A 47,802-nucleotide genomic window follows, 5' to 3' on the forward strand; every position below is an offset into this window, starting at 1 on the left:
GTAGGTGACGAAGAGCAGGTAATAGACGAAGCGGTACTCGGTGACCTTGCCGGCATACGCGTCCGCGAGGAACGCGATCTGCGTGAAGGTGAAGAACGAGATTCCGATCGGCAGGATCACGCCGAGCAAGGGGATGCCGCCGCCGGTCACCGCGTTGAGGCTGGCGACGAAGAAATCGGCGTACTTGTAGTAGGCGAGCAGCAGCAGGTTGGTGGCCACCGCGAGCGTCAGCGCGCGCCGCCCTTCGACCGCGCCCGCGTGCCGCGCGATGTATCCGCCGGCGAGGTAGTTGCCCACGATCGATCCGAGCAGCAGCGCCAGGTAGCGGTAGTCCCACCACGCGTAGAAGAAGAGCGAACAGGCGGCGAGCCAGCCCGCGCCGACGCCTTTTCCCAGGCGGCCAAGGACGAAGAAGCCGAGCAGCGTGATCGGCAGGAAGGCGAGCAGGAAAGGGTAGGAGTTGAACAGCATCGCCCCCTCCTTTCACTTCCACTCGAAGCGCACGACGTTCGACAGACGGCTCAGATTGCGGTCGGCGTCCCAGGAGCAGATCGCGACGTAGTAGGTGCCGGGCTTCAGGTTTTCCACCGTCGGCTGGACCGGCGCTCCGAAGGCCTCGTGTGGCAGCAGCTCGTGCATCGTGAAGGTTTCGGTCGTGCCTGGCGCCCCGGGCGTCGGCTCGCCGGCGACGTGCTCGGCCATCCAGAAGGCGTTGACCTTGTCCCAGTCGGGGCTGACCTGCGGCGGGCCGGAGCGCTCGTTCGTGAAGTCGCCCGGCATGATCCGCAGGTCGATCTTGCCGTTCTTTTGGCGCGACAGGATGGCAGTTTCGACCTCGGTGACGACGCGCTGCTTCTCGGCAGCCCGCTGCGGGTTGTCGGTCGGCGCGAACTCGACGATGGGCTTTTCGCTGTACTTGACGAAGTAGCGCTCCGCGCGCCCGCTCGGGCCGTCATCCTTCGGCGCAGTCCAGCTCAGTGTGACGCCGGTGCGCGCGACACGGACCACGCGCAGATCCGTGATCGCGTCCGGTGGCGTCGTCGAGCGCTTGGCGACGTTCTCGCGTTCCCACGCGATCACTTGCGTGAAGGGCGGAGCAACCCAGCTGTCGCGCGGCGAATTGACGAGCGACTCGTAGCGCTGGCGGATCTCGGGCCAGCCGGTGTAGTGGTACAGGTAGGGGAAGGGCTGCAACATGTGGTCATGACGCTGCGGCATCACCGATTTTTCCTCCTCGCCGATATATTGCGAGGGCATCGTCGTCCAGTTGTTGAGCATCCCGAGCTTGGGATAGAACAGCACGTGGTGCGCGAAGTAGTCGGCCTGGCCCCACAGGCCGTCGAGGATGCGCTCGTCACCGTATGTCCTGTAGGCTTCGTGGAGCGCCAGCACGCTCTGCGCCTCCATCCAGGTTTGCGCCTTCGAGACGGCGACCGGGCTGGCCTTGAAGAGTTCGAGGAACTTGCCGGCCAGTTGTTCCTCGCGCGCAGGACTGGTCAGCTGCCCGTGCCGGCTGCGCAGCACACCCAGCATGCGGCGCACCTGCCAGCGGGCGAACTCGTCGAACACGGGGCTCCCGGTGGCCTGGAAGCCGGCGAGATTGGTGTACAGCATCCAAGAATAGACACGGGCGTAATGTCCGCGCCAGAGGGCGTCCGGGTCCTTCTCGAAGTAATCGGTCCTCGTCAATGGCTGCATCTTGCCGTTGAAGAGGTTCACGTGCTGGAAGTTGATGTCCCAGTTTACGAAGCCGTAGATCGCATCGAGTGCGCGCCGGTCGCCGAAGAGATAGTAGTACTCGAAGAGCCGGAACATCGCGTAGTGCTCCATATCCGGCAGGATCTTGTACCCGTTCAGGTAGCTCCATCCCCCGACCGGCCTTTTCTCCGGTCCGCGTGGCGTCGGCACGTCCTTCATCCGATCGCTTTGCCACGTGTAGAAGTCCTTTGGACCGAAGCCAGCCAGCACGTTCCAGTCGGCGAGCGCGCGGTCCACGGCCACCAGGCGCTGCGCCCCGTCGCCGAAGCGGATGTGGTTGTCTCGATAGACCCAGCCAGGATTCTGCGAGATCGTCCAGCGGCTGATGGCGAGGTTCTTCTCCAGATCGGCCAATTGGCCGGTGCTGAGAAAATCGAGCCAGCCAGAGCTCAGGCTGTCGTGATGGCCGCCCGAGTTGTAGCTGCCATTCTCGCCGTGACGCTTGATGCCAGCCCCGTTGGGTATCCAATGCCCATCTCCTCCCACCTTGCTGCGGCGTCCATCGGCCGGCGAACGGGCGATCTCGAAGTACCAGGCCTCGGAATCCGAATACCAGGCGGGCGGAGCCAGAGCGAAGAGCGGGTATTCGAAGGCCTCGGCGACGTCGGCGACGCGTGCGCTCTGCGCGTCGCCGCGATGGAAGTAATAGAGTGCGTCGTGGACTTGCCGACGGCCGAAATCGAGATCGTATTCGGGGCGGGTGCCATCCCTCGGCTCCGCGTGCCCCGGACTGTCGGCCTGCAGCACGACCTGCAAGCGGTCGGACGAGGCGCCGATCGCACGCGGCGCGTGCTCCCACAGATAGCGCATCATCACCGCGACGCCGCCGCCGGCATCCGAGACGTCGAGGAAGCGCCCGCGCTTGCCCGCGGCGACCGGCTTGTCGACCGCTCCGTCGCGGCCCGCGCCCAACTGGTAGCCGCCCTCGCTGACCACTTGCCCGCCGTACTTCGATTCGGAATGCGCTTCGCCCTGGTAGAGCCAGGCCTGCTGGCCGGCGCCGACCCGGACATTCCCGATGGCAGGCAGCCCGCCGTTTGCCTGCAGCCCGCCGCCGGTCACGACCGCGTCGTTTGCGAGGCGCAGCGAATGGGAGAGTCCCGCTTCACGGAAAAGATGGTTGTAGAGCGGTGGAGTCCGGTCCGAGTTTTCGATCGCATGCTCGACCTTTACGAAGCCCTGGCCGCGGTAGAAGTGCAGCCGCGTCGTGTAGTTGTACATGCCCTCGCGCAGGATGCCGCGGCCGGACTTGCCCGGCATGTGACGCCCGCGGATCACCACCACGCTGCGCAGCGGCCCTCGCGTCTCGACGCTGACTTCGACCGGAGCGCCCCGGTACACCGACTCGGCGATGTCGACCTTCTCGACATTCTGCGTCTTGTTCCAGCCGTGCGTGTTCCAGCTGGACCCGGTATCGTGCTCCATCCGGTCGACGGCCCCCGAACGCAGCCATGGGCCGTCCTCAGCCTGACCGCGCAGGATTTCCCGCGTGTCGATGCTGACGGATTTGAACACCGCCCCGTCCTTCTTCGACACGCGCGCCGTCAGCGTGCCCGTCTTCACGACGATCGCGTCACCCTCTTCGTCGATGCGCACGGGCTCCGCGATTGCCTGAGCCGGCTTCTTGTTCTGCAGAAAGACGACGGTCTTGCCTCCGGGCTGCACGTTCACCTGAAAATCGAGCAGTACCCAGCGGATCGAGTTGTCGCGTGCCCAGTAGCGGGCGAGCACCTCGGTCTGCAAGGGGATTTCCCGGCCGTTTTCATCGACGAGGCGCAGGTCGGCGGGGTCCTGCAGCACGCCGTAGGGCAAGGGCACACCAGTGGTGACGGGCCAACTTCTCCGCTCGACGCCGGAGTTGTCCTTGATCGTCAAGGGCACGGAAAACTGGCCGTCGCGCCACTCGTAGGCGCTGCCTGCGAACCTCGGCGGAATCTCCAACGCCGACGCGGGCATCAGGAAGCATAGCAGCACGAGTCCGAACGTCGTCCGCAATACGGCGATCATCGCAACCTCACGTTCTTGGCAAGCAGCCGTTGCCTTCCCGGTCCGTCGTCCTGCTCGAAGACGAGCACGAAGCCATCGGGTCCGGCGGCAAGCGCGGGGTTCGATACGGCTTTGTCCGTGTCGTGGAGCACCAGCAGCTTTCCCGGCTCGTCGAGTCGCATGCCAGTCGACGACAGGCGGGCGCCGACGATGCGGCTCACGGAAGGGGGTCTGCCGCTCGGCGCCTCCGGTGCGGCAACGAGGAGGACGTTGTCGCCGAATGCGCCCGCCACGGGCCCATCGACCTGCCAACGCGCGGAAAACAGGGCGATGGCCTGTCTCGGGTCCCAGGCGGAAGTCCGGTGCTCGGCCTCCTGATTGGGATTCGCCTCCGCGACGGCCGAGCGGGCACTGAACATCGCGCCGAGGGGCACCATTCGTCCGCGGCCGATATCACCCCACGAGGCGTAGAGCACGGCAGCGGTCGCACCGGCCGCGAAACGGCCGTCGTCCCGCCCAACGGCGGGCGTCGGGGAGCGCTCGACGTCGAGCACGTCGAACTTGCTTCCGGTCACGCGGACGCGTGCGAAATAGCGCGTGATGATCCCTTCGACGCTGCCGGCGGCCCATTTGCTTTCGTCCTTCCACGACAGGAAGACCGTGGTGCCCAGGCTCGCGAGGGAGGGATCACCGCCGACCAAGGTCTCGCCGCGAAAAGCGAGCGGACGCGGACTGGAAGGTTTGCCGGACGCACTGAGCAGGGAGCTTCGGATTTCGTAGCGATGGTCGGCGTAATGCTGCCAGACGAGTACCGCCCCGTCGGCGATGGCTGCGACCGCGGGGCTCGCCTGGTTCCCCTCGCCGCCTGCGATCAGAATCCCCCCGGGATCACGCACCTTGCCATCGACGTCGACCCGCGACGCGTAGACGTCCCAGTCACGCCCGTTCCGGAAGTCGTGCCAGACGACGACGAACACGCCGTCGGCGAACACGACCTTCGGCCTGTCCTGGCTCCCCTTTTCGACGCATATCGGGATCGGTTCGCCGATTGCATGGCCCGTCGAGTCGAGGCGCAGCGCGAATACGTCGGATTCCTGCTGTTCGAAGTAATCGCGCCCCTGCTGCCACACCAGCAGGAAGTGCCCTTGCCCATCGCCGGCGAGCTCCGGGTTCAGCGCGGCGCGCGCGTCGGGAGCGGGCAGGACGAGCGCATCCGGAGGGGCGGCCAGCGCGAGCGGCGCGAAACAGCAGGCCGCAAGAAGGGTGCAACGGGCCGCGATGGTCATGGGTGCCCCCGCGGAGACTCGCGACGCAGCCGGAAGAGCCGCGTTCCGAGCAAACCCTGGCCTTCGACATACTGCGTCATGCCGGTCCACACATTGATCGCCCCGTAGAGGTTTCCCTGCGCATCGCGCCCGAGCAGATGACTCACCATCAGGTCGGTCATGTCACCGTCGGGCCGCAGTTGCCCCTTCGCGTTCGGTTTGACGACCGCGGCCCCCCGGCTGCGATTCGGATGGATCGAGGCGATGCCCCAACGCCCGTTGTTCATCAAGGTCGCCGTCGTGCCCGTACCATCGGCCGGCACGCGGCGGATATCGTATTCGTCGCCGCCGCAGACGTAGGCCGCCGAACCGTCGGGCTGCACCGCAATGCTCGTCGGGGTGTCGAAGAACGCCTCGCGCGGCGGCCCGTCGCCGATCGAGAGCCGGGTCGCGATCTCGACAAAACGCCCCGCCAGATGGGTCGCGGTTCCGTCCGGATCGATACGGACGACGAAATCCGGGGTCCGCGACACGAAATAGACGTTGCCGCGCGAATCGGCATCGCCCATCATGACATTCAGCTTCGGCGGACGGTCCGGGCTACGCGCCATGGATTTCGGCCACGGGCCGAGGTAGCGGACCGACTTGCCGTCTGCACTGACGCGGAAATAGCCGCCGTCATCCGCGACCGTCACCTCTCCGTTCGGCGTCACAGCGACCGAAATCGTCCCGTTGAAGCGCACATCCTTCGAACCCACCGAATCGCCGGTGCCGTCGCGGCGCACGCCTCCCCCCGCCCAGGTATCGACCTGCCACACGCCGTCCCGCTTGTGGATGCGCCGCACCGCCCGGTTGCCGCCATCCGCGACGAACACGCCGTTCGGGCCGCATGCGATGTTGTGGGCGCCGTAGTAGGCGTTGAATCCGAGGCGAAACTGCGCCTGGTATGCCGGGCCGTCGCGATAGCCCGGCTCCCCGCTCCCAGCGAGGTGGGTGCGACGGCCATCCGGCGTGACGATATCGATGAATTGGCCGCTCGCGAGAAACAGACGCCCCTCCTGGTCGCCGCACAAGGCGTGCACCTCGCCCCCCGCCTGCGCGACCGGGCCTCCCTCGGGGCCGCCGCCCAGCGCCTTCGTGAAGTCCTCGACGACCCAGCGCTCTTCGCGCCAGTCCGGTCCGGCCGCAATGGAAAGGCGACAGACGAATGCCAAAGCCAGCAGCACTGCGGCGCCGGCGCGCGACCCAGTTTCGCGCACAAGACCTTGCCCCTTGCCGCCGGACGCGCCAAGCATCGCGCCGCTCCCCTGACTATTCCTTTCCACTCTTGAAACCGCCGCGCCAGCGCCGCTGGACGTCTTCCGGCGGGCAGAATCGGCAACCGGTTTCCGGAGGCGGAGGCGTCGTCACAGGCGCGCCGGCCGCCGCCGCTGCACCACCCGACGGGGCTGCGCCACCCTCGGCGCCCTGCCCGGCGTCCGCCGTCGATGCGGGCGCGTCGGGCTCAGGCTTTGCAACCGGCTCCGGGAACGGCTTCTTTCCACCGAGCGCCAGATAGGCCTTTTGCAAAGGCTCCGAAGCCGGCACGTGTTTCAGCCCGTCGGTCGCGACCTTCAGTGCATCGCCATTGCGCTTGCCCTGCTGGTACAGATCGATCAGGGCCTGATAGGCGGGTTCGTAGGCGGGATTGAAGGTGACCGCCTCACTGAACCAATGCTCCGCCTGCCCGACATCCTTGAGCTGGAGTTCAACCTTGCCGAGCTCGACATAGATCTGCGGACGCATCGCGAAGCGCGGCTCCGTGTGATCGATGACGTAGGTGTAATTTCCCTTTGCCGCGCCGAGTATCGAGGTGCGCTCTTTTGCGTCGCGAGCGCTGCGCGCGCGGTTCACGAAATTGACGGCAAAGCAGTAATGATGGATATGCAGCCAATTGGCCCGGCCCATCTGTTCCGCAGCCGGAATCCCGACACCGCTGGCGCTTCCTCCGATTCGCTGGCCGCAGAATGGCGGCAGCAGCCGCATTTCGGCCGAGGTCGGCTTGAAGGCCTCGCCCGCGGTCGCTACGGACGTCGCGGCCAGGAGCAGACAGGTCAACAGTCCCGCGATCGACAAGCGTTTCATGTTGTGCTCCTCAGTTCTCACTCAGTTTTCCCTCTGCTCGGCGCGAATTGTTGTCTTCGGCCAGCGCCGCCGTCCGGGTCGCCACCGCGTCCCAGCTCAGGGTTTCGCGCGCGCGGGTGAGCCCCGCGCCCCCGAGCGCGGCGCGGCGGACGTCATCCCGCAGGATCTCCAGGATCGCTGCAAGCAAGGCCGGTTGCGATTCACCGTCGACGCGCAGCCCCGTGACGCCGTCGATCACCGCCGAACCGGTTCCCCCGGCGCGCCCCGCGATCACTGCCTTGCCGCACGCGGCCGCCTCGATGAAGACGATGCCGAAACCTTCGGTGTCGCCGCCGATTTCGCGATTGGCGAGCACGAAGAGCTCGCACGCGTTGTACCAGCGCGGCAGGTCGTCCATCGGCACGTGGCCGAGGCGATGCACGCGCTCCGTCACCCCGAGTTCGCGCGCGAGCTCGTCGAGATAGGCGGAGTCCTCGCCGATGCCGATGATCGCGTAGTGCACGTCGAGCCCCGATGCGACGAGTTCCGGCAGACAACGGATCACGCTGTCGAAGCCCTTGCGGCGCTGCAGGCGGCCGACCGACAGCAGGAGCCGGGCATCGGGGGCGAGTCCGAGGCCGTCGCGAAGGTCGTCCGACGGCAGCCCGGACTGGAACCGCGCGGTGTCGACACCGGGATGGACGATCGCGATGCGCTCCGGTCGCACCCCCATGTCGACAAGCGCCTGGCGCGTGAAGTCGCTGTTGGCGATGACCTGGTCGGCGTGACGCAATGCAAAACACATCGCACGGTATTTGTTGCCTCGCCCCCAGCCGGTCAGCTCCTCGCCGTGCGCGTAGATCGTCACGGGGAGCCAGCTCAGGCGCCCGACGAGCCACGCGACCAGCCCTTCGGGCAGCGAGCGGCCGGCGTGGACGGCATCGAAGCGGTGACGCAACGCAAGCGCCAGCGACCGCACGAAGAGCTTCCCGTACATCGCGAGCGACTCCGGCCGCAGCCATCGCACGCGCCGCAGGTCGAGCCGATGCACGCTGTTCGGATGAGCCGCGTCGTGCTCGGCGGCGCCGGGCACGGCGGCGGTGACGATGTGAATGTCCTTGCCCCCGAGACGCCGATAGACCTCGTCGAACCATACGGCGGTGCCGCCCTTGGTCGGCAGGAACAGTTCGGTGATCACGAGGTAGCGTCGGTTCATCGTCCAATACACTCGGTCTGGGCTTGGGGCAGTCTAGCAATCGGCCTGATAGTGCGAGCGTCGGAAATTCACGCCGCCGAGGAAATTTCCGGCCCTGCGTATGACGGATCCAAGTCCGGTGATTTTCAGTATGCGAGCGGGACCGGCCTCAGCGGCAATTCGTCGCAGCCACGCCACCACCCGCAGCCGCAAGTCCCGCTCGCGGAAGGGCGACTCGGCGTCCCGCAATATCTGCGCGAGTTCTGCGGTCGCCATGAAGCGCAGGTCGTGGTGAGCGGTCAGCGATCCGCGCAGTGCACGCTCGAGTTCGGCGATCACCGCGTCCCGGACCTCCAGCGGCCCGACGAAATTCGACCGATGCGTCTCGAGCAGCGTCGCGCGGCCTTGGGCAGTCCTTTCTTCCAGAGCTCGCCAGACGTCCTCCGCCCGGTGGCCACGCAGAGGTTCGAAATAGACATCGCGCACGGCATAGCAGACGTCGCCCTGCCCGCGATCGCCATTCCGGATGCGCCGCGTGGGCGACGCGAGTCCTCCCATGGCATCCCGGCCCTCGTATCGGCAGCCGGGGGTGACGACGCAGGAAACCCCGCATGTCGCCCAGGCGCGCTCCACCACGTCGTCCCAGACGAAGGTATTGGGCACCGCCACCTCGGGCACCGCACCGAACACGTATCGCAACACGGCCGCTTCCTCCCGCACGGCCAGTGCCACGGCCGATGCCAGGACTGGAGAACTCGGCAAGCGGGCGGCATCCACCCAGCGGCTCTGCAAGGCCGCGGGCAGGTCCTCGCTGCGTGGGCAGTCGGCGCGCAGCCAGTCGCGCAGGGCCTGTCGCTGCGCGGGGTCCGCGCGCTCATCGAGACAAGCCAGCAGCGAATCCGGCCAGAAATGCTCCAGTCCGTGCCATTGCGGCGCGAAGACGGCGCGCTCGCGTCCCGCCTGCATCGCTTCCCGCACCGGCGTGAAGGCCGGGTCCGCGAGCGTGCGCCTGACGTAGCGCGTACATCCGCCGTCGAGGATCGCCTGCCCGTCCGGAACAGCCGAAACGACACCGAGCGTCATCACCGCCGAACGCCCGCCATCGTCGCGCAGCGACTCCAGCACGCGGGCCAGCTCCTGCAAGGCCGCCGCATCTTCGCTCGGCCCCGGCCCCCAGTCGTCGCTTTCGACGATCAGCACCGGGCAGGCGAGCACGGGCTCCCGCCATGCCGCAAGCAGTGTCCGCCAGTTCAGCAATACCAGCAGGCCCACCGAGGCGGCGAACCATGCGAGGATCAGGAGGAGAAGGATATGGATCATGAAAATGGATCAGAAGTCGAAATAGATGAACTTCTGCGTCGGGCCGCCGAAGATCACGACCGCGACGACCAGCATCGCGTAGCTCGCGCCCCGTAGCGGGAAGGGCACGCGCCACCACCAATCGACGCCATTGCGTTGGAAGAAGGCGACGATGCGCGGCTCGACCAGTGCCAGGCCGACCGTGGCGAGCACCCCGGCGATCTCGTATGCGCGCATCGGCACCACCGAGATGGGATCGGCAAGCCCCAGCATCGCGCCGCAGATTGCCCATGCGTCGCCGAAATTCGGCGCCCGGAAGAACACCCAGGTGAAATGCACGGCGACGAAAGTCGCGGGCCAGCCCAGCCAGGACAGCGCACGATCCGCCAAGGCTCCTTCCGCGACGCCCGCCGCGCGGAGCCCGGAATTGAGCAGCCGGTGCGCTATCAGCAGGCAGCCGTGCAGCAATCCCCAGAACACGAAGGTCCAGTTCGCACCGTGCCACAGGCCGCCGAGCAGCATCGTCACGAGCAGGTTGCGATAGGCATTGAAGCGCCCGCCGCGGTTGCCGCCCATCGAGATGTAGAGATAGTCGCGCAGCCAGCGCGACAGCGACATATGCCAGCGATGCCAGAATTCGGTCGCGCTACGCGCCAAATAAGGGAAGCGGAAGTTGAGCGGCAGCGTGACGCCGAACATGCACGCGAGCCCGAGCGCCATCTCGCTGTAGCCGGAGAAATCGAAGTAGATCTCCATGCCGAAGCCCAGCGTCGCGAGCCAGGCGTGTACGAAATCGAGCTGTTCGGGGTGCGTGTAGAGCGCATCGACCAGCGGCGCGAGGTTGTCCGCGAGCAAAGCTTTCTTGATCAGGCCCCCCGCGAAGATGAAGGCGCCGAGCCGCAGGTTCTGCCAGGTGATCGGCTGCAGCGCTTCAAGCTGTGCGACGAGTTCGTGCACCCGCACGATCGGGCCGGCGATCAGCTGCGGGAAGAAGCTCACGAACAGGCACCAGTGGCGGAAGCTGATGCGCCGCGTGCAATCGCCGCGGTAGACGTCGATCGTCGCACTGAGCATGTGGAAGGTGTAGAAGCTGATGCCCAGCGGCAAGACCCAGTCGACCCACGCTGGGCGCTGCACGGCGACGTCCGCCCCCGCCGCACGGGCGAGCCACAGCGCGGACTCGATCACGAGCGCCAAGTACTTGAAGCAGCCGAGCACGATCAGGTTCGCCGTGATGGCAGCGATCATCAGCGCCCGCGATCGCGTCGCGAGCATGCCGCGATACACGAACCAGTTGGCCGTCACCGACAGCCCGAGCAGGATCAGGTAGGCGGGCTTCCAGGATGCATAGAAGAGGATGCTGGCGACGAGCAGCACTGTCGCGCGCTGGGTCGGCGAACGCGCGAACATGTACATCGCCATGACCGCGGCGAAGAACACGGCGAAGGTCGCGCTGCTGAAGATCATTCCGCCCTCACCCGGATCGTGCGCAGACCGTCGTCGGCAAGGGCCCGTCCGAGTTCTGCGCTGAAGCGCTGTGCGCCGCGGTCGTTCAGATGACCGGCGTTGATGAACTCTTCCGGATTACGCTGCTCCCCCGCCCCGAGCGCCACCATCGGCACTCCGCGCGCCGCAAGCGCGTCGCGGATCTTCAGGTAGGGCGCTGCGGCCGGATGTCGCTCGTCGAGATACAGCAGCTGACGCGTGAGGAGCGGCGGAAACACCACGCTGACCTTGACCTGCCGTTCATGCAGCAGATCGAGCAAGGCGATGAAGTCGGCCGCAACGGTCGGGCTCGGCGGCTGGGTGGAACCGGCCTCCTGGCGCATCACCTGACCGGCATCCTGCGTCGTCGCGCTGAAGCCGGGTCGGTACCCGAGTCTCTGCGCGGCCCCGCCGCCGAGAGGCTCCGCCGGTGCGAACGCCGATTGGACGAACTGTCCGAGTTTCGCCGGCTCGCGCAGCTGCTTCAGGTTTGTCGCATAGCCCCAGCCGCGCACCATGCTGCGCGCGAGATTGAGGTAGTCGCCCTGCTCCAGCATGCGTGACCGGTCTCCGAAGAACACCAGATAGCCCAGCGAATCGTCTCCCTGCATCAGCCCCTCGTCCAAGCCGATGACCACCTGCCGAATCGCGCCGGGCCCGAGCAGCTTGTCGGCGTCGAGGCGGCGGGCGATCCCGTACAGAACGCTGGCATTCGCGCCGGGCAGGCCGAGATTGAACGCCGTCCTCCCCGCCGACGGCCCCGCGTTGGCAAGCACGGTCGCGGGATCAAAGCCGTTATCGACGCGGCTGTTCCCCATGATCAGCAAGGACGGCCGCATCTGTTCCACATAGAGTAGCTTGTCCATCGCTCTTCCCGCGGCAAATACCGAGCGGAAACGATGGAGAATTGCATCCGAATGCAACGCGAATTCCCCTGCCAGCAGCAGGATCACGCCGACGACAATGCCGGCTCCCTGCCGGCGCCATGGCATTTTCATCGCCCCCTCCCCGCGCGTTTGCAGCGGCAAGTGTGACCTCTGCACCATCCCATCGATTTCGCATCAGCTAACATGACCGCTGCCTCCTCGACTGGAAGATGAGACGCGCATGGACACTCGACGAATCCTGTGTGGCTGGGTAAATCTGCAGACAGGGGACCCAACCCCGCCCGACATCCTGCAGAGGATGTTCTCCGCGGAAGGCGCCGAAGCGCCGGCAAATCCGCTCAGACTCGGGGAGGCCGGCTGGGCCGCCACGGGGCGGGAGGCCTCGGCGATGGCCCACGATGCGGAAACGGGCATCATCGCAATCGTGCTCGGCCGCCCGATATGGATCAGTGCTGCGACAGCGGCACGCGCCTCGGCTGACGGCCACGCCGCCGCTGCGGCGAGACGTTATGCGGAAGTCGGTGAGCGCCTGTTCGACGAAATGCAGGGAAGCTTCTCCCTCGCGATCTGCGACCTGCGGGAAGGAAGCACGCTCCTCGCGATCGACCGCTGCGGCGTCGAACGCATGTGCTTCGCGCGCGTCGGCCCGCTGCTGGTCTTCTCCACGAGCGCGCGCGCTGTCGCGGCCCATCCCGCGGTCAAAGCCTCGCTCGACCAGCAGTCGCTCTACGAATACCTTTACTGCCACATGGTGCCGAGCCCCGGCACTGCGTTCCGCGGCGTCGAGAAACTGCTCCCCGCCCAACGCCTGCTGGCCACGGCACAGCAATCCAGACGTGACTTCTACTGGGCCATGCGCTTCGCCCCGGACAAGCAGGCAAGATCCGACGCACAGCGCGAAACCTTCCGCCGCTTGCTTCGCCAAGCCGTCGAGCGACAGGTCGACGAAGCCCCCGTGGGCGCCTTCCTGTCGGGCGGCACGGACAGTTCGACCGTCACCGGACTGCTGGGAGAGGTCAGCGGGGAGCCGGCCCGCACCTTCTCGATCGGCTTCGACGCAGAAGGATTCGACGAACTCGACTACGCCCGTGTCACCGCCCGCCATTTCGGCGCCGATGCGCGCGAGTTCTACGTGACGCCGGAACACGTCGCCGAGGCGCTGCCGATGATCGCGACGTCCTACGACGAGCCCTTCGGCAACGCCTCCGCAGTCCCGACCTACTTTTGCGCCCGCATCGCGCGTGAGCATGGCATTCGAGCGATGCTCGCCGGCGACGGCGGAGACGAGTTCTTCGGCGGCAATGTCCGTTACGCGAAGCAAGGCGTATTCGAACGCTACCAGTCGCTCACCCCCGGGCTGCGGCAGGTGCTGGAGCCGCTGGTGATGAACTTCCCCTTCGGTTCGGCGATCATGCCGGTACGCAAGGCGAGGAGCTACATCCGTCAGGCGAGCGTCCCGCTGCCCGACCGTCTCGAATCCTACAATTTCCTGCATCGCGACCCGCTCACCGACATCTTCGAGCCGGAATTCCTCGCCGCCGTCGATACCGAGCGCCCGCTCGCGATGATGCGCGAAGCCTACTTCCGCGCTCAATCGGCCGAGCCGGTCGATCGCATGATGCACCTCGACCACAAGATCACGCTGGCCGACAACGATCTGCGCAAGGTCTCGCGGATGTGCGAGGCTGCAGGCGTCGACGTGCGCTTTCCCTTCCTCGACACGGACCTCATCGACTTTTCCGGCACCCTTTCGGTGGATCAGAAGGTCAGCGGCAACCGCCTGCGCGTCTTCTTCAAGGAAGCGTTGAGCGACTTCCTGCCCGGAGAGACGATCACCAAGTCGAAGCACGGCTTCGGCCTTCCCTTCGGTCTGTGGCTGGCGCAGGACGGCCCGCTGCGCTCGCCGGCCACCTCCGCGCTCGAGAGCCTCGGGAGGCGCGGCATCGTGCGGCCGGATTACTTGCGGAGGCTGTGGCAGGAGCATTCGTCGGGCCATGCGAGCTATTTCGGCGTCATGATCTGGGTGCTGATCCAGCTCGAACTGTGGCTACAGCGGAATGATCGCCCGGTCGCGGCCTAGCTCCTGAGGGCTCGGCCAAGGCCGAAGGCGCGGGGCGCGACGGCCGCAGCTCGGCGATCTTCGTCACCCCGCTGTTTTCGAGCACCCCTTGGGCACGCAGCATCGCCTTCGCGGCCACGACGATCAGCACGAGGTTGTAGTAGTAGTCGAAGTAAGCCATGCCGAGGAAAGCGCCCGCCGTCAGGTAGGCGACGATGCTGACCTGCACCATCTTCGCCAGATCAGCCATCCAGGCATGCTCGGGCAGCTTGCGTACCGTGTGCGCGATCTTGGTTGCCGAACGCCAGGTCAAGGTCGCAAGCAGCAGGTACAGCCCGAGCCCGACGAAGCCCTGTTCGCCGAGCACCTCGAAATACACGCTATGCACGTCGCGCCAGTTCGTCGGGTCCGGCGCATAGATCGCGAACATCCCGCGCTGGAAGGTCTCGAATCCGCCGCCAAGGAAGCGGTCCCGCGCGAGATTGAACGCCATCCACCACGCATTGATCCGCCCCAACGCCGACTTGTCGTGATCGTAGGACTCGATCGTGTGCATGCGCTCGTACCAAGCCTCCGGCATCACTTGCAGCACCACGAATACCGCGCCAATCGCGAGCAGGGCGACCAGGAACTTCTGCCGCGACTTGAGCCAGAACATCACACCCATCGCGCCCATGCCGAGCATCGCCCCCCGCGACTGTGTGCCGATGGCGGCGATCGCGGTCAGCACCATGACTGCATACACTGCATTGCGAAACACCACGCGCTCGACACTGCGCGCGGTGAAGTAGAGCAGCGGGACCGTCATTGCCAAAGCGAGGCCGATCTCGTTGTTGCCTCCGATGAACGTACCCGGCGGCCCTTGCACACGATAGACGCCGCCGTGCAGGATCGTGAAAAGCCCGCCCTTCACTCCGTAGAAACCGATGGACAACGCCATCACCGCGACCAGCAACTTCAGGCGCTCTGGCGTCGTGATCAGCATCATCGCGACGAAGATCATCAACTGAATCTTGATGACCTTCTCGAACTGCACCCACGCCAGCTGAGGATAAACGGCGAAGGTGGTCGTGATCACCATCCACGCGACGAAGATCATCAGCACGACGGTCTCGCGCTCCCAGGGGATGCGCTTTTCCTCCCTCGAGGCAAGCATCGCGACCAGCGTGGTGATCGCGACGATCATCGCGAACGGCATCGTCGTGCTGAACCCCCACGCCATGCGGTGGGGATTCATGAAGCCCAGCCAGGTCCAGACCAGAATGCCGATCCACGGGCGCTTGATGATGAAGGGCAGCGAGCCGAAAACGGCCAGCGTAACCGCTATGTCGCGCATTCCGGCTGCTCCCGTGCGCCGACGTGGCTCATCACGTATCGATATTTCCCCGATTTCTCAGGGGGGATCTCGGCAGTAGTCTCGATCTCGATCCGCACGCCCTGCCCGAGGCGATTCGCCATGCCCTGGCGGATCCGGTCCTCGATTTCCGGCCCATAGCCCTCCGCCGGCACGACGATGATGCGCGTGAGCTCGAGGCTCTCCTGCACGATGCGAAAAGCCGCGACCTGTGGCAGATCGCGCACGACGTAGATCAGCGCAAGTCCGTGCATCACCGTGCCGTCGCGGGCGACGACGAAATCGGTCGTCCGTCCCTGGATGTCCTTCAAGAGCGGCAGGCCGCGTCCGCATGCGCAGGGCGCCGGGTCGAGCGCCGCGACGTCGCCGGTGCGGTAGCGGATAAAGGGGAAATCCCGCGTCGCGAGATGCGTGACGACGATTTCGCCCGTCTCCCCGACCGGCAACGGCTTGCCTTGCGGATCGACGATCTCGACGACGATGTCTTCGGCTGTCAGGTGCATGCCACCGGAAGGGCACTGATGTGCAATGAAGCCCGCATCCCGCCCGCCGTAACCGTTTGCGACGCGGCAGCCGAAGATGCGCTCGATCGTCGAGCGCTGATCGTCGTACAGCCGCTCGGAAGTGCAGAACGCCACCTTCACACCGAGGTCATCCATCCGCTGTCCGCGCGAGACGGCATGCCGGGCGATCAGCGACAGTGCCGATGGATAGCCGAAGAGCATCTTAGGACGACGCTTGCGGATGCGTTCGACGAAGGCGTCGAGCTTGCTTTCCGACATCTCGAAGGCGGGCAGCAGCTCGGTGCGCATCAGCCCGTCGCGCCAGTGGCGGATGTGATCCTGCGCCCCCAACTCGATCGGCGAACCCCACACCACGATCTCCGGGTCGCCGATATCGACGTCCCACCAGCGCGTCGCACGCCATTTCGCGGCGACGTCATGGCTGACGCGCTCGGCCCCAATGAAGAAGATCAGCGGCTCGCCACTCGACCCTCCCGTGTTGAAGCGCGCCAGGTCACGCGCGTCGTCGGACTTGAGCGCTTCGAGGTTCGCACGGATGTCGGCTTTACCGAGGAAAGGCAGGCGCGCGAGGTCCGAGGCGGATTCGATCTTGCGCGGATCGAAACCGATGCGCCCGAAGAGCTCGCGGTAATAAGGCACGTGCGCCTGTGCATGCACGAGCAAGGCCTGTAGACGCTCGAACTGCAGACGTTCGATACGCGCACGGACCCACCACTGGCTTTCCTCCAACAGGCGGCGCAAGCGCACGGTGTCGTGGCGCTTCAGGCGCTCCTGCGCGGGAAACAGCAGCTTCGATACGAAGGCCGTGTAGAGATCGCTCATTACCCCCTCCCTTATCCCGCTCGCAGCCCGGCGACCGGCCCCACCTGCTCGAACCGCCGTGCGAGGCCTTCGCAAACCTCCGCCACCGCCGGTTCAACCCCGGGCAGCGGCTTGTGGCGGATCGAGCTCGCGAAGACGCCGCGGGTGATGTCAGGCGAATACGGCACGCCGAGAAAATCGAAGATGTCCCGACATTCCCGCTCGGGCTCCTGCACCAGTTGCTCGTAGAACACCAGCCGCACCCGCGGGTCGAGATCGAAACCCTGCTCGAAATACAGCACGTTGCGGAAGTACCAGATCAACGCCGCCGCCGACGCTTCAGTCATTTCCGGATGCCACAGGCTGCGCACGACAGCGTGCGTCGCCTCGGACATGCCGCCCGCCCGCCAATCGTCGACGAGGCGATCGGCCGCGATGCGCGCGACCTGCTTCGTGAAGTTGCCGAAGGAGTTGAGTGCCGAGCGTACCGCGTCGCGATAGTCGCGCACGATCCAGACCGTCTTCGCGGGCGCGAACTCCGTCATCAGCTCGCCGAGGCGGTCGAGCTCGCACAGCGCCTTGATGACGAAAGTCGGCGCACGGGACTCCGCGACGAGCCGGCGGATCACCTCGCGTTCGCGCATCCGGTAATTGTCGAAAGCGCGCGGATCCCGCTCGTGATAGACGTCGGTCAGGTAGCTGCGCTCCAGCCTGTCCATCAGCATGTTCGTGCCCGAGCGCTGCATGCCGGCGATGAACACGACCTGAGCGGGTGAGCGGCGTCGCGCCCACTGGTAAGCGGACTTCGACGCGATCAGCATCTTGTGCCCGAGCCGCTCGCGAATCTGCGCGACGTCCAGTCCTTCAGCCATGCACCGTTCCCTCCGCTTGCGCCGATTGCCGGGCGATGCGACCCGCGGCACCGAATGCCTCGAACTCCTCGACGAGTTCCGCCACGCGTCGCGACCATTCGTTGTCGCGCGCATACGCGACGAGCGTCTCGCGATCCCACGGTTGTCCGAGTGCGTCCGCCAAGGCTTCGCGTAAGGCCTCGGGTTCGCCGAACGGAACCACCGCCCCCAACGCGGCCTGGCACACGACCTCGCGATTGCCGCCGACATCCGTCGTCACGACCGGCACGCCGCAGGCCATCGCCTCGAGAAAGACATTCGCCCAGCCCTCGTTGCGCGTCGCGAGCACGAACACGTCCGCCGCCGACAGCGGATGCTTCAGCTCGTCCGGCTCGATGACGCCCAGAAAGCGCACCGTGTCGGTCAGTCCCAGATCCCGCACCTGCCGCTCCAGCCTTGCCCGCCAGTCGCCTTCGGCGCTCGCGCCACCGACGATCAGATACATCAGCCCAGGGAAGCGCCGGCGCAACTCGGGCAACAGCTCGATCACCCGATGAAAGCCCTTGCGCTCGGTGAGTCCGCCCACGGAAATCAGCACCGGCGCATCGGACGGCAAACCGAGCGCCGCGCGCGCCTCGACCCTCGGCACGGGCGAGAAGCGCGTCGTATCGACGCCATTGCCAACGACCCGCACCCTGTCGGGCGCGACACCCAGCTTCAGCGCAAGCTCGCGCAGCGACGCCGATACGGTGAAGATGCGATCGGCACCGAACAGCGCGCGCCGCAGGCGCGGGGCCAGCGCCGGATCCGCCGCATGTCGCACCTCCGTGCCGCGCAGCGTGATCGTCACCGGCACGCGCAGCCAGCGCCCCAACAAGGTCGCCGCGTGGCCGTCCGGGTACCCGAAATGCGCATCGAGCACGTCCAGCCGGCCCGCGCGCTTGAGCCGCCACAAGGTCGGCAGACTGCCCAGCGCCAGCAGGACACCGTCGAGCGACTTGAAGAAGCCAGGGAAACTCGGGAAGCGACAGTGGAGGACCTCGATCCCCGCCTGCGTCTCGCGCCGCGGCACCGTGGGCCGGAAGCCCGGTCGCCACAGCCGTATCAGCGACTGCAGCGGAAACCATGGCACCGGTGCGACAACGCTCAAGGGCAGGTGGCGCGCAACGCGGAACATGCGCTCGCGGATGAAGAGCCCGGCGTGCGGCTGGGCGCTGCTGGGAAACAGCGTCGAGAAGACAACGACATGCAGCGGGCGCGCTCCCATGCTAACGCCCCATCGCCGTCGCCAGCATATCGTCCACCGCTGGCCCCATCTCGCGCAGGAAGCCTTCCAGCGCCGCTTCGGCCTTGCCGTGCTCGTCCGCAGGATAGGGCGCGTAGACCATCACCGCAGCCGAATCGTCTCCGGCACCGCTCAGCCGCGACGCGACCAGATAGAGCTTCGCGACGTAGTCGTTGTTCGTCCACCGTCCACCGATCCAGTAGCCGTACCACACCATCAGCCGCCCGCCGCTCCCCGCCATCTCGATGCTGCCCAAGGGCGCCCGCCGATCGCCGACCAGCGTGTCCCGCTCGCCATAGCTCGTCATCGACCACTGCGGGTCCTTGCTCTTCAGCACCCGGTTCTCGGAATTGACCAACTCCGCCCCCGGGGCCTGATCGCGGTAGTACGCGACGTACAGGCCCACCGGCACATCCCCCGCCTGCCAGGCCGCTCGCAGTTCGCCCCGCATGCCGGAATAGTGCGGAGACCACGTCGGGAGCTGGGCGCCGGACACCGGCCGCCAAGCTCCGTGCGGCTGCAGGGCCGGAAACTCCACATCGCCGTGCCGCCCCTGCGCGTCGAGGACGCCGAAGGCCGGCTTCCAGGCGAGAACGGCCAACAGCGCGACAACCGGCAGCGCAAACGTCCGACGGTTCGTTCCGGCGGGACTTTCGGGCAAGCCCCCGGTTTCGCGCGGTGCGATCATCGGCTTGTCGTCTTCGCGCCATCTCGTGCCGATCCAGAACAAGGTGACCATTACCACAGCAAAGAACACCCAGCCGTACACCACATGATCGACCCCGGTCGCGATCCGGTTGCCGCTGAAATGGCCCAACATCACGATCCCCCATGCGCGGATCCAGTTCGCGAGGACGGGCAGGCCGACCGACAGTGCGACGAACACGAGACGGCGCCGCAAAGACCGGTAGGTCAGGTACGCATACAGGCTGCCGACGACGACCGACGCGATCAGATAGCGCACGCCGCTGCACCCTTCGACGATGGACCACTGCCCCGACGGGATAACCAGCATCCGCCCCTCGGCGAAGACCGGCACGCCGAAGAGCCGCAGTCCCGCGACGACGAAATGCGCGGTCCAATCCATCATCGATGGGAACAGGAATTCGCCGAAGGGCACGAGGAAGAAGAGGAAGCCGAGCGGGAAGGCGATCGCCCGCGCGAACCGCGTCCCCATCACCGCCCACACGAGCGCGATCACCATGCCCACCAGCGCGAACTGGGAAACGCTGTCGGCGCTCGCGAGCTCGCCGAGCAACCACGCGAAGCCCGCCAGCAGCCCGGCAAACACGCCGAGCAGCGACGGCGCGACCGGCACATCGCGCAACTCCCGGCGCTCGCGCCAGATCAACCAGCACGAAATCGGCGCAACGAGGAAGCCGTGCGCGAAGGTGTCCGAGCGGTTCCAGATCTTCACGAGCGAGATCACCGTCTCGTGGTACACGCCCAGCAGCAGCGCAAGTCCGACCGCGAGCACGATCAGATGCACGCGTACGCCGAAGACCGCCGTATCTGACGCCACACCGTCCCCGTCCGCCTGCAGCCGCAGTTGGTAATCCGGTGCGCTCATGTGGCCCCCGCCAGTCGCCCATATGGCACGCGATACGCGTCGACGCTGCGCCGCCAGTTGCGTTCGGCCTCGACGAACTGCCGTCCCGCAAGCCGGTACTCGCCCCAGCGACCGCGCTGCGCGAGCATCCCGACCACCGCCTCGGTCAGCGCCTCGGCATTGCCGGCGCGGAAGAGACGCCCGGTCTCACCATCGCGCACCAGCTCCTTGTGCCCCCCGACGTCGGACGCGACGAACACCCGCCCCTGCGCCATCGCCTCCAGCGGCTTGAGCGGCGTCACCAGCTCGGTGAGGCGCATCGAATGCCGTGGATAGGCGAGGAGATCGATCAGGTCGTAGTAACGACTGACCTCCCCATGCGGCACGCGTCCGGCGAAGATCACGCGGTCCGCGATGCCCAACCGCTGCGCCTGCGCCTTCAGGTTCTCCTCCTGCGGGCCGCCCCCCACCAGCAGCACGCGCAGTTCCGGATGCTGCGCGAGGATCGCCGGCACCGCATCGAGCAGAAGGTCCAGCCCCTCGTAAGCATAGAAGGAGCCGACGAAGCCGATCACCGTTTTGCCATCGAGTCCGAGCTTTGTCTTCAGCGCGCGGTCGGGCTCTCCCGAAAGCTGGAAGGATTCGATATCCACCGCGTTCGGAATCACGGTCACGCGCCCTTGGGGAATCCCGCGCGCAACAATGTCCGCCCGCAGTCCCTCGCAGATCGTAAACACGTGGTCGACGCGTTGCAGCGCCCAGGTTTCCAGCGTACGCGTCGCGCGGTAACGCAGGCCGCGTTCGCGCGCCGTGCCGTGATCGACGGCCGCATCCTCCCAGAACGCGCGGATCTCATAGACAACCGGAATCCGCAGCTTGCGCCCCGCACGCAGCGCAGGCAACGCATTGAGTACCGGCGAATGCGCGTGGATCACGTCGGGCCTCACGGTCGCGGCGACCTCGCCGATGCGCCGCTCCAGCGCCTGCATCAGCGCAACCTCGTGAACGACCGCCGTCCGGGTCTTCACCTCCGGCGTGCGGAAGAAATGCAGCCCGTCGAACTCCTCTTCGGCGCCGGAAGCCTTGCCCTGCTTCGGCGAAGTCAGGTGGAAAGTCTCCCAGCCCAGCGCGCGCTGCTCGCGCAGGATCGCCGCCGAGCGGAAGGTGTAGCCGCTGTGCAGCGGGATCGAGTGATCGAAGACATGCAGGATGCGCATTCGGATTACTCCTCGGTAGCGAGCCCTTTTTCGGCTTGCGAGTGCGAGCGCCAGACCAGCACAGGCGGTGCGCTTGCCAGCGACCAGTCGCCGCGCCGACGGAGTTGGTTTAGCGCGACCCGCGCGAGCGGGCGGCGGCGCATGAGCGCCGCCGCCTTGGCCGAATCGGTGACCATCCAGTCGTCGATCAACTCCAGGGCCGATCGTGGCAACGATTCGCATGGGAGCCGCCGCTCGTCAAAATGCCGGCGGACGGCCAAATTCTCGAGCACTCCCTGCTCTTGCCGGACGCTGCGCCGTGCATGGCTTAGAAGATCGGACGGCCTCCACCAGTGCAAGGGCTCGAACCGCCACGTCGCTTCGGGGTGCACGGTGATTCGCTGGCGGTTCCACCCGTGGTTCGCCGGGTCGAGGCCGAAGCAGATGGCGGCACCGAGCACGGCATCGGTACGGTAAAGCCCCAGGGGCAGGCGGAAGCCGCGCTCTCGAATGCGCTCCATCGCCTGTCCCCGCAAAGCGTAGAGGTTTCCATGCAGGCCGCCACGACTTAGCATTTCCGCCTTGAGGCGGGGAGCCGAAGCCCCCACCGACGGCACTGCCGACGCGGCGAGCGCTTCGCTGGACGCGGCCAGGAGTTTGTGCATCAGTGAGAGGGATGACGGCTCGACGACGGCATAGCCGTCGATGAAGAAGGACGTTGCAGCAGACGGCCAAAGCTGATGCACATAGGTGTTCCAGGTGTGCGCCTTGTCACCGAGCGGAATGAACCAAAGCCGCACGTGAGTGGCCTCGCGCCCGCCGCGCAGGCTGCCGGCCATGCGCACAGCGCACGCATCTGCCAGCGCCCGATTTCCGTTCACGAGGACATCCACCTCACCAGCCAGCGCCTGAACCGCATCGATAGCGGCGGTCACCGAAGCCATCAAAGTGTCGACGTCCTCGCGCGAACTGAAGACCGACACCGCCGCGGTCGGCGAACCTTCGGCGCGGCATGCGCAGTTCATGCCGCCTCCACCCGGTACGGCAACGTTCTTCCCTGAGTCTCAAGCCGGATGAACGCATCGAACATCAGCAGGCTCCACAAGGGCGCGCTGTAATCCCGGACGCCCGACTGATGGGCATCGACGAGATGCCGCAAGGCATCGGGGTTGAAGAGCCCGGTGCCCGCGAGCACGTCGCCCAGCAAGGCCTCCCTGACACGCGCCTTCAACGGCCCGCGGAACCAGCGCGCAAGCGGCACCGAGAAGCCCATCTTCGGCCGGTACAGCACGTCGTTCGGCAGCATCGGCTCCAGTGCCTTCTTGAACAGGTACTTGCCCTCCTGCCCCTTCACCTTCAGACCCGAGGGCAGCGTCGCGAGCCATTCGACCAGCGGATGGTCCATCAGCGGTTCGCGCACTTCGAGCGAATGCGCCATGCTCGCCCGATCCACCTTGGTGTTGATGTCGCCGACCAGATAGGTCTTCAGGTCGAGGTATTGCACCAGTGCGAGCGGATCGTCGGTCTGGGCAGCTGCAGCATGGCGGCGGAAGACGTCGACCGCCGAGTAGCCACCGAGGGAAGCCTTGAACGCGCTCGAATACAGCTGCCGCCGCATGTCGTCGCGCACGATCGACACGGAATGGAAATAGGCCTGCACCGAATCCCGCGCCAGCGCCTGGAAGGTCGTCTTCGCCCGGAACACGCGCGGCGCCCAGTCGGCCTTCGGATACAGCCGCCCGAGTACGCCGAACATCGGCCGCCGTACGCCCAGCGGCAGGCTCGCGCGCAACCGCTCCTCCATCATGTGCAGGCGATAGCGCCGGTAGCCTGCGAAGCTCTCGTCGCCGCCGTCGCCCGACAGCGCGACCGTCACCTTTTTGCGCGCAAGCTGGCACACGCGCCAGGTCGGGATCGCGGAACTGTCCGCGTAGGGTTCGTCGTACAGTCCGGCGAGCGCGTCGATCAGGTCGAAGTCGTCCGCCTTCACGGTCTCGACGTAATGGTTCGTGTGATAACGCTCAGCGACCTGCTGCGCGAAGGCCGATTCGTTGAAAGCCGGGTCGTCGAAGGCGATCGAGCAGGTGTTCACCGGCGCGGACGACAAGCCTGCCATCGTCGCGACGACCGCACTCGAATCGACACCGCCCGAAAGGAAGGCGCCCAACGGCACGTCCGAAATCATCCGCAACCGCACCGATTCGCGCAGCCGCTCGCCCAGCTCGGCCGTGGCGTCTTCCAGACTCAGCGGATTGTCGAGCGTGAAGCGCACATCCCAGTAACTCTTCGGTGCCGGCATCGCTTCGCCGCGGCGGACCACCAGCGTCTCCGCGGGCCCCAACTTCTTCGCGCCGGCGAAGATCGTGCGCGGCTCGGCGACGTAACCCAGCGCGAAGTACTCCTCCACCGCGCAGGGGTCGATCGTCCGGTCCAGTCCGGGAAGCTGCATCAGCACCTTCAACTCGGAGCCGAATGCGAGCGTGCCGTCGGGCAGCAGCGCGTAGTGCAGCGGCTTCACGCCCAGGCGGTCGCGTGCGAGAAAGAGCGTATCGCGATTGCGGTCCCACAACGCGAAGGCAAACATGCCACGGAAGCGCCGCACACAGGCCTCGCCCCACTCCTCCCACGCGTGGACGATCACCTCGGTGTCGCTACGCGTATGGAAGCGATGCCCGCAACGCTCCAGCTCGGGCACCAGTTCCTGGTAGTTATAGATCTCGCCGTTGAACACGACGGCCACCGAGCCGTCCTCGTTGTAGAGCGGCTGCTGGCCCGTCGACAAGTCGATGATCGACAGCCGCCGATGGGCCAGCGCCACCCCCGGCTCGAGATGCACACCTCCGGCATCCGGTCCGCGATGGAACTGGATGTCGTTCATGCGCTCCACGAGCTCACGCGGAAATTCGCGCTTGCCCCGGATATCGAAGAGCCCGGCAATCCCGCACATGACACCCCTCCAACCGACTCAGACCGCTCAATCAACCACCGCTCTCACCCCACCGGCACCGGCCGCCCCGCGCCCGCCAGCAAGGACTCGTACAACCCAGCATAGGCCGCGACCATGCCGTCGATACTGAATTCCTGCTCCACCCGCTGCCGCCCCGCCGCGCCCTGCTGTCTGGCGAGGACGGGATCGAGCACATAACGTTCCAGCGCCTCCGCCAGCGCAGCGCTGTCGGCGGGCGGCACCAGCGCACCGGTTTCCCCCTCGACGACGAGCTCCGGATTCCCGCCGACCTGCGTCGCCACCACCGGCAAGCCGCTCGCCATCGCTTCGAGGACCGTGTTCGAAATCCCTTCCGCTCGTGACGGCAACGCAAACACGTCCATCGCCCGCATCAGCTCCGGCACGTCGCCGCGTTCGCCGACGAGCCACACCCGATCGGCGATTCCCGCCTCGCGGACGGCCGACTCCACCGCCCCCCTCAGCGCCCCGTCTCCGACGATCATCAGCCGCAGTCCCCGTCCGGCATCGCCGGCACGACCGACCAGCAAGACAAACGCAGCGACCAGATTCAGCGGATCCTTGATCGCCTCCAGGCGTCCCACCATGCCGATCACGCGGACCGGCTCGTCACCGAAGGGCCAGCCTTTCAGCGCCATCCGAAGCTCGCCGCCAGCGCGAAAACGCGCGGTATCGACACCATTACAAATCCTTACGACATACCGATCCGGCACGCCGACCGCTCCCGTCAAATATGAGCGCAGATGATTCGACAAGGCTATGTAATGGGTCACGAACGGGCGATATAGCCTTCGCATCACCCGAAATCGGCGGCGACTTCCGGCCGGGTCCGACACATCCCAGCCGTGTTCACCATGCACCCGCACCGGCACACCGGCCAAGCAAGCCGGCACCGCCGCCTCCAGCGCCGCCAGATTGCGCGTATGGACCACGGCCGGCCGCAGCTCGCGGAAGATCCGGTACAGCGCCGGATAGAGCTTCGCCCCGTGCCCCGGCGGCTTGTGCAGCGAAAAGTAGCGCACGTCGGGCTGCGTCACCCGCGCACAGAAGGCCGGCACGCATTCGGTCAGCGCGATAACCGCGTGGCGGAAGCGCGTCGCGGGCAGATGATTGATGAGATTGACGACGCCGTTTTCCAGCCCGCCGACGTCGAAGCGGTAGACGACATGTACGACCAGCGCACGCGGATCATCCTCGCGCCATGGCGAGACGCCGCCCGTTGCCGCGAGCGCCTTCGCCGGCGGCCCGGTGAGCAGCGCATCGAGCCGCGCCAGATGCGCCGCCCAGCTATATGCGCGCTGCACGCACTGTCGCGCGGCAGCGCCCATGGCCGCCGCCTTTGCGGGATTCGCCAGCAGCTCGAGGACGCGCTGCGCGAACTCCCCCTCCCCGTCGGCGACCACGAATTCCCGCCCCGGCTCCCCGGTCAGCCCGGTTGCTGACGCCGCCGACACCACGACCGGCCGCGCCATCGCCATCGCCTCGAGCACCTTGTTCTGGATACCGCGCGCGACCCGCAGCGGCGCGACGACGACGTCCGCCTGCGCAATCCAGGGCCGCACGTCGGGCACGCTGCCTGTGACGACGACTCCGTCCCCGGCGAGCGCCTGTACCTCAGGCGCCGGGTTCATGCCGACGATGAAGAAACGGACGTCAGTACGAGTCGCCCGCAGGATCGGCAGGATGTGGTGCGCGAACCAGCACACGGCGTCCACATTCGGCCAGTAGTCCATTGCCCCCGTGAACACGATCTTCGGTCCACCCGGCGGATGCAAGTCCGGGTAGTCGCGGTCGGGGGAAAAATACTCCTCGTCGACCCCGTTTGGCATCGCCGCCACCTTCGCCGCGACTTCCGGCGCCTGCCGCCGAAAGAGATCCGCCTCTGCCTCGGTCACGAACAGGGCCGCATCCGCACGCGCCGCCGCCTGCCGCTCGAACGCCAGCAGCCGCTCGCCTTCGCGCCGGTACAGCACCGACATCGGCCATGCGTGGCGATCCGCATACGCCGTCCACTTCGCCGAATCGACGTCGCAAAAATCGACCACACGACATTCCAGTCCGGGTACATCGAGGTACTGCGCCATCGGTCCGGAAAACGCCACCGCCCGCCGAATGCCCTGCTTGCGGACCACCTCGCCCACCCAGCGCCGCAGTCCCGAATCGCGGTAGTACGGCAGGCTCAGCGCCTCGCCCGTCAGCAACCCGCGCAGACTCGCTACACGCGCCTGACGCGACGCCAGCGGAATAGCGCACACCTCCTCGCACCATTCGCGCAGCGTCTCCACATGCGGCCAATCTTCCTGCTGATCGACAAATGTCCCGAGGAACACCCGATGCGAGCGCGCAAGCTGGCGCAGGATGTTGAACGAACGCAGCTTGTCGCCCTTGTTGGGCGGATAGGGGATGCGATGCACCAGGTACAGGAGCGGCGGCCGGCGGTCCATCGTCACCCCAGATTGCGAACGATATGCGGGCCCAACGCATTCGCCACCGACCGTGGCAGCCGCCGCCACAGCGCGATGAAGGCGCGGTACTTCGGATTCAGCGGATTGTTCTGCGGCACCTCATCGCGCTTGTACAACCGATATTCGTAGGACAGTGGCTGCGGCACGAAACCCCAGTTCTTCTTGAAACTGAACGAACCAGTGCCCACCTTGCTGCGGCCAAAGTCGAACAGGCGGTAGCCACGGGCTGCAGCCCTGCGCATCAGCTCCCAATACTTGAAATCGTTCGCCGCCAACTCGCGCGCCGCCTCCGCATCGCCCGCGTAATACGGCAAGACCTCGTCGCGAAAATAGAAGGACAGCACGCTCGACAGCGGCCTGCCGGAGCGATCCGTCACCGTCATCACATCGCAGTCGGGTCCGAACTCCTTCAGCAGCCGCGCGAAAAAGGCCTTGGGCAGCGCAGGCGTGCCATGCCGATGCACGTTGTCCGCGTACAGCGCAAAAAAACGCTCGACGTCGCCGTCGATCTCGCTCGCGAGCCCGTGGGCGATGCCCTTGCGCACCATTGCGCGCTGCTTGCGCGGAATCTCGCGCATGTTCGCATCGTCATCCGCGTGGATCGGCTTACGGAAGGTCACGTACAGATCCTGCCGCGGCCAGTCCGCATGTCGTGCCATCACGTTGCGAAATTCCAGATGCTGCACGCCCAGTCGACGCGCGATCGCCTCCGCCTCGGCCTCCAGCGGCGCGACCGCTTCGGCGGAACCCGCGATTCCGCCATATACGCAGAACGGCAGGGAGGTCAGCGCATGGCCGAAGAGCCGACTGCGGACCTCCGCCAGCGGCAGGACGCCGATGATCTCACCGGCTCGCTCGGCGAAGAGGAAGAAGGTCCGGTGCCCAAACACCTCGCGGACGATGCCTTCCCACGCCGAAAGATGGAAAAAAGTCCCCTCCGGGCAGGCCCGCACGAAAGCGTCCCAGCGCTCCCGCCCCTCGGCTGACAACTGCTTCACGACGACGGACGGACGATCCATTGCCCTCTCCAACACGCTACGAAATATCCGGTTTAGTCCGCGGCCACGTCGAAAACCTGATCGGCCCGGCCCCACTCGAAGTCATCGAGCAGACGCCGCAGGCGCGGCTCAGTGCGCGTGAGGTTCAAGTAGTGCCTGAAACGCGCCTTGGCCGGCGCGTCCTGCACGCGGGGCTGTTCGGGATCGAGCTCCCAAGGGTGGAAATAGAAGATCGCCGCCCGGCCGTCGGCTCGATTCACCCGGTCGATCTGCCAGCGCGACACGGCGTAGGGCAACAGTCGGAAGAAGCCTCCGCCGCCCGCCGGCCAATTGCGGCCCATCCAATGCGTCGTGCTGACCGGCACCTCCAGCAGGCCGTTGTCGAGCCGGAACGGAAAGCGCGGCGCATCCGGAATCCCGTAGTGGTCGTGCTTCACGGGGTACACGCTCGAACTGTAGACATAGCCCGCCTCGGCAATGCAATCGTGCGCCCAGAGATTGTCCGCCCCAATCGAGAAGCTCGGCGCCCGATAGCCGACGACTGGCAAGCCGGCCACATCCTCCAGCACCGCTTTCGCCAGCGCGATGTCTGCGAGGAAGCATTCGGGCGACTGCGCCGTCGCCCGTTCGTGCGCGTAACCGTGGCTCGCGATCTCGTGGCCCGCCTCCGCGATCCGCCGGATCAAATGCGGATAACGCTCCGCGATCCACCCCAATGTGAAGAAGGTCGCCAAGGCCTGCCGCTCCTCGAGAATCTCGAGGATGCGCTCAACGTTGCCCTCGACCCGGCACGGCACGCTGTCCCAGTCGCCGCGCGGGAAATGATGCGCGAGCGCCGACACCTGGAAGTAGTCTTCCACGTCGATGGTCAGCGCATTGACGATCGACGCGTCCATGCCTACAGCTCCGTCGCTTCCCGTTCGGCAAGCCAGGCCGACAGATGCGCTGCGATGCGCTCCGCCGCATGCCCGTCCCACAGCTCCGGCACCCGCCCGCGCTTGCCGCCGCCTGCCAACACGGTTGCCGCCGCCGCCCGCAAGGCATCGGGCTCGACGCCGACCACTGTATTGGTCCCCTGCTCGACCGTGATCGGACGCTCGGTATTCTCGCGGATCGTCAGGCAAGGCACGCCCAGCGCCGTCGTCTCCTCCTGGATGCCGCCCGAATCCGTCAGCACCACCGTCGCCCCCGCCATCAGCCCCAGCATCTCCAGGTAACCCTGCGGCGGCAGCACGATGAAGCCCTCCGCGGCGAGACGATCGATCAGCCCGAAGCGCTCCAGGTTGCCGCGCGTACGCGGATGCAGCGCGAGCACCAGCGGCAAGCGCTCGCTCACGTCCCGCAGCGCGTCGATGATTCCCATGAGCGTCGCCGGATGATCCACGTTCGACGGCCGGTGCAGCGTGACCACGCCGTACCCCCGCGCGATCCTCCGCTCGTCCATCCCCGCGAAGGCCAGCAGCTCCGCCGGCCGCGGCGCCTTCTCGACGTTCGCGAGCAGGCTGTCGATCATCACATTGCCGACGAAGACCACGCGCTCCGGCGCGACCCCCTCCCGCTCCAGATTCGCATGCGCGCTAAGCTCGGTCGTATAGAGAATGTCCGAGATCTGGTCGGTCAGTATCCGGTTGATCTCCTCCGGCATGCGCCGGTCGTTGCTGCGCAGTCCCGACTCCACGTGCGCGACCGGGATATGGCGCTTGACCGCCACCAGCGCGCACGCGAGCGTCGAATTCACGTCGCCCACGACCAGCACCGCACGTGCGCCATGCGCATCGATTACCGGCTCGAAGCGCTTCATCACCTCGGCGGTCTGCACGGCATGGCTGCCCGAGCCGACCTCGAGATTGACGTCCGGGCGCGGCATCCCGAGATCCGCGAAGAGGCGATCGTTCATCGCCACGTCGTAATGCTGCCCGGTGTGCACGAGCAAGGTGCGCGTCCCCGCATCCGGCATCGCGAGCGCCCGGATGATGGGCGCCATCTTCATGTAGTTGGGCCGCGCGCCGACCACGCAGATCACCGGCGCATCGCCCCTCACGTCACCGCTCATCGGCCTTGCTCCCCGACACTTCTGTGCGGCGCACCGCCTGCAACAACTGGTTCAGCACCTCAAGCGTCGCCGACATCGACTGTTCGAGGCCCGCGATGCGCGCCTCGATGCGCTGCACGTCGAAGGACGCCGCCATTCCCGCCGCCTGCTGCGCGAGCGCCGCCGACGCATGCAGCTTGCGCGGATCGATCCCATTGACGCGTACTTCGGTTCGCGCAGTCCCGTCGGCAGGCCGTGGGATCACGCCGACCGAAGCCGTCGAGAACTCTTCGTTCAACTCCTCGATCACTTCCTGCGCATCGGCATCGCTGATGCGGTGCCGTTCCGCAATGAAGGCAGAGAGCATCAGGCGATCGCACAGCGAATTGATACGACGCGGCAGGCCGCCCGAGTATCCGTAGACCGCGCGGAAGGTGCCGGCATCGAAAGACGGATCGCCCTGCCAGCCCACGTGGCGCAGGCGGTGCTCGATGTAGGCCTGCGTCTCGACGGCATCCATCGGACCCAGGTGATAGGACGCGATCACGCGCTGGCGCAACTGCTGCATCTGCGGCCGCTGCATCACGTCGCGGAACTCCGGCTGGCCGACGAGGAAACTCTGCAATAGCGCATGATCCTCGAGCTGAAAATTCGACAACATCCGCAACTCTTCCAGCGCCGACTCGCTCAGGTTCTGTGCCTCATCGACGATCAACAGCGCCCGCTTGCCGGAAGCCGCCAGCGACAGAAAGAAAGTCTCTAGCGCAAGCAACAGGCCCGCCTTGTCCAGCCCTCGGCTCGGCACGCCGAAGGCCGCGGCGACGATGCGCAGCACGTCCCCGTCATCCACGTGCGTGCTCACCAGATTGCCCGCGACCACCTTGCCCGGATCCAGGTGCTCCAGCAGGCTACGCACCAGTGTCGTCTTGCCGGCCCCGATCTCGCCGGTCACGACAATGAAGCCCTCGTTCTGGTGTAGCCCGTACTCCAGATACGCCATTGCCCTGCGATGACCGCGGCTACCGAAAAAGAAGGCCGGGTCCGGATTCAGCTGGAAGGGTTTGGCACGCAGCCGGAAGTAGGATTCGTACATGTAATACCGCTCAGAACCGCATGGAAAGCGTCGCCATGATCATGTTTTCAGTGAAGTCCGCCGCCCCTGTCGCGCGCTGAAACCGATATGTGAAATCACCTGCCGTCTTGGGACCGAACTGCTTCGACAGACCGACATTGAACATGGTGCGCTCAGTTTGTAGCGAGCTCGTCCCGACCCCCTCTGAGCGCGTCCGCGTAATGCTCGCATTCAGCGACGACTCGGCCGTCAGCCGATGGCTCAGAGCCACCGACGCCAGCCGCGATGTCAGCGTCGAGAAGCGCGAAAATTCGTCGCGCGTATCGAGGCCTGCCGCCGGCTCCAGGCGGGTCCGTTCATTTCGACTCAGGGACACCGTCAGGATATTTCGCAGGCCGATGAATGATGCGGTAGCGATGAGCTTACGGGTCAGATAATGCACATCGGTTACAAAAAAATCGCGCGATCCGATGGGCGGGAAACCCAGCAAGCTGCGGACGACCGCCTCGCGCTGGACCGGATCAGGAAAGAAGGAAGCCAGCGCGTCGTAGAGCGCCTTGAAATCCGGATCGCTGAATACGCTCGCACCCTGCGTCTCGAGCGACGACGTTATGTCGCGCACATAAGACAGGTTCCAGGTCGACAGCGCACGCCGGTGACTCAAACTCACGTCGTACGAACGACCGAAGAAACGATTCTCGGTCGTCGCGGACAAGCTCGTCCGCTCCGTGGGATGCCAGTCAAATCCACCCCCGACGATCGAGTGATCTTCGGGCTGGCCGGGCGTGAATTCGGTCTTCTCGTAGCCGCCGATGGCCCGCACCCGGAACTGCGGCGTCAGTGTCGCGAACAGCGTCGCCCGGCCGCTTTCCCGCGGCGCCGACCCCTGTGCCGTCTGGCTGTTCTCGGTTTCGGAACGGTCATACTGAAGACCCCAGCCGAAGGCTCCGAACTGCCTCGGATTCGAAAGTCCCGCGTTCCACTTCGACTCGCGACGAGACCCCAATCCCCCTCCGCCGGACATCCAGCGGCTCGAATAAAGCACTTGGCCCCGCGTGTCCGGACCGAAGTTGAGGAGCAAACGCGGACTGATCCCGTAGACGCGCGTCTCGCTGGCACTGCCCGTGTTCAACTCGTCCCCGCCACTGCGCCCCTGGAGCAGGGACCGATTGTTGCGGTTGATCGAAGCGTCGACATCGACGAAAAGCCGCTTTTCAATCGCCTCAGCCTCGCCAAACCCCTGCAGAGCCAGGAAGCTGTCATCCGAGCCAGCCCCATCCAGATGAACGACATTGCGCAGGCGCGCATTCAAATGCCCGCGCAATCCCCCGCTCTCGCGCACGACGGAAAGCGCTGGAGCGACCTCGGCTATCCACGCTCCGTTCTTGTTCGATCCGACATTGCCGTTGTCCGTATACTTAAGGCTGGCCTGCACCGATGGCACGATGGTCACTGCCCGGGACGTTGCCGGCGTCGCCGTTTCCGTCTCAGTCTCGGTTTCCGTCTGCGCCTGTGCGGCCGCCGACGCAAACACGAGCATCACTGCGAGCGCGATCGGGCTTGGCGCAATGCCTCGGCCAGCCTTCTCAGCTCTCCGCCGTCGAACCCGAGTCCGAACGCGGGTCTGCCCCATAGCCATAGCCATAGCCATATCCGTAGCCATATCCATATAGTTTGCCGCGCCCTCCCTCCTGTGCCTTGTTCAGCACGAGGGACTTCACCGGGCAGGACTCGATCGTCGACAAGGCCTGCCTGACGGCACCGTGAGTCGTCCGATCGGCCTCCACCACCATCACCACCTGCCCCATATGGGTCGCGAGCACTCTGGCCTCCGTCGTCGCGAGCAAGGGGGGCGAGTCAAACACGATGATACGTTCGGCATATCTCGCGGCCATTTCCTCGAGCATCCGGTTCATCGCGTCGGACGCGATCAGCTCCGTTGCATGAGGCTGCGCCATACCAGCAGGAAGGATCGCGAGCTTTTCCACATTGGTACGAAGGATCACCTTCGACAGATCGTGGACGTCGCCCACGAGCACATCCATCAAGCCCTTTTCAGGCGGCAATCCGAGCGCCTTCAACACGGACGGACGCGAGAAGTCAGCATCGACGAGCAGCACCGTGTGATCGAGCTCCATCGCGATACTCATCGCGAGGTTGATCGCCGTGAACGATTTGCCCTCTCCCGGCAAGGCGCTCGTAATCATGATCAGGTTGCCGTTTTCGACCGCGGCTGCCCCGCGTCCCTCTGCGTTGCGGATCAAGGGCCGCTTGATGACCCGATATTCCTCGGCGAGAATCGAACGAGGTAGGGTCGGGGTGACCATGCCCATGCGCTCCAACCGCGCCAGATCGATGACCACCGACCGTGTGCTCGGAGGCACTCCCGCGTGTCCGTCGGCGTCATCGATAGACCGCGACGCGCTCGAATGCGCCCCCTGCACAGGCCCTTTGACGACCGCGACTTCAAGCTCTTCGACCGCCTGCGAAACGACATCGGGGCGAGCGTCTTCCTCCGGACCGGGAACAGCATCGGCCCGCTTGATCATATCGAGCCGCTCGACCGCTTTTTCGATCAGACTCATACCTCAGCCCCCTCTCCGCACTCAGCCTTGCAGCAACTTCACGACCGCCGTTGCACCAGCCACGACGATCGCGTATGACGCGATTCCGCCGCTGAACGCCAGCAGTCCCCTGCGCTCTGCGCGGCTCCGCGCGGCGTCCCTCAACATCGTCACCGTCCCCAGCACCGGCAAGCCAGTGATCTCGCGAAGGTTGCGCAGATCGGTGAAAGCTGGCCGAACTTGCGCCAGCGCGAACGTAATAGCCATGCCTGCGAGCAGGGCCACCAGTCCCGCAAGCGGAAGCAGCAGCATCCTGTTCGGCGCGGCGGGTCGCAGCGGCAGGCTGGGGGGATCGATCACGCGAAACTCCGTCACGCCCCCCTTCGTATTCATCTCGACCGAAATGCTGGCGGATTCGCGCCGCTGAACCAGCGATTCATAGTTCCGCTTGTGCACGTCGTAATCTCGGTTCAACTGCGCCTGCTCGGCCTCGATCTTCGGAAGGAGTTCCGCCTGGGAACGCAGCTGCGCGACACGGCCGGTCAGCTCGCCGACGCGCGCCCGCAAGGACGAAACCTTGGCGTCGGCATCCGCCAGAGCGACTTTCAACTGCTGGTAGACAGGGTTGATGGCGCCGGAGCCGACCGATTCACCTCCTGTCTTACTCATCGACTCGAGTTCGCGCCGCTTCTGCTCCTCGAGATCAGCGATGACACGACGCGTCCCCACCACGTCCGGATGCTCGTTCGTATAGCGCTGCAACAAGCCATCCAGGTTCTTCTTCATCGTGTCGATGCGAGCGTCGTATTCCGACAGCGCCCCATTCGTCGCGCCCGATGCATCGGATCCGAGAGTCGTCTTTTCACCCGCCAACTGGCGTTCGAGCGAGCTGCGCGAGTTTTCCGCCTCCTTCAGCTCGAGCTGAGCCTCCTGCACCCGCGCATTCAGCTGCGCTATCTGCGAGACATAATCGTGCTCGCTGTCCCCGAGCAAAGCCATGTTCCGCAAGCGAAAATCCTTCAGCCGATTCTCCGCCTCGCTGAGTTTTTGCTCGTAGCCCGTAATCTGCTCGTCGATGAAACGCCGGGCAGAACTCGCGTCTTGCTGCTTGCCCACCAGCCCGGATTCGACGAATAGCGATACCAGCGCCTGCACCACACGTTGGGCACGTTCCGCACGCTTGTCCTGATACGCCAGCGTAAAGAGGTTGTCGCGTCCAGTGCTGCGGATCTGCAGATCGCCGATCAAGTCGAGAATCATCGCCTCGCGCTGCTCGGGCGTGCGCGCCTCATGATCGAGGTCGGCCATCGTAATGAGCTTCTCCACGTTCGGGCGCGTGATCAGCGTGCGGCTCAGGATCGTGACCTGCTGCTCGATGTTCGGCTGAACCGCGAGGCCGGACATCAGCGGACGCAACACCGACTGGGTGTCGACAAACACCCGCGCGGACGACTCGTAGCGGTCCGGCATCGTGTACACGATCGCGCCGCCGATGATGCCAAAAATCCACGTCGCAGCGAGTCCCCACCAGCGGAAACGCCACATCCCTCGCAGGTAACCGAAAATCTGGGTAAGCAGTTCTTCCATGAGTCCGCCCCTACAGCTCAGTGCGTCGCACTACAGACGGCCGGCGACGAGTGCGTCGCGGCCGGAAGCTGGAAATCAGAACCAGCTCTGAGGAATGATCAGCACGTCGCCGGGACGCATTTCCACGTTCGCGGAAACGTCACCCCGCTTCAACAGATCCTTCAGGCGCACGCTGTATTGCTTGTTCCCTTCGGAAGTGCGCAGGATCGTCGCACTGTTGCCGTCGGCAAACTCGGTGATTCCCCCGACCTTCGTCATCACATCGAGGAGCGTCATCTTTTGCACGTAGGAGAGCGTCTGCGGCTTGGCCGCTTCGCCGACGACGCGCACCTGTTCGCTATAAGGCCCCACGAAAGTGGTGACCACGACCGTCACGATCGGATCCCGGATGAATTTTCCGAGGGCCTTCTCGATATCGCGAGCGAGAGTGGAAGCGTCCTTGCCCTGGGCAGGAAGATCCTCGACGAGCGGCGTCGTGATCTTGCCGTCAGGGCGAACCGGTACGGACTTGGACAGTTCCTGGTTGCGCCAGACCACGATGTCGACCATGTCGCCCGGACCGATCACGTAGTTGTACTCGGCTTCTGCCGCTGTCGGCGGCGCCGGCGGATAGGAAGTGCTCGCACACCCGGACAAGCCGGCGAGAACGGCCAGGATACCCAGGCACCTGCCGATACCCGTGCCCATCTTTGATGCTGAGTGAATCATGGCTGACTACCCCCTTCTAACGGTCATCCCGAATCGGTCGCACATTCGGAGAATCTCTGAAAAGCCCGACCCGCACAAGAACGCGAAAGTAACAAGGCGAAGCGGGCTTTACAGAGACTCCCCGAGCCATGCTATGGGAATTTCGAGTCCCTGCCGTGTGAAAAATTACACAACCGCTTACAGCGAACCCTCGACTCCGCCGCTAGAGTCTCACGCAACCCGCGGCCGGCCTCCCCTCCATTTGGGGCGGCAGGACATACATTCATGCGTCAGGGAGGGGAATCAACCCGATGGATATTGCTGCCCGTCATAATTTGCCGCTCGCCCAGGAGACAGCCAAGACTTCTCCTGACTTCCACCCCCGGGCCAATGTAAGCGCCTCGCGCCTTGTTACAGATTTTTCGATCATCCGGGATGATTACCACCTCCGGATAGTCCCCAGGGAAGGTCCGCTCCGTCAGGATGTCAATCGCCTCGTCGAGCGCATGTATGAATGGCGCGGATTGAACACCGATCAGAGCATCGTTCCCGATCTCCACCGCGAACAGACCACGATCGCAGCCTGCAAGGGCGACCGTGTTTTCGGAACCTTGACTGTCGCCGTCGACAGCGGCCACGGATTGCTCGCCGACACCTTGTATCGACCACAGATCGACGCCGCGCGCGAAGGGGGAGCACGGGTCTGCGAGGTCACGCGTCTCGCGATGGACACTGAACTCGGAACCCCGCAAGCCCTCGCGTCCCTTTTCCACATCGGGGTCATCGTCGCCCGAACCGTTCACGGCATGAGCGACGTCTTCGTCGAGGTCAATCCGCGGCACGCGCCGTATTACCGCAGGATGATGGGTTACAGCCTGGCAGGCCCGAACCTGACCTGCCCGCGTGTCGGCGCACCGGCAGTCCTGCTGCGGCTGTCGCTCGCCCACGCCGAACAGCAGGCACGGGAACACGGCGGAACGAACAACATGAAACGCCACGGCCTGTACGGGCTGTTCTTTTCGCCCGCCGAACAGACCGAGATCCTGCGCCACATGCTGGCAGGCGTGGAACGGCGTGCAACGCGGCGACCGCCGGCCAACTGACGCTCCGTCTCGCAGAAACAACCACAAGAGCCGGGACGCTTGACGCGTCCCGGCTCTTTTTTTGCCCCCCGAACGGGCAAAAAAAAACGGGCGCCAAAGCGCCCGTTTCGATCTCCAATCGTCGAGAGACGATTAGAAGGTGTGACGCATACCGACGGTGAAGAGGCTGCTCTGCTCGCCCGACACGCCCAGCGCGGTAACTTGGCCGGCACCGTTGGAGGCGAAGTCGTCGTTGTAGATGCGGTTGTAGGCAACGTAACCGGTGGTGCGCTTCGACATCGCCTGGGTGTACATGACGGTCCAGCCGCGGGCATCAGCGTTGTTCGAGTCCTTGTTGGTGAAGCGACCGTAATCGACATGCACCTTGCCGGCGGCGCTGACCGGAACGATCACACCAACGTTCCAGAGGCGGACGGACTGGTCGACGCCGGTTTGAGTCGTCGTGACGCCAGTAGCTTTGTCAAGAACGGCGACCGAGTAATCAACACCCTTGCCAGCCTGGTACGAAGCATCGACTTCGAGGAAGCCGAAGTCATAGCCGCCGCCAATATACCATTCACGCTGGTTTTCGCTGCCAGGCTGGTGCAGCATCTGGAAGACCGCGCCGACCTTGACCGGACCGTTCGCGTAGTCAACGCCCAGGCCCCACTTGTCGTCGATCGACGGCTTGTCGATCGAGGCTTCGCCGTCGTTGGCGGCGTAGATCGCCTTGATGCCCAGGCCGCTGAACGAGCCGTTGTAGGCGATCGAGTTGTTCCAACGAGCGCCGCTGTTCGGGGTGATGGTCAGGCCAGCGTTGTTCGAGAAGATCGACTGCACCGAGACGTTCGACGACAGGGCAGCGTCGTAGCCGGCGAAGTAGCCCGGAGCGTACTGACGGCCGAGGGTCACGGCACCGAAGGCACTCTGCAGGCCGACATAGGCCTGACGGCTGAACTGACGGGTCGACTGGTGGAAGGTGCCGTCATCGATGTTGAAGCCTTGCTCGAGCTGGAACACAGCCTTCAGGCCGTTGCCCAGTTCTTCCGCGCCCTTGAAGCCGAGGCGGTTGCCCGACAGGACACCACCGACCACGCCACGGAACTCTTCCTTGTCAGCATGACCAACGCCGAGGCCGGCATCAACGATACCGTAGATGGTGACGTTCGACTGCGCGAAGGCCGGAGCGGCGGCGAGGCCGGCGATGGCCAGGGCGATCAGTTTCTTCTGCATGTATTTCTCCTCTGATTTGAAGTTGAAGCCCCGGCGTGAGCCGCGGCCCGACTTACCTCTCTAGTGAGAAGTTGGAGCGATTGTGCAAATGGGCATGCAACCAACGCAAGGACGGATCGTCTAGAACAGAAGAAACGGCTAAAAGATGTTGCACTGGCGCAACACGGGCCTCCATGGCCGCCCTCCGGTCAATGGCGGAAAGGACGCCTGCATGGGCCGGCAGCCGCTGCAACCCATTGGCGTAACTAATATTTTCGGAGCGAGCCGACCTGTGACTGGGGCCCGGCGGGGCGCTCTGTTCCGACGTCGTCAGTGTCTTCTTCCCTGCATATCCCGACGTGGTTTGGGCTCGTGCAGCGGGAACTCTTTGACCCGCTTAGCACTCTCTTCACGCGAGTGCTAATATTTGTCCGAGGAGGACAGACGTAGATGAACCAGACCCTGTCATTGCCGGTCCCTTCTGCCCTTGGCAGCATCGACCAGTATATCCAGACGGTGAATCGCATCCCGCTGCTCAGCGAGCGCGAGGAGATGGAATTGGCTACGCGCCTGCGGAACGAGGACGACCTCGACGCCGCGCGCAAGCTCGTGATGTCGCACCTGCGCCTGGTGGTCGCGATCGCTCGCGGCTACCTGGGATACGGTTTGCCGCATGCCGATCTGATCCAGGAGGGCAACATCGGCCTGATGAAGGCCGTGAAGCGCTTTGACCCATCGCGCGGTGTGCGCCTGGTGTCGTTCGCGATGCACTGGATCAAGGCCGAGATTCACGAGTACGTGCTGAAGAACTGGCGTCTCGTGAAGATTGCGACGACGAAGGCCCAACGTAAGCTGTTCTTCAACCTGCGTAGCCTCAAACGGGACACTGCTGCGCTTCATGGCGACGAAATCCAGGCGGTGGCGGCGCGGCTCGGCGTGAAGGCCGAGGACGTCATCGAGATGGAAACGCGGCTAAGCGGCCGCGACGTGCCGCTCGAGGGGGACAGCGACGACGACGAACACTTCGCGCCGATCGCCTACCTTCCGGACCCGCACGCGGAGCCGTCCGAAGTACTGGAGCGCGCGCAGCTCGCGCACCTGCAGGACGTCGGTCTGCATAACGCGCTGGCGAGTCTCGACGAACGCAGTCGAGAGATCGTGCGACGCCGCTGGCTGACCGAAGGCGAGAGTGCGACCTTGCACGAACTGGCCGCCGAGTATGGCGTATCCGCCGAACGCATCCGCCAGATCGAGGCGAAGGCGATGCAGAAGATGCGAGGACTGCTGGCCGCCTGAAGGCGACCGCGTCCGCTTGCGATCGACGGCAGCCTTCAGGCTGCCGTTTTTATTTTCCGGCGAGCAGTGTGCGGAGGTCGGTCGCGATGTTTTCGGCGGATTCGTCGTGCTTGACGTACAAGCGCAGCCGGCCGGCCGGATCGAAAATGTAGGTGCCGGTGGAATGGTCGACGCTGTAGTTCGGACCGTCGGTATCGCCCGACTTGCGATAGAACACGCGGAACTCCTTGGCGACGTCCGCCGTCTGGGTCGCGTCGCCGCGCAGCGCAAGAAAGCGCGGATCGAAGGCCGGCAGGTACTGCGCGAGCAGCGCCTGGGTGTCGCGCTCGGGGTCGACAGTGACGAAGAGGACTTGCACGCGGTCGGCATCGGGGCCGAGAAGGCGCATCACTTCGGCCATCGTCGAGAGGTTGGTCGGACAGACGTCCGGACACTGGGTATAGCCGAAGAATAGCGTGACAGCCTTGCCTTTGAAGTCGGCGAGCGAACGCGGTGTGCCGTTCTGGTCGGTCAGCGCGAAGTTCTTGCCGTAATCGGCGCCCGTGATGTCGCTGTTGCGGAAGGTGGTGGCCGCCGGTCCGGTGTGGTCGGAACAGGCGGCAAGGACGAAGGCGCAGGCGACAGCAAGCAGGAAGCGAAACATGTTTCCATCAGGGAATCAGAACCGGAGGTAATGATCCGCCAGGAGCGCTGCAAAGAGCAAGAAGAGGTACAGGATCGAGTAGCGAAAGGTCCTGCGCGCGCGGCCGTCGCTATAGTTCACGTACAGGCCCCACGCATGGCGCAGGAAGACCGCGCCGAGCCCGAGGGCGGCGACGAGGTACGGCAAGCCGCTCATGCGGATGGCGAAGGGTAGCAGCGTGACGCCCAGCAGGATGCAGGTATACAGCAGCACCGACAGGCGAGTGAATTCCGAACCGTGAGTCACGGGCAACATCGGCAGTCCAGCGCGCGCGTAGTCGGCGCTGCGATAAAGGGCCAGCGACCAGAAGTGCGGCGGCGTCCAGGCGAAGATGATGAGGAAGAGCAGCAGCGCGTCGGCGCTGACCTCGCCCGTCACCGCGGCCCAGCCGAGCACCGGCGGCATCGCTCCGGAAGCGCCCCCGATCACGATGTTCTGCGGCGTACGGGGCTTGAGTAGCACGGTGTAGACGACCGCGTAGCCGACGAAGGTGGCGAGCGTCAGCCACATCGTGAGCGGATTCACCAGCAGATAGAGCAGCGCGAGTCCTGTTCCGCCCAGTCCGGCGGCAAATCCGAGTGTTTCGCCTGGCCCCAGGTCGCCCCGCGGCAGGGGACGGGCGCGCGTGCGGGTCATGCGTGCGTCGATGCCGGCTTCGATGAGGCAGTTGATCGACGCCGCGGCGCCGGCGACACAGGCGATGCCGACGGTTGCGGCGAGCACCGTCGCAGGCGGCGGCAATCCGTTAGGCACGGCGAGGAACATGCCGATGATCGCGCAGAAGACGATCAGCGTATTGACTCGGGGCTTCGTCAGCACATAGAAGGCGTGCAGGCGACGGCCGACGGCGGCCGTTTCAGGCGAAAGCGTTTTCGCGACGGGCATAATCCCTCCTCCGCCCGGCTTCAGCGGGCGCCTGCATGGCCCGCAGCCGGTAGTTGATCCACACGAGAACCAGCAAGAGAACGACGGCACCGGCGTTGTGCGCGACGGCCAGCGCGAGCGGCAGGCCGAGGGCGACGTTGGCGATGCCGAGGCCGATCTGCAAGGACACGGCGCCGAGCAGAAGAAAACCGGCAGCTTGCGTGCCTTGCCGCCGCAACAGCACCCAGCCGAGCGCGATCAGGGCAGTGCCGGTCAGCAGGGCGCCGAGCCGGTGTGCCCAGTGGATCGCGGTCAGGGCCGCGAGCGAAAGGGTCTGCCCGTCGGCCGTCATGCCGAGTTCGCGCACGACGTGGAAGGCGTTGAGGTAGTCGGCCGTCGGCCACAGGCTGCCCTGGCAGGTCGGGAAGTCGGCGCACGCGAGGGCCGCGTAGTTGGTACTGGTCCAGCCGCCGAGTACGATCTGGCCTGCGAGCAGGACGAAAGCCAGCCTTGCGAGCACAACGGCGCCGCGTGGCGATTCGTCGCGCACGACCCCGTGCGCACGCAGGGCGAGCCACGCGAGCAGTCCAAGCGTCGTGAGTCCGCCGATCAGGTGCGCGGTGACGATGGCGGGTTTGAGCAGCAGCGTCACCGTCCACTTGCCGAGTAGTCCCTGCACGACGACGACGCCGACCAGGGCCGCGGCGACGCGCCAGGCAACCGCCGGATGGCTGCGACAACGCCAAGCCCGCGCCGCAATCGCGAGAATCAGCAGGCCGAGCGTGCCAGCGAGGTAGCGGTGGATCATTTCCTTCCAGGCCTTCGGCGCACTGACCGGCCCTTGCGGATTCGCGGCGTAGATCGCATTGATGTCGTCGGCCGCGTGATGCGGGCTGATTTGGCCGTAGCAGCCCGGCCAGTCGGGGCAGCCAAGGCCGGCGTCGGAGAGCCGGACGTAGGCGCCGAAGACCACGACAACGGCGGTCAGCGCGAGGGCAACGACGAGCAAGCGGCGGTAGAGGGGCACAGGCAGTCTCCGGGCTTCGCGCTCAACGGCGCCCGAGCGAGGAATACTTCAACAGCCGCTGCAGGTCCTTGACGACCTTGCGCGGATCGGCCTTGTCGGGGAAGCGCATGATGGCGTTGCCGAGTGGATCGACGAGATAGACGTGCACGCCGGACCTCGCGTCGGGCAGTGCGTCGAGCCAAGTCGATTCCCCGATCGCGATCCTGAGCCCGTCCTGAGTCGCGAGGCGTTCACGCGGGGGAGCGGTGCCATCGGTGACGATCCACAGCCGTGCGACGCGGTTCATTTCCTGTCCCTGCGCGAGGCGCGACTGACGCATCAGGTACAGCGCGTCGGCACAGCTTGCGGGGCATGCGGACGGACCCGCGTAGACCAGGGTCCATCGGCCCGTGAACTCGGAACGCACGAATCCGTCCTGTCCGTCGAGACCCGCGAGGAACGCCGACGGCAGTTGCACGGGCGTGATCAACTCGCCGTAGTTCACCCGCCCCCGCGGCTGCCAGACGTAGTAGGCGAAATAGGAGGCCAGGACGGGCAGGATGCACACGGCGGCGAGCAGCACGAGCGTTCGCCTGGACCTCCGCAGCCGGGCATCGGCTGCAGGCTGCTCGGGTTTGCGGGATTGCGAATGTCGGTCAGCGAGAATCACGGCGGCCATGGAGCCTCCATAAACGAATGTCAGCCGATTGCCACACGTAGCACAGGGTCAGCGCCGCGGCGAGTGCCGCCATCGCGTACCACTGAAAGGCGTAGCCGCGATGCCGATCGATGCCAGCATCCGGCGCCGGCCAGTCGCGTACGAGGCTGTCCGGCGCGGGGTCGTTCTGCTGCACGTAGAAATCTGCAACGGGAATCGATGACCAGACTCGATACCGCGCGAGATCCAGGGCCTGCCAGACGATGCCCGGCTCCGTCGCGGCCTCCCCCTCCAGCGTGAAGGGCTTGCTCTCGGGATGACGGACCCGGCCGGAGATCTCGACCTCGCCGCCCGGAGTCGTCACAGCAGGACGCTGTGCGCGATCGGCCGGCGCGGCGACCCAGCCGCGGTTGACGAGCACCCAGCCGCCCCGCCCCGCGAGGCGCAGCGGAGTGAACACGTGGAAACCGGCGCGCCCCGCGTGCACGCGGTTGTCGATCAGGATCGTGCGATCCGCGAGCCACTGGCCGCGCAGATCGACGACCTGCCATTCGGCCGGCGGCTGCGTGCCGAGCGGATGCGGCGCGCTCCGCTCCGGCGAAGCGTATTCCGCCTGCAGCACCGCCTTTTCGTCCGCCCGACGGATCTGCCAGTTGCCCAGCTGCAGCGTCAGCACCGCGACGGCGATGCCGGCGAGCAGCGGAACGAAGTGCAGACGTCGGGCCGCCATGCCTTTGCTTCCGTCACAGCCAATAGACGACGACGAAGAGCATCAGCCATACGACGTCGACGAAGTGCCAGTACCAGGTCGCCGCTTCGAAGCCGAAGTGGTCGTCCGGACGGAAGTGTCCCGCCATCGCGCGGAACAGCATCACGGTGAGCATGATCGCGCCGACCGTGACATGCAGGCCGTGGAAGCCCGTCAGGAAGTAGAAGGTCGAGCCGTAGATGCCGGTGTCGAGCCGAAGGTTGAGCTCGGAGTACGCGTGGCTGTACTCGTGAACCTGCAGAGTGAGGAAGGTCACGCCAAGGATGATCGTGAGGAGCAGTCCGAGCTTCAGCTGGCCGCGATTGCCGTTGCGCAGGCCGTGGTGCGCCCAGGTGAGCGTGCCGCCGGAAGTGAGCAGGATGATGGTGTTGATCGCCGGGATGCCCCAGGCGTCCATCGGAGTAAAGGGCGCGGCCTTGCCCGGGCCCGCGGTCGGCCAGTTGCCGACGAAGCCCTGCCACAGCAACGCAAGGTTGTCGCCGCTGGAAAGCCAGGGCACGCTGAGGACGCGGACGTAGAACAAGGCGCCGAAGAAGGCGGCGAAGAACATCACCTCCGAGAAGATGAACCAGCCCATCGACCAGCGGAAGGAGCGGTCGACGCGACGGCCATACTTGCCGCTTTCGGATTCGCGCACAACCTGCCCGAACCAGCCGAACATCATGAAGACGAGCACCGCGATGCCGAGGAAGAAGATCCATCGCCCGGGACCGACGTTGTTGAGCCACATCGCGGCGCCGGAGCCGAAGAGCAGCAGGGCGATCGAACCGAAGATCGGGAATTTGGACGGTTCCGGTACGAAGTACTTTTCCAAGGTATGAGCCATGAGCAGCCTCCCTTTCCGTTACCGTTACCTTGAGCCGACGACCAGCCGCACCACGAGGACCAGCGTCAGGACGAAGAAGATTCCTGCCAGCAGGCCGGCAAGGATGACCGCGCGCGGATCGAGCGAGCGCGCATCGCGGTGATAATCATGGCGCCCGCGAACGCCGATGAAGGACCACAGCACCGCGCGCAGCGTGGCCAGGAAACCGGCGCGTTCGGGTCCGTCGTCGTGCGGGGTTGGCTCTCCATTCACGTCGCCCCTCCGGCCGCGCCGTCCGGCCCGGCGATGCGCCGCGCGGCGATCTCGAAGAAAGTGTATGACAGCGTGATCACCGTGACGTCGGCCGGCAGCCCAGGGTCGACGACGAAGGCCACCGGCATGGTGCGCTTTTCACCGGCGCCCAGCGTTTGGCGGGCGAAACAGAAGCATTCGAGCTTGCGGAAGAACTGGCCGGCGACGACGGGCCCGTAGCTCGGGACCGCCTGACCAGTCACCGGTTCGTTGCGCGTGTTCGAGACTTCATAGTTGATCGTCACCAGTTCCCCGGGATGTATGCGCACCTCGGTCTGCAGTGGACGGAAATGCCAGGGCAGATCGTGCGTGTTGGCGTCGAACTGCACGGTAATCGTGCGCGACAGGTCGACCTGCGTGTTCGCCACGGTGTCGGGCTTGATCAGGTTGTTGATGCCCGTAACTTCGCAGATCGTCTTGTAGAAGGGCACGAGCAGGAAACCGAAGCCGAACATCACCACTGCGGCGATCGCGAGACGGACCAGCAGGCGATGGTTGTCTGCGGAGATCGATGCACTGTGCCTCATGACGCATACCCCCTGAACTGCAGGATCGCCGCGACGAAGAACGCCAGCGCGACAGCAGCCAGAGCCAGCGCTATGCGTCGGTTGGCAATGCGGAGACGGGATTCACGGCTCGTCGGCATGGATCTCTGGCTCGGGGAAGTTCGACGGGGTCGCGATCGACCCTTAATGAACTATAGGTGCTTCATCGAAGGTGTGATGGGGCGCGGGCGACGGCACCGTCCATTCCAGTCCTTCGGCGCCTTCCCAGGAACGCGCCGCAGCCGGCTCGCCGCCGCGGATGCACTTGATCACCGCGACGAGGAAGATCAGCTGCGACAGTCCGAAGCCGAAGGCGCCGATCGACACCAGCATGTTGAAGTCCGCGAACTGCAGCGCGTAATCCGGAATGCGCCGCGGCATGCCTGCGAGGCCGAGGAAGTGCATCGGGAAGAAGGTGACGTTGAAGAACACGATCGAGCACCAGAAATGCAGCTTGCCGATCCGTTCGTCCGGCATGTGGCCCGTCCACTTCGGCATCCAGTAGTAGGCGCCCGCGAACAGCGCGAAGAGGCTGCCGGCGACCAGCACGTAGTGGAAGTGCGCGACGACGTAGTAAGTGTCCTGGAGCTGGATGTCGATCGGCGCGATCGCGCAGATCAGGCCGGTGAAGCCGCCGATGGTGAAGACAAACAGGAAGCCGACCGCGAACAGCATCGGCGTCTCGAAGCTCAGCGCGCCGCGCCACATCGTCGCGATCCAGTTGAAGACCTTTACGCCGGTCGGCACCGCGATCAGCATCGTCGCGTACATGAAGAAGAGCTGGCCCACCGCCGGCATGCCGGTCGTGAACATGTGGTGCGCCCATACGCTGAAGGACAGGATCGCGATCGATGCCGTCGCGTAGACCATCGATGCGTAGCCGAACAGCGGCTTGCGCGAGAAGGTCGGGATGATCTGGCTGATGATGCCGAAGGCCGGGAGGATCATGATGTAGACCTCCGGGTGGCCGAAGAACCAGAACACGTGCTGATACAGGACCGGATCGCCGCCGCCCGCGGCGCTGAAGAAGCTGGTGCCGAAATGGCGATCGGCGAGCACCATCGTCACCGCACCGGCGAGCACGGGCATCACCGCGATCAGCAGGTAGGCGGTGATCAGCCATGTCCAGCAGAACAGCGGCATCTTCATCAGCGTCATGCCGGGTGCGCGCATGTTGAGGACCGTCACGACGATGTTGATCGCGCCCATGATCGAGCTCAGGCCCATGATGTGGAGGGCGAAGATCGCCATGTCCATGCCCATGCCCATCTGCACGGAGAGCGGCGCATAGAGCGTCCAGCCGGCGGCAGTCGCGCCGCCGGGGACGAAGAAGGAGCCGATCAGCAGGATCGCGGCGGGCGGCAGCAGCCAGAAGCTCCAGTTGTTCATCCGCGCGAAGGCCATGTCGGGCGCGCCGATCATCAGCGGGATCTGCCAGTTCGCGAAGCCGACGAAGGCCGGCATGATCGCGCCGAACACCATCACGAGACCGTGCATCGTGGTGAGCTGGTTGAAGAACTCGGGCTGCACGATCTGCAGACCGGGCTGGAAGAGCTCCGCCCGGATCGTCAGCGCCATCACGCCCCCTGAGAGGAACATGAGGAAGCTGAAGACCATGTACATCGTGCCGATGTCCTTGTGGTTGGTCGTCGTGATCCAGCGCATCAGGCCGGTCGGGCCGTGATGGTCGCCGTGCAGGTGATCGGTCATTACTGCCGCCATGCTGCCTCCTTCACGAGTGTGCCGCGTTGCGGCCGCTTACTGCCCGCTTACTGCGCCCGGCCCGCCGCGACCTGCTTCGGCTGGATCGCCTCGCCGGTCTTGTTGCTCCAGCTGTTGCGGGTGTAGGTGATCACGGCGGCGATGTCGGTGTCGGGGAGTTGCTTGCCGAATGCCTGCATCGCGGTGCCGGGACGTCCGTTGAGCACGACGTGGATCTGCCCCGCAGCCTCGCCCAGCACCACCTTCGAGCCGTCGAGCGGCGGGAACATACCCGGGATGCCTTTGCCGGTGGGCTGATGGCAGGGCGCGCAGTTCGCCGTGAAGACCTTCTCGCCGCGCTCCATCAACTCGTCGCGCGTCCATTCGCGGTTGGCTTCGCCCGCTGCCGCCGCCAGTGCCGCCGTCTGGCGCTGCGCCCATTCGCTGTATGCCTGCTGCGACACGACGTGCACCTCGATCGGCATGAAGCCGTGGTCACGACCGCAGAGCTCGGCACAGTTGCCGCGATACACGCCTTCCTTGTCGGCCCGGAACCAGGTATCGCGGATGAAGCCTGGAATCGCATCCTGCTTCACGCCGAAGGCAGGCATCCACCACGAATGGATGACATCGTTGGCCGTCGTCAGGATGCGGACCTTCTTGCCGACGGGCACGACGACCGGGTTGTCGACCTCGACGAGGTAGTGCTCGCCCTTGGCCGCCTGCCCGCTGACCTGATTGCGGGGCGTCGCCAGGCTGGAGAGGAAGCGGATGCCCTGCCCTTCGCCCTGCAGGTAGTCGTAGCCCCACTTCCACTGGTAGCCGGTGGCCTTGATCGTGATGTCCGGGTCGCGCGTGTCCTTCATTTCCAGCACGGTCTTGGTCGCCGGCCAGGCCATGCCG

The 47,802-nt window shown here is 65.5% G+C and carries 39 protein-coding genes and 1 pseudogene; 3 read left to right on the top strand and 37 right to left on the bottom strand.

Features of this window, described 5'->3' with window-relative positions; translation table 11 throughout:
- From VJ673_RS02210 to VJ673_RS02250, 9 genes and pseudogenes are all read right to left on the bottom strand, one after another.
- Window positions 1-471: pseudogene (locus tag VJ673_RS02210) on the bottom strand (MBOAT family protein); the annotation flags it as partial.
- 12 nt (window positions 472-483) lie between these two features.
- Window positions 484-3,765, bottom strand: a complete 3,282-nt coding sequence (locus VJ673_RS02215; protein ID WP_324124385.1) for an exo-rhamnogalacturonan lyase family protein — start codon at window positions 3,763-3,765, stop codon at window positions 484-486.
- Window positions 3,762-5,030, bottom strand: coding sequence for a hypothetical protein (locus VJ673_RS02220; RefSeq protein ID WP_324124386.1), 1,269 nt, complete (start codon window positions 5,028-5,030; stop codon window positions 3,762-3,764). The genes VJ673_RS02215 and VJ673_RS02220 overlap by 4 nt, the downstream gene beginning before the upstream one ends.
- On the bottom strand, window positions 5,027-6,304 hold the full coding sequence (locus VJ673_RS02225) for an NHL repeat-containing protein (RefSeq protein ID WP_324124387.1): 1,278 nt from the start codon (window positions 6,302-6,304) through the stop codon (window positions 5,027-5,029). Before VJ673_RS02225 ends, VJ673_RS02220 begins: the two co-directional genes overlap by 4 nt.
- Before the next feature lie 16 nt (window positions 6,305-6,320).
- On the bottom strand, window positions 6,321-7,124 hold the full coding sequence (locus VJ673_RS02230; protein WP_324124388.1) for a tetratricopeptide repeat protein: 804 nt from the start codon (window positions 7,122-7,124) through the stop codon (window positions 6,321-6,323).
- A gap of 19 nt (window positions 7,125-7,143) precedes the next feature.
- Window positions 7,144-8,328 (bottom strand): glycosyltransferase family 4 protein, encoded by a 1,185-nt coding sequence (locus tag VJ673_RS02235; protein ID WP_324124389.1) that lies wholly within the window; start codon window positions 8,326-8,328, stop codon window positions 7,144-7,146.
- A gap of 33 nt (window positions 8,329-8,361) precedes the next feature.
- Window positions 8,362-9,627, bottom strand: a complete 1,266-nt coding sequence (locus VJ673_RS02240; RefSeq protein WP_324124390.1) for a hypothetical protein — start codon at window positions 9,625-9,627, stop codon at window positions 8,362-8,364.
- 9 nt (window positions 9,628-9,636) lie between these two features.
- Window positions 9,637-11,073: an MBOAT family O-acyltransferase gene (locus tag VJ673_RS02245; protein WP_324124391.1), complete on the bottom strand. Its 1,437-nt coding sequence runs from the start codon at window positions 11,071-11,073 to the stop codon at window positions 9,637-9,639.
- Complete coding sequence (locus VJ673_RS02250) at window positions 11,070-12,044, bottom strand: hypothetical protein (RefSeq protein ID WP_324124392.1); 975 nt, start codon at window positions 12,042-12,044, stop codon at window positions 11,070-11,072. Before VJ673_RS02250 ends, VJ673_RS02245 begins: the two co-directional genes overlap by 4 nt.
- Window positions 12,045-12,198: 154 nt before the next feature.
- On the opposite strand from VJ673_RS02250, the gene VJ673_RS02255 reads away from it, so the two are divergent.
- Window positions 12,199-14,058 carry an asparagine synthetase B family protein gene (locus VJ673_RS02255; protein WP_324124393.1) on the top strand — a complete coding sequence of 620 codons (1,860 nt, stop codon included), beginning with the start codon at window positions 12,199-12,201 and terminating at the stop codon, window positions 14,056-14,058.
- Here the strand turns inward: VJ673_RS02255 and VJ673_RS02260 are convergent.
- From VJ673_RS02260 to VJ673_RS02340, 17 genes are all read right to left on the bottom strand, one after another.
- Window positions 13,991-15,373 carry a putative O-glycosylation ligase, exosortase A system-associated gene (locus VJ673_RS02260; RefSeq protein ID WP_324124394.1) on the bottom strand — a complete coding sequence of 461 codons (1,383 nt, stop codon included), beginning with the start codon at window positions 15,371-15,373 and terminating at the stop codon, window positions 13,991-13,993. The two genes, VJ673_RS02255 and VJ673_RS02260, sit on opposite strands and share 68 nt — an antisense overlap.
- On the bottom strand, window positions 15,361-16,737 hold the full coding sequence (locus VJ673_RS02265) for a phenylacetate--CoA ligase family protein (RefSeq protein WP_324124395.1): 1,377 nt from the start codon (window positions 16,735-16,737) through the stop codon (window positions 15,361-15,363). Before VJ673_RS02265 ends, VJ673_RS02260 begins: the two co-directional genes overlap by 13 nt.
- An 11-nt stretch (window positions 16,738-16,748) precedes the next feature.
- On the bottom strand, window positions 16,749-17,588 hold the full coding sequence (locus VJ673_RS02270; protein WP_324124396.1) for a sulfotransferase family protein: 840 nt from the start codon (window positions 17,586-17,588) through the stop codon (window positions 16,749-16,751).
- Entirely contained in the window at window positions 17,581-18,834 is a 1,254-nt protein-coding gene (locus tag VJ673_RS02275) for a glycosyltransferase (protein ID WP_324124397.1), read from the bottom strand. Before VJ673_RS02275 ends, VJ673_RS02270 begins: the two co-directional genes overlap by 8 nt.
- A gap of 1 nt (window position 18,835) precedes the next feature.
- Window positions 18,836-20,422 (bottom strand): exosortase A, encoded by a 1,587-nt coding sequence (gene xrtA / locus VJ673_RS02280; RefSeq protein ID WP_324124398.1) that lies wholly within the window; start codon window positions 20,420-20,422, stop codon window positions 18,836-18,838.
- Window positions 20,419-21,618: a TIGR04063 family PEP-CTERM/XrtA system glycosyltransferase gene (locus VJ673_RS02285; RefSeq protein ID WP_324124399.1), complete on the bottom strand. Its 1,200-nt coding sequence runs from the start codon at window positions 21,616-21,618 to the stop codon at window positions 20,419-20,421. The genes xrtA and VJ673_RS02285 overlap by 4 nt, the downstream gene beginning before the upstream one ends.
- A gap of 5 nt (window positions 21,619-21,623) precedes the next feature.
- Window positions 21,624-22,622: a hypothetical protein gene (locus VJ673_RS02290; RefSeq protein WP_324124400.1), complete on the bottom strand. Its 999-nt coding sequence runs from the start codon at window positions 22,620-22,622 to the stop codon at window positions 21,624-21,626.
- Entirely contained in the window at window positions 22,619-24,544 is a 1,926-nt protein-coding gene (locus VJ673_RS02295) for an XrtA/PEP-CTERM system amidotransferase (RefSeq protein WP_324124401.1), read from the bottom strand. Before VJ673_RS02295 ends, VJ673_RS02290 begins: the two co-directional genes overlap by 4 nt.
- A gap of 44 nt (window positions 24,545-24,588) precedes the next feature.
- The gene (locus VJ673_RS02300; protein ID WP_324124402.1) at window positions 24,589-27,006 is read right to left on the bottom strand and encodes a TIGR03087 family PEP-CTERM/XrtA system glycosyltransferase; all 2,418 of its coding nucleotides are present in this window, start codon (window positions 27,004-27,006) and stop codon (window positions 24,589-24,591) included.
- A 2-nt stretch (window positions 27,007-27,008) separates the two neighbouring features.
- On the bottom strand, window positions 27,009-28,046 hold the full coding sequence (locus VJ673_RS02305) for a FemAB family XrtA/PEP-CTERM system-associated protein (protein WP_324124403.1): 1,038 nt from the start codon (window positions 28,044-28,046) through the stop codon (window positions 27,009-27,011).
- A 32-nt stretch (window positions 28,047-28,078) separates the two neighbouring features.
- Window positions 28,079-28,921 (bottom strand): XrtA system polysaccharide deacetylase, encoded by an 843-nt coding sequence (locus VJ673_RS02310; RefSeq protein WP_324124404.1) that lies wholly within the window; start codon window positions 28,919-28,921, stop codon window positions 28,079-28,081.
- Window positions 28,922-28,923: 2 nt separating this feature from the next.
- Window positions 28,924-30,078: a non-hydrolyzing UDP-N-acetylglucosamine 2-epimerase gene (gene wecB, locus VJ673_RS02315; RefSeq protein WP_324124405.1), complete on the bottom strand. Its 1,155-nt coding sequence runs from the start codon at window positions 30,076-30,078 to the stop codon at window positions 28,924-28,926.
- On the bottom strand, window positions 30,068-31,150 hold the full coding sequence (locus tag VJ673_RS02320; RefSeq protein WP_324124406.1) for an XrtA/PEP-CTERM system-associated ATPase: 1,083 nt from the start codon (window positions 31,148-31,150) through the stop codon (window positions 30,068-30,070). The genes wecB and VJ673_RS02320 overlap by 11 nt, the downstream gene beginning before the upstream one ends.
- A gap of 10 nt (window positions 31,151-31,160) precedes the next feature.
- Window positions 31,161-32,669, bottom strand: coding sequence for a TIGR03016 family PEP-CTERM system-associated outer membrane protein (locus VJ673_RS02325; protein ID WP_324124423.1), 1,509 nt, complete (start codon window positions 32,667-32,669; stop codon window positions 31,161-31,163).
- 46 nt (window positions 32,670-32,715) lie between these two features.
- The gene (locus tag VJ673_RS02330) at window positions 32,716-33,714 is read right to left on the bottom strand and encodes an XrtA-associated tyrosine autokinase (protein WP_324124407.1); all 999 of its coding nucleotides are present in this window, start codon (window positions 33,712-33,714) and stop codon (window positions 32,716-32,718) included.
- A gap of 21 nt (window positions 33,715-33,735) precedes the next feature.
- A complete protein-coding gene (locus VJ673_RS02335; RefSeq protein WP_324124408.1) occupies window positions 33,736-35,280 on the bottom strand; it encodes an XrtA system polysaccharide chain length determinant in 1,545 nt (514 codons plus the stop codon).
- 75 nt (window positions 35,281-35,355) lie between these two features.
- A complete protein-coding gene (locus VJ673_RS02340; RefSeq protein ID WP_324124409.1) occupies window positions 35,356-35,967 on the bottom strand; it encodes an XrtA/PEP-CTERM system exopolysaccharide export protein in 612 nt (203 codons plus the stop codon).
- A gap of 311 nt (window positions 35,968-36,278) precedes the next feature.
- Here VJ673_RS02340 and VJ673_RS02345 point away from each other — a divergent pair, with 311 nt between their 5' ends.
- Window positions 36,279-37,070, top strand: coding sequence for an N-acyl amino acid synthase FeeM domain-containing protein (locus tag VJ673_RS02345; protein WP_414635624.1), 792 nt, complete (start codon window positions 36,279-36,281; stop codon window positions 37,068-37,070).
- Window positions 37,071-37,202: 132 nt separating this feature from the next.
- On the opposite strand, the gene VJ673_RS02350 is transcribed toward VJ673_RS02345, so the two are convergent.
- A complete protein-coding gene (locus tag VJ673_RS02350) occupies window positions 37,203-38,282 on the bottom strand; it encodes a porin (protein ID WP_324124411.1) in 1,080 nt (359 codons plus the stop codon).
- Window positions 38,283-38,711: 429 nt separating this feature from the next.
- On the opposite strand from VJ673_RS02350, the gene rpoH reads away from it, so the two are divergent.
- The gene (gene rpoH, locus VJ673_RS02355) at window positions 38,712-39,557 is read left to right on the top strand and encodes an RNA polymerase sigma factor RpoH (protein WP_324124412.1); all 846 of its coding nucleotides are present in this window, start codon (window positions 38,712-38,714) and stop codon (window positions 39,555-39,557) included.
- 49 nt (window positions 39,558-39,606) lie between these two features.
- Here the strand turns inward: rpoH and VJ673_RS02360 are convergent, their stop codons facing one another.
- From VJ673_RS02360 to VJ673_RS02405, 10 genes are all read right to left on the bottom strand, one after another.
- Window positions 39,607-40,200, bottom strand: coding sequence for an SCO family protein (locus VJ673_RS02360; RefSeq protein WP_324124413.1), 594 nt, complete (start codon window positions 40,198-40,200; stop codon window positions 39,607-39,609).
- A 15-nt stretch (window positions 40,201-40,215) separates the two neighbouring features.
- Window positions 40,216-41,124, bottom strand: a complete 909-nt coding sequence (gene cyoE / locus VJ673_RS02365; protein WP_324124414.1) for a heme o synthase — start codon at window positions 41,122-41,124, stop codon at window positions 40,216-40,218.
- Window positions 41,096-42,130, bottom strand: coding sequence for a COX15/CtaA family protein (locus tag VJ673_RS02370; RefSeq protein WP_324124415.1), 1,035 nt, complete (start codon window positions 42,128-42,130; stop codon window positions 41,096-41,098). Before VJ673_RS02370 ends, cyoE begins: the two co-directional genes overlap by 29 nt.
- A gap of 22 nt (window positions 42,131-42,152) precedes the next feature.
- The gene (locus VJ673_RS02375) at window positions 42,153-42,788 is read right to left on the bottom strand and encodes an SCO family protein (protein ID WP_324124416.1); all 636 of its coding nucleotides are present in this window, start codon (window positions 42,786-42,788) and stop codon (window positions 42,153-42,155) included.
- Entirely contained in the window at window positions 42,766-43,497 is a 732-nt protein-coding gene (locus VJ673_RS02380; protein WP_324124417.1) for an SURF1 family protein, read from the bottom strand. Before VJ673_RS02380 ends, VJ673_RS02375 begins: the two co-directional genes overlap by 23 nt.
- Window positions 43,498-43,510: 13 nt before the next feature.
- Window positions 43,511-44,362 (bottom strand): cytochrome c oxidase subunit 3, encoded by an 852-nt coding sequence (locus VJ673_RS02385; RefSeq protein ID WP_324124418.1) that lies wholly within the window; start codon window positions 44,360-44,362, stop codon window positions 43,511-43,513.
- 24 nt (window positions 44,363-44,386) lie between these two features.
- Window positions 44,387-44,614 carry a DUF2970 domain-containing protein gene (locus tag VJ673_RS02390; RefSeq protein WP_324124419.1) on the bottom strand — a complete coding sequence of 76 codons (228 nt, stop codon included), beginning with the start codon at window positions 44,612-44,614 and terminating at the stop codon, window positions 44,387-44,389.
- A complete protein-coding gene (locus tag VJ673_RS02395) occupies window positions 44,611-45,180 on the bottom strand; it encodes a cytochrome c oxidase assembly protein (protein WP_324124420.1) in 570 nt (189 codons plus the stop codon). Before VJ673_RS02395 ends, VJ673_RS02390 begins: the two co-directional genes overlap by 4 nt.
- Window positions 45,181-45,342: 162 nt before the next feature.
- On the bottom strand, window positions 45,343-46,920 hold the full coding sequence (ctaD, locus tag VJ673_RS02400; protein WP_324124421.1) for a cytochrome c oxidase subunit I: 1,578 nt from the start codon (window positions 46,918-46,920) through the stop codon (window positions 45,343-45,345).
- A 47-nt stretch (window positions 46,921-46,967) separates the two neighbouring features.
- On the bottom strand, window positions 46,968-47,802 hold an 835-nt coding region (locus VJ673_RS02405), incomplete at its 5' end, for a c-type cytochrome (protein WP_324124422.1).

It is taken from the genome of Aromatoleum sp. (assembly GCF_035254505.1).
Lineage (GTDB): Bacteria > Pseudomonadota > Gammaproteobacteria > Burkholderiales > Rhodocyclaceae > Aromatoleum.

Coding starts and splice junctions, on each gene's coding strand:
- VJ673_RS02375 (WP_324124416.1), bottom strand. CDS start 42,788: ATGGCCGCCGTGATTCTCGCTGACCGACATTCGCAATCCCGCAAACCC.
- VJ673_RS02265 (WP_324124395.1), bottom strand. CDS start 16,737: ATGAGCGATCTCTACACGGCCTTCGTATCGAAGCTGCTGTTTCCCGCG.
- VJ673_RS02335 (WP_324124408.1), bottom strand. CDS start 35,280: ATGGAAGAACTGCTTACCCAGATTTTCGGTTACCTGCGAGGGATGTGG.
- VJ673_RS02310 (WP_324124404.1), bottom strand. CDS start 28,921: ATGGACGCGTCGATCGTCAATGCGCTGACCATCGACGTGGAAGACTAC.
- VJ673_RS02215 (WP_324124385.1), bottom strand. CDS start 3,765: ATGATCGCCGTATTGCGGACGACGTTCGGACTCGTGCTGCTATGCTTC.
- VJ673_RS02295 (WP_324124401.1), bottom strand. CDS start 24,544: ATGTGCGGGATTGCCGGGCTCTTCGATATCCGGGGCAAGCGCGAATTT.
- VJ673_RS02290 (WP_324124400.1), bottom strand. CDS start 22,622: ATGAACTGCGCATGCCGCGCCGAAGGTTCGCCGACCGCGGCGGTGTCG.
- VJ673_RS02255 (WP_324124393.1), top strand. CDS start 12,199: ATGGACACTCGACGAATCCTGTGTGGCTGGGTAAATCTGCAGACAGGG.
- wecB (WP_324124405.1), bottom strand. CDS start 30,078: ATGAGCGGTGACGTGAGGGGCGATGCGCCGGTGATCTGCGTGGTCGGC.
- VJ673_RS02395 (WP_324124420.1), bottom strand. CDS start 45,180: ATGAGGCACAGTGCATCGATCTCCGCAGACAACCATCGCCTGCTGGTC.
- VJ673_RS02285 (WP_324124399.1), bottom strand. CDS start 21,618: ATGCGCATCCTGCATGTCTTCGATCACTCGATCCCGCTGCACAGCGGC.
- VJ673_RS02325 (WP_324124423.1), bottom strand. CDS start 32,669: ATGCTCGTGTTTGCGTCGGCGGCCGCACAGGCGCAGACGGAAACCGAG.
- VJ673_RS02235 (WP_324124389.1), bottom strand. CDS start 8,328: ATGAACCGACGCTACCTCGTGATCACCGAACTGTTCCTGCCGACCAAG.
- VJ673_RS02330 (WP_324124407.1), bottom strand. CDS start 33,714: ATGAGTCTGATCGAAAAAGCGGTCGAGCGGCTCGATATGATCAAGCGG.
- VJ673_RS02220 (WP_324124386.1), bottom strand. CDS start 5,030: ATGACCATCGCGGCCCGTTGCACCCTTCTTGCGGCCTGCTGTTTCGCG.
- VJ673_RS02380 (WP_324124417.1), bottom strand. CDS start 43,497: ATGGCGGCCCGACGTCTGCACTTCGTTCCGCTGCTCGCCGGCATCGCC.
- rpoH (WP_324124412.1), top strand. CDS start 38,712: ATGAACCAGACCCTGTCATTGCCGGTCCCTTCTGCCCTTGGCAGCATC.
- VJ673_RS02350 (WP_324124411.1), bottom strand. CDS start 38,282: ATGCAGAAGAAACTGATCGCCCTGGCCATCGCCGGCCTCGCCGCCGCT.
- VJ673_RS02240 (WP_324124390.1), bottom strand. CDS start 9,627: ATGATCCATATCCTTCTCCTCCTGATCCTCGCATGGTTCGCCGCCTCG.
- VJ673_RS02345 (WP_414635624.1), top strand. CDS start 36,279: ATGGATATTGCTGCCCGTCATAATTTGCCGCTCGCCCAGGAGACAGCC.
- VJ673_RS02225 (WP_324124387.1), bottom strand. CDS start 6,304: ATGCTTGGCGCGTCCGGCGGCAAGGGGCAAGGTCTTGTGCGCGAAACT.
- VJ673_RS02305 (WP_324124403.1), bottom strand. CDS start 28,046: ATGGATCGTCCGTCCGTCGTCGTGAAGCAGTTGTCAGCCGAGGGGCGG.
- VJ673_RS02360 (WP_324124413.1), bottom strand. CDS start 40,200: ATGTTTCGCTTCCTGCTTGCTGTCGCCTGCGCCTTCGTCCTTGCCGCC.
- VJ673_RS02275 (WP_324124397.1), bottom strand. CDS start 18,834: ATGGGAGCGCGCCCGCTGCATGTCGTTGTCTTCTCGACGCTGTTTCCC.
- VJ673_RS02385 (WP_324124418.1), bottom strand. CDS start 44,362: ATGGCTCATACCTTGGAAAAGTACTTCGTACCGGAACCGTCCAAATTC.
- VJ673_RS02245 (WP_324124391.1), bottom strand. CDS start 11,073: ATGATCTTCAGCAGCGCGACCTTCGCCGTGTTCTTCGCCGCGGTCATG.
- VJ673_RS02270 (WP_324124396.1), bottom strand. CDS start 17,588: ATGGCTGAAGGACTGGACGTCGCGCAGATTCGCGAGCGGCTCGGGCAC.
- VJ673_RS02340 (WP_324124409.1), bottom strand. CDS start 35,967: ATGGGCACGGGTATCGGCAGGTGCCTGGGTATCCTGGCCGTTCTCGCC.
- ctaD (WP_324124421.1), bottom strand. CDS start 46,920: ATGGCGGCAGTAATGACCGATCACCTGCACGGCGACCATCACGGCCCG.
- VJ673_RS02300 (WP_324124402.1), bottom strand. CDS start 27,006: ATGGACCGCCGGCCGCCGCTCCTGTACCTGGTGCATCGCATCCCCTAT.
- cyoE (WP_324124414.1), bottom strand. CDS start 41,124: ATGCCCGTCGCGAAAACGCTTTCGCCTGAAACGGCCGCCGTCGGCCGT.
- VJ673_RS02260 (WP_324124394.1), bottom strand. CDS start 15,373: ATGCGCGACATAGCGGTTACGCTGGCCGTTTTCGGCTCGCTGCCCTTC.
- VJ673_RS02320 (WP_324124406.1), bottom strand. CDS start 31,150: ATGTACGAATCCTACTTCCGGCTGCGTGCCAAACCCTTCCAGCTGAAT.
- xrtA (WP_324124398.1), bottom strand. CDS start 20,422: ATGAGCGCACCGGATTACCAACTGCGGCTGCAGGCGGACGGGGACGGT.